Origin of the sequence: Antarcticimicrobium luteum (genome assembly GCF_004358185.1) — a bacterium.
GTDB lineage: Bacteria > Pseudomonadota > Alphaproteobacteria > Rhodobacterales > Rhodobacteraceae > Antarcticimicrobium > Antarcticimicrobium luteum.
The window spans coordinates 1-50521 of sequence record NZ_SMUV01000046.1 but is presented as its reverse complement, the minus strand read 5'-3'; the positions used below and the strand labels follow the sequence as shown (position 1 = coordinate 50521).

44 protein-coding genes and 5 pseudogenes are annotated in these 50521 nt (G+C 60.5%); 35 read left to right on the top strand and 14 right to left on the bottom strand.

The window, feature by feature from the left end:
• Window positions 1–340: 340 nt before the first annotated feature.
• Together E1832_RS03355 and E1832_RS03350 are read right to left on the bottom strand one after the other, a co-directional pair.
• Window positions 341–2416, bottom strand: coding sequence for an oxidoreductase (locus tag E1832_RS03355; RefSeq protein ID WP_133358318.1), 2076 nt, complete (start codon window positions 2414–2416; stop codon window positions 341–343).
• 50 nt (window positions 2417–2466) lie between these two features.
• Complete coding sequence (locus E1832_RS03350; RefSeq protein ID WP_133358317.1) at window positions 2467–4926, bottom strand: GcvT family protein; 2460 nt, start codon at window positions 4924–4926, stop codon at window positions 2467–2469.
• A 487-nt stretch (window positions 4927–5413) separates the two neighbouring features.
• Between E1832_RS03350 and E1832_RS03345 the strand changes: the two genes are divergently transcribed.
• The 12 genes and pseudogenes from E1832_RS03345 to E1832_RS03290 all read left to right on the top strand — a co-directional run.
• Window positions 5414–6535 carry an ABC transporter substrate-binding protein gene (locus tag E1832_RS03345; RefSeq protein ID WP_133358316.1) on the top strand — a complete coding sequence of 374 codons (1122 nt, stop codon included), beginning with the start codon at window positions 5414–5416 and terminating at the stop codon, window positions 6533–6535.
• A gap of 126 nt (window positions 6536–6661) precedes the next feature.
• The gene (locus E1832_RS03340) at window positions 6662–7594 is read left to right on the top strand and encodes an ABC transporter permease (RefSeq protein WP_133358315.1); all 933 of its coding nucleotides are present in this window, start codon (window positions 6662–6664) and stop codon (window positions 7592–7594) included.
• Window positions 7591–8415: an ABC transporter permease gene (locus E1832_RS03335; protein ID WP_133358314.1), complete on the top strand. Its 825-nt coding sequence runs from the start codon at window positions 7591–7593 to the stop codon at window positions 8413–8415. Before E1832_RS03340 ends, E1832_RS03335 begins: the two co-directional genes overlap by 4 nt.
• Window positions 8412–9512 carry an ABC transporter ATP-binding protein gene (locus E1832_RS03330; RefSeq protein ID WP_133358313.1) on the top strand — a complete coding sequence of 367 codons (1101 nt, stop codon included), beginning with the start codon at window positions 8412–8414 and terminating at the stop codon, window positions 9510–9512. The genes E1832_RS03335 and E1832_RS03330 overlap by 4 nt, the downstream gene beginning before the upstream one ends.
• A 42-nt stretch (window positions 9513–9554) precedes the next feature.
• Window positions 9555–10226, top strand: a complete 672-nt coding sequence (gene betI / locus E1832_RS03325) for a transcriptional regulator BetI (RefSeq protein ID WP_133358312.1) — start codon at window positions 9555–9557, stop codon at window positions 10224–10226.
• A 3-nt stretch (window positions 10227–10229) separates the two neighbouring features.
• A complete protein-coding gene (locus E1832_RS03320) occupies window positions 10230–12281 on the top strand; it encodes an oxidoreductase (protein ID WP_133358311.1) in 2052 nt (683 codons plus the stop codon).
• A 21-nt stretch (window positions 12282–12302) separates the two neighbouring features.
• A complete protein-coding gene (locus E1832_RS03315; protein ID WP_133358310.1) occupies window positions 12303–14387 on the top strand; it encodes an FAD-dependent oxidoreductase in 2085 nt (694 codons plus the stop codon).
• A gap of 432 nt (window positions 14388–14819) precedes the next feature.
• On the top strand, window positions 14820–16202 hold the full coding sequence (locus tag E1832_RS03310) for an aminotransferase (protein WP_133358323.1): 1383 nt from the start codon (window positions 14820–14822) through the stop codon (window positions 16200–16202).
• 91 nt (window positions 16203–16293) lie between these two features.
• Window positions 16294–16653, top strand: a complete 360-nt coding sequence (locus E1832_RS03305) for a cupin domain-containing protein (RefSeq protein WP_133358309.1) — start codon at window positions 16294–16296, stop codon at window positions 16651–16653.
• 58 nt (window positions 16654–16711) lie between these two features.
• Window positions 16712–16993 carry a class I SAM-dependent methyltransferase gene (locus E1832_RS03300; RefSeq protein WP_133358308.1) on the top strand — a complete coding sequence of 94 codons (282 nt, stop codon included), beginning with the start codon at window positions 16712–16714 and terminating at the stop codon, window positions 16991–16993.
• 31 nt (window positions 16994–17024) lie between these two features.
• Window positions 17025–17273, top strand: a pseudogene (locus E1832_RS03295) (IS6 family transposase); the annotation flags it as partial.
• 102 nt (window positions 17274–17375) lie between these two features.
• Window positions 17376–17633: pseudogene (locus E1832_RS03290) on the top strand (DDE-type integrase/transposase/recombinase); the annotation flags it as partial.
• Between the two features lie 250 nt (window positions 17634–17883).
• Here E1832_RS03290 and E1832_RS03285 read toward each other — a convergent pair.
• On the bottom strand, window positions 17884–18825 hold the full coding sequence (locus E1832_RS03285; protein WP_245513793.1) for a transketolase: 942 nt from the start codon (window positions 18823–18825) through the stop codon (window positions 17884–17886).
• A 309-nt stretch (window positions 18826–19134) separates the two neighbouring features.
• Window positions 19135–19755: a DUF1236 domain-containing protein gene (locus E1832_RS03280; protein ID WP_245513791.1), complete on the bottom strand. Its 621-nt coding sequence runs from the start codon at window positions 19753–19755 to the stop codon at window positions 19135–19137.
• 16 nt (window positions 19756–19771) lie between these two features.
• Here E1832_RS03280 and E1832_RS22400 point away from each other — a divergent pair, with 16 nt between their 5' ends.
• Entirely contained in the window at window positions 19772–19924 is a 153-nt protein-coding gene (locus tag E1832_RS22400) for a hypothetical protein (RefSeq protein ID WP_165978785.1), read from the top strand.
• 143 nt (window positions 19925–20067) lie between these two features.
• Here E1832_RS22400 and E1832_RS03275 read toward each other — a convergent pair whose 3' ends face one another.
• On the bottom strand, window positions 20068–20538 hold the full coding sequence (locus E1832_RS03275; RefSeq protein ID WP_165978780.1) for a hypothetical protein: 471 nt from the start codon (window positions 20536–20538) through the stop codon (window positions 20068–20070).
• On the opposite strand from E1832_RS03275, the gene E1832_RS03270 reads away from it, so the two are divergent.
• On the top strand, window positions 20474–21178 hold the full coding sequence (locus E1832_RS03270; protein ID WP_133358305.1) for an IS6 family transposase: 705 nt from the start codon (window positions 20474–20476) through the stop codon (window positions 21176–21178). The genes E1832_RS03275 and E1832_RS03270 overlap by 65 nt on opposite strands.
• A 63-nt stretch (window positions 21179–21241) precedes the next feature.
• Here the strand turns inward: E1832_RS03270 and E1832_RS03265 are convergent, their stop codons facing one another.
• From E1832_RS03265 to E1832_RS22390, 4 genes are all read right to left on the bottom strand, one after another.
• The gene (locus tag E1832_RS03265; RefSeq protein ID WP_133358304.1) at window positions 21242–21877 is read right to left on the bottom strand and encodes a YiaD family glycine zipper/OmpA-like lipoprotein; all 636 of its coding nucleotides are present in this window, start codon (window positions 21875–21877) and stop codon (window positions 21242–21244) included.
• 344 nt (window positions 21878–22221) lie between these two features.
• Window positions 22222–22419 carry a hypothetical protein gene (locus E1832_RS03260; RefSeq protein ID WP_133358303.1) on the bottom strand — a complete coding sequence of 66 codons (198 nt, stop codon included), beginning with the start codon at window positions 22417–22419 and terminating at the stop codon, window positions 22222–22224.
• Between the two features lie 202 nt (window positions 22420–22621).
• The gene (locus E1832_RS22395) at window positions 22622–22774 is read right to left on the bottom strand and encodes a hypothetical protein (protein ID WP_165978784.1); all 153 of its coding nucleotides are present in this window, start codon (window positions 22772–22774) and stop codon (window positions 22622–22624) included.
• 17 nt (window positions 22775–22791) lie between these two features.
• Complete coding sequence (locus tag E1832_RS22390) at window positions 22792–22932, bottom strand: hypothetical protein (protein ID WP_165978783.1); 141 nt, start codon at window positions 22930–22932, stop codon at window positions 22792–22794.
• A gap of 707 nt (window positions 22933–23639) precedes the next feature.
• Here E1832_RS22390 and E1832_RS03255 point away from each other — a divergent pair.
• The 13 genes and pseudogenes from E1832_RS03255 (at window position 23640) to E1832_RS03195 (ending at window position 34909) form a co-directional block, all read left to right on the top strand.
• Window positions 23640–25460: a PHA/PHB synthase family protein gene (locus E1832_RS03255; RefSeq protein WP_133358302.1), complete on the top strand. Its 1821-nt coding sequence runs from the start codon at window positions 23640–23642 to the stop codon at window positions 25458–25460.
• Window positions 25461–25705: 245 nt separating this feature from the next.
• Entirely contained in the window at window positions 25706–26137 is a 432-nt protein-coding gene (locus E1832_RS03250; protein WP_133358301.1) for a cupin domain-containing protein, read from the top strand.
• Window positions 26138–26218: 81 nt separating this feature from the next.
• Window positions 26219–26530 (top strand): DUF883 C-terminal domain-containing protein, encoded by a 312-nt coding sequence (locus E1832_RS03245; protein WP_165978782.1) that lies wholly within the window; start codon window positions 26219–26221, stop codon window positions 26528–26530.
• Window positions 26530–26916 carry a phage holin family protein gene (locus E1832_RS03240; protein ID WP_133358299.1) on the top strand — a complete coding sequence of 129 codons (387 nt, stop codon included), beginning with the start codon at window positions 26530–26532 and terminating at the stop codon, window positions 26914–26916. Before E1832_RS03245 ends, E1832_RS03240 begins: the two co-directional genes overlap by 1 nt.
• A 274-nt stretch (window positions 26917–27190) precedes the next feature.
• Window positions 27191–28135 carry a DnaJ C-terminal domain-containing protein gene (locus E1832_RS03235; RefSeq protein WP_133358298.1) on the top strand — a complete coding sequence of 315 codons (945 nt, stop codon included), beginning with the start codon at window positions 27191–27193 and terminating at the stop codon, window positions 28133–28135.
• The gene (locus E1832_RS03230; protein ID WP_133358297.1) at window positions 28132–28461 is read left to right on the top strand and encodes a chaperone modulator CbpM; all 330 of its coding nucleotides are present in this window, start codon (window positions 28132–28134) and stop codon (window positions 28459–28461) included. The genes E1832_RS03235 and E1832_RS03230 overlap by 4 nt, the downstream gene beginning before the upstream one ends.
• On the top strand, window positions 28462–28854 hold the full coding sequence (locus E1832_RS03225) for an FAD:protein FMN transferase (RefSeq protein WP_133358296.1): 393 nt from the start codon (window positions 28462–28464) through the stop codon (window positions 28852–28854). It abuts the gene before it with no gap.
• Between the two features lie 9 nt (window positions 28855–28863).
• Window positions 28864–30786: a heavy metal translocating P-type ATPase gene (locus E1832_RS03220; RefSeq protein WP_133358295.1), complete on the top strand. Its 1923-nt coding sequence runs from the start codon at window positions 28864–28866 to the stop codon at window positions 30784–30786.
• Between the two features lie 19 nt (window positions 30787–30805).
• Window positions 30806–31507, top strand: a complete 702-nt coding sequence (locus E1832_RS03215; protein WP_133358294.1) for a VIT1/CCC1 transporter family protein — start codon at window positions 30806–30808, stop codon at window positions 31505–31507.
• Window positions 31508–31972: pseudogene (locus E1832_RS03210) on the top strand (Crp/Fnr family transcriptional regulator); the annotation flags it as partial.
• The gene (locus E1832_RS03205; RefSeq protein ID WP_133358293.1) at window positions 31857–33263 is read left to right on the top strand and encodes a mechanosensitive ion channel family protein; all 1407 of its coding nucleotides are present in this window, start codon (window positions 31857–31859) and stop codon (window positions 33261–33263) included. The pseudogene E1832_RS03210 and the gene E1832_RS03205, both read left to right, overlap by 116 nt.
• Window positions 33264–33596: 333 nt before the next feature.
• A pseudogene (locus E1832_RS22850) lies at window positions 33597–33815 on the top strand (IS6 family transposase); the annotation flags it as partial.
• Between the two features lie 188 nt (window positions 33816–34003).
• Window positions 34004–34909 carry a zinc-binding dehydrogenase gene (locus E1832_RS03195; RefSeq protein WP_206020989.1) on the top strand — a complete coding sequence of 302 codons (906 nt, stop codon included), beginning with the start codon at window positions 34004–34006 and terminating at the stop codon, window positions 34907–34909.
• A gap of 105 nt (window positions 34910–35014) precedes the next feature.
• On the opposite strand, the gene E1832_RS03190 is transcribed toward E1832_RS03195, so the two are convergent.
• From E1832_RS03190 to E1832_RS03180, 3 genes are read right to left on the bottom strand one after another with little or no spacing between them, the layout of a single operon-like run.
• A complete protein-coding gene (locus tag E1832_RS03190) occupies window positions 35015–35800 on the bottom strand; it encodes a carnitinyl-CoA dehydratase (RefSeq protein ID WP_133358291.1) in 786 nt (261 codons plus the stop codon).
• Window positions 35793–37829: an acetate--CoA ligase family protein gene (locus E1832_RS03185; RefSeq protein WP_206020988.1), complete on the bottom strand. Its 2037-nt coding sequence runs from the start codon at window positions 37827–37829 to the stop codon at window positions 35793–35795. Before E1832_RS03185 ends, E1832_RS03190 begins: the two co-directional genes overlap by 8 nt.
• Window positions 37829–38989, bottom strand: coding sequence for an acyl-CoA dehydrogenase family protein (locus E1832_RS03180; protein WP_133358320.1), 1161 nt, complete (start codon window positions 38987–38989; stop codon window positions 37829–37831). The genes E1832_RS03185 and E1832_RS03180 overlap by 1 nt, the downstream gene beginning before the upstream one ends.
• Window positions 38990–39154: 165 nt before the next feature.
• Between E1832_RS03180 and E1832_RS03175 the strand changes: the two genes are divergently transcribed.
• Together E1832_RS03175 and E1832_RS03170 are read left to right on the top strand one after the other, a co-directional pair.
• Complete coding sequence (locus E1832_RS03175; protein ID WP_245513787.1) at window positions 39155–40027, top strand: GlxA family transcriptional regulator; 873 nt, start codon at window positions 39155–39157, stop codon at window positions 40025–40027.
• A gap of 268 nt (window positions 40028–40295) precedes the next feature.
• Window positions 40296–41189 carry a fatty acid desaturase family protein gene (locus E1832_RS03170; protein ID WP_133358290.1) on the top strand — a complete coding sequence of 298 codons (894 nt, stop codon included), beginning with the start codon at window positions 40296–40298 and terminating at the stop codon, window positions 41187–41189.
• Between the two features lie 82 nt (window positions 41190–41271).
• On the opposite strand, the gene E1832_RS03165 is transcribed toward E1832_RS03170, so the two are convergent.
• Together E1832_RS03165 and E1832_RS03160 are read right to left on the bottom strand one after the other, a co-directional pair.
• Window positions 41272–42429, bottom strand: coding sequence for an iron-containing alcohol dehydrogenase (locus tag E1832_RS03165; RefSeq protein WP_133358289.1), 1158 nt, complete (start codon window positions 42427–42429; stop codon window positions 41272–41274).
• Between the two features lie 53 nt (window positions 42430–42482).
• The gene (locus tag E1832_RS03160) at window positions 42483–43274 is read right to left on the bottom strand and encodes an MBL fold metallo-hydrolase (protein WP_133358288.1); all 792 of its coding nucleotides are present in this window, start codon (window positions 43272–43274) and stop codon (window positions 42483–42485) included.
• Window positions 43275–43425: 151 nt separating this feature from the next.
• On the opposite strand from E1832_RS03160, the gene E1832_RS03155 reads away from it, so the two are divergent.
• The 6 genes and pseudogenes from E1832_RS03155 to E1832_RS23245 all read left to right on the top strand — a co-directional run.
• On the top strand, window positions 43426–44361 hold the full coding sequence (locus E1832_RS03155; RefSeq protein WP_133358287.1) for an ABC transporter substrate-binding protein: 936 nt from the start codon (window positions 43426–43428) through the stop codon (window positions 44359–44361).
• 130 nt (window positions 44362–44491) lie between these two features.
• Entirely contained in the window at window positions 44492–45628 is a 1137-nt protein-coding gene (locus tag E1832_RS03150; RefSeq protein ID WP_133358286.1) for a quaternary amine ABC transporter ATP-binding protein, read from the top strand.
• Window positions 45625–47682, top strand: coding sequence for an ABC transporter permease (locus E1832_RS03145; protein ID WP_133358285.1), 2058 nt, complete (start codon window positions 45625–45627; stop codon window positions 47680–47682). Before E1832_RS03150 ends, E1832_RS03145 begins: the two co-directional genes overlap by 4 nt.
• A gap of 22 nt (window positions 47683–47704) precedes the next feature.
• A complete protein-coding gene (locus E1832_RS03140; protein WP_133358284.1) occupies window positions 47705–49144 on the top strand; it encodes an amidase in 1440 nt (479 codons plus the stop codon).
• A gap of 64 nt (window positions 49145–49208) precedes the next feature.
• Window positions 49209–49964 carry a sulfotransferase-like domain-containing protein gene (locus tag E1832_RS03135; protein ID WP_280960198.1) on the top strand — a complete coding sequence of 252 codons (756 nt, stop codon included), beginning with the start codon at window positions 49209–49211 and terminating at the stop codon, window positions 49962–49964.
• A gap of 81 nt (window positions 49965–50045) precedes the next feature.
• Window positions 50046–50132: pseudogene (locus E1832_RS23245) on the top strand (IS6 family transposase); the annotation flags it as partial.
• Window positions 50133–50521 lie beyond the last annotated feature (389 nt).

Sequence of the window (50521 nt, the reverse complement as noted above, 5' to 3'; positions counted from 1 at the left end):
TCGCTGAATCGGCTTTTTCGCATTGTCTGTCTCCTCGTTTGGAGAACAGGCTAACTTCAAACCGCGGACTTTTCAGGGGAGCAGGTCACATCGGTTCGGGCCGATGTTTGCATCAGAAATCCGGAAACGGCGCGTCGAACCGCGCCGCCGCTCTCGCCGAGTGGCGCGGTCTCTGTGCTGAATAAGGGACAGCTATCCTGTCCTTGCCGTGACTGGTTCGCATTCGTCTGGCAGCACCGAGAAACGGGATGCTGTCGCCCGTCGACTTCGAACGACAGCGGAAACTGAGACCTGAAGGCGTCTAAGAAAAACGGGGCTATTCAGAACCACCGTCATCAGGTCAAGCGCCGAGTTCCAAATCGTATTTTACGGTTTTGAAGGGCACGCCATCCGGGTCGGTCTCGGCATCAAGCTCGCGGGCATAACGGTGGCCTTCGTAAACGGCTGCCGCAATGGTGGCAGGACCATAACAATCGCCAATACGGCGAAGGGATTTGACGCCCGCGGCATCAAGCTTCCTCTGATCCGCAGTCAGCGTGTTGTGAAGTTCATCATTGGGCAGGCGCATGGTGACCGGCACCAGCGCGCCCGGTCGCTCAGGCGTTTCACCGGTCACGAGGTTTTCCATCTGGACTACCCCGTCACCGAGTGAAAGCACGCCGTGGCGCGGCAGGATTTCCACGCCCATGCCGATCAGCCGTTTTTCGATGTGTTCCTGTTCCAGCGAATGCTCGGTCCAGCTGCTGACACACAGGCCGGGAGTCGCCAGCGTCACCTGGTAGCCTTCTCCTGCCAGCACCTCGGCCATCATGCCGCCCATGTAATAATGGTCGTCGTCGTAGACCACGACCGGACCTTTTGGAGGGCGTTTGCCGTCCATGATGTCATCGGGGCTGAAGCTGTTCGACGGATCGGCCCCTGGGATCGGTTCCCGGATATGCCGCCCGATGCCGTCGCGCCGCCAGGTGGCACCGGTGGCCAGCGCCACGTGATCGGCACCGAATTCCAGAACCTGCTCGGCCGACAGTTTGCTATTGAGGTAGAGTTCGACATTCACCATGGGCGCGATCTGCCCTAGCCGGTAATCGCGGACCCGCGCCCAGGCGTTTAGGTTTGGCAGGGCGCTTTCCCGGGTGACCCTGCCACCGGCATGTGCCGCAGCCTCGGCCAGCGTCACGCGGTAGCCGCGTTTGCCCAGTTGATGCGCCGCTTCAAGCCCCGCCGGTCCGGCCCCGACCACCAGCACATGCGCGTCCGTCGTTTTCGGAGCGATCTTTTCCGGGTGCCAGCCCTTGCGCCATTCCTCGCCCATGGTGGGGTTTTGGGTGCAGCGGATGGGGGCCGAGATATTGTTCCAGGCCGCACAGATATTGCAGCCAATACATTCGCGAATGTCCTCGACCCGCCCTTCCTTGATCTTGTTGGGCAGGAACGGATCGGCAATCGAAGGGCGCGCGGCGCAGATCATGTCGACCAACCCACGGCGGATCGCCGACACCATCGCGTCGGGCGAGGTATAGCGCCCGACGGTGGAAACCGGTTTACTGGTGACCTGTTTGACGAAGGCGATATATTCCTCCTGATAGCCCTCGGGCGCGAAGCGCGAGGTCATGGAGTCGTTTTCCCAATTGGAAACGTTGACGTCCCACATATGCGGGATCTCCGCCAGCATCTCGATCGCGTCGCGGCCTTCATGTTGCCATTCCAGACCGTCCGGGCCCATCATCTCGTCCACCGCAAATCGTGCGATCACGCCCATGGTGTCGCCGACGGCGTCAAGCGTGTCTTCCAGCAGTTCGCGATAAAGCCGCAGGCGGTTTTCAAGGCTGCCGCCGTATTCATCGCCGCGCTGGTTGTGACGGCGCGACAGGAAATGGGAAGGCATGGTGCCGTCATGCCCTGCATAGACCACGACGATGTCAAAACCCGCCTCGCGGGCGCGCAGGGCGGCCTCGCGGTGCCAGCGGCGGTAGGCGCGGATGTCGCTCAGATCCATGGCCCGCGCCTGGACCGGGTGATTGCGCCAGGTAACCGGGCGGTGCATCGGGCCGATGGGTACTTCGCGGCTGTAGATATTGCCGCTGTCATGGCCGTTGTGGACCAGTTCCACCGCCGCCAGCCCTCCATGTTTCTGCACCGCGTTCACCATGCCCGCCAGATAAGGCACATCCATGTCACCCCACATCCGGGTTTCGGTAAAGGGCGTGACGTCCCCGGTCGGGTGGAAATCGCACTGTTCGGTTGCCACGATGCCCCAACCGCCTTCGGCCTTCATGCCGCGCATGGCGATCATGCTGTCGGGATACATCCGGCCCATGCCATTGCAATGAGGCGCCTGCATGAACCGGTTGGGTGCCGTGACCGGGCCGATTTGAACCGGTTCAAAAAGGATATGATAGCGGGGATCACGGACCATTTTTCGTTCCTTGGCGATTTGCGTGGAGGGTCGGGCCTGCGTATTTGGCTCTAGCACTTGATCTTTTCCATGATGGGATCGAGCAGCGGTTTCAGCGAAGCCTTGGCGGGGACGCGCATATCGGCCACCTCGACCTCCCAGCTTCCCTCGTTTACCATGGCGGTGGTCAAGGGTTCCTCCATTTCCGCGAACCCGATGCCGACGGCCCCGCCCAGCGTGTGACCATAGGCGCCGATCTGCATATGGCCGACCGCTTTGCCATCCAGGTAGATCAGCTCATTGCCGTAAAGCAGCGGTTCTGGGTCTTGCAGCAGGAATTGCAGCATCCGGGTTTTCGGCACGCCCTGCGCCTTGATCGCGGCCAGCGCATCGCGGCCGATGAACCCGCCAGGCTTGTCCAGCTTCACGGCAAAGCCTAGCCCGGCCTCGATCGGGTTGTCGGTGTTGTCCACATCGACGCCGAAATCGCGATAGGCCTTTTCCAGGCGCAGCGAACTCAGCGTTTGCATACCGGCATTCCGCACCCCGAATTCCTGGCCCGCCTCCATCAACAGGTCATAGACCTGCACAGCGTGCAGGCTGGGCACATGCAGCTCCCAGCCCAACTCACCGATATAGGTGACGCGCAGGGCCAGGATGTTGAAATAGCCGACGTCGATTTCCTGCGCGGTCATGAACGGGAACGCCTGGTTTGACAGATCGGCGAAACTGACCTTCTGCATCAATTCACGAGCCTTTGGCCCGTGGACGTTGATTTGCGTAATGCCCGGCGTGATGTCGGTGACGGTCACAAATTCCTCAGCGCCGATATGACGGCGCATCCACATTTCAGTGTGGCCGTGGGAGTTTTCGCCAACGACGACCAGGAACTTGTCCGGGTCCAGCCGGGTGACGGTCAGATCTGCCTCGAAGCCACCTTGTTCGTTCACCCAGGCGGTATAGACGACGCGACCCGGGTCTACGTCGACCTCGTTGCAGCTCAGCCGGCTCATCAGCGCGCAGGCATCGCGCCCCTGCACCAGGAATTTCGACATCGAGGACATGTCCATCACGATCACGTCCTCGCGCGCGGCGCGGTGTTCCTCGGCGTGCCAGTCAAACCAGTTCTGGCGATACCAGGAATATTCCTCGATCTTCGCCTCTTCGGGTGTCGGAGCGAACCAGTCGGCCAGTTCCCAACTGTGGCTTTCGCTGAAATAGGCCCCTTTGGACTTCAGTCGGTCATAAAGCGCCGAGCGTTTGACGTTGCGCGCCGTGTTGAAGCTTTCGTTGTGGTAATGCTGGCCGAACATCTTGCCCAAGAGTTCGGGTCCACGGTCGCGACGGAAAGCGCGGGTGGCTTCGTTCTTGGTGAAGCGGTTCACGTTGATGCCGGTGACATCAATGGGCGGAATGCCGTCAACGATCCAATGCGCCAGAACCTTGCCGGTGCCGGCCCCGTTCAGAATGCCGAGCGAGTTCATGCCGCAGGCGACGAAACAGTTGCGTAACTCAGGCGTTTCGCCGACCAGCGGGGCAAGATCCGGGGTGAAGCTCTCCGGGCCACAAAACAGTTTGCGCACGCCGATATCCAGCGTCGAGGGCACGCGGCTGTAGGCCAGTTCAAGATGCGGGCCGACACGGTCCCAGTCGGGCTCGATCTCACCAAACGAGAAATCGTCGGGGATGGCATCCAGCTTCCACGGTGCGGCGCCTGGTTCAAACAGGCCCAGCATCAGACCGCCCATTTCCTCGCGGTAATATGTGTAGGTCGAAGGATCCTCCAGCACCGGCAAATCGCGGCTGAGGCCGTCGACATTCTCGGTGATCAGGTAATAATGTTCGGCGGCCTGAAGGGGCAGGTTGATGCCTGCGGATGCGCCCAGCTGGCGTGACCACATGCCGCCGCAGATCACCACGTTTTCCGCCGTGATCGTCTGCCCGTCCTCGGTGCGCACGCCGGTCGCGGTGCCGTTCTTGGCCATGATTTCGCTGACCGTCACATCTTCGAAGATCTTCGCCCCGCCCATGCGCGCGCCCTTGGCCAGCGACATGGTGACATCAACGGGGTTCGCACGCCCGTCTTCAGGGATATAAAAACCGGCCAAAACATCGTTCAGGTCGCCAATGGGGAACAGTTCCGCCGTTTCCTTGGGCGAGATTTCATAAATGTTGATCCCGTGGCGTCGCATGAAGGGGGCAAGCCGGCGCATCTCATGCACGCGTTCTTCATTGTTGGCGATCTGCAGGTACCCGACCTCCCGAAAACCGGTCGACATGCCGGTTTCCGCTTCCAGACTGGCATAAAGTTCGCGGCCGTGCGTGTAAATTTCACACTCGGCCTCGGACTTCAGCAGACCTGCCACGATCAGACCTGCGGCGTGCCAAGTGGTTCCGCTGGTCAGCTGGTCACGCTCCAGCACCACCACGTCCGTCATCCCCAATTTGGTCAGATGATAGGCGGTGTTGCAGCCGATGGAACCGCCGCCAATGATTACGGTCTGGGCGTGTGTGGGAAGCGATTTCGTCATGGTCGTCAGTCCTTTGGTGCTCTCGGGCGGTTAAGCGTTCAAATCGATCCAGATCGCTTTCTGTCCAGTTCTTTTGGGTGGGCGTGAAACCCGTTGCCGCTCATTTTGAAATCCGCCGGGCCGCATTCCATTTCGGACATCCCGGACTCTGCGGGGCGATTTCGGTCCGGTCGGATGGCGCGTTTTCGCTGTTTCATGCCAGGCCTTCCGTGCCGTTTGCGATGCTGAATCGCACCGCTCTGCAACAGGCGATTCAGGCGCCATGCCCGTGTGATTTGATCAAACCTTGTCTTGACTCGACTCATAAATCAACCCAACCATTGAATAAACGTTCAATTTGTAAGGTGGGAAAACGGCCTTCATTTATGAATGTTTTGGCTGGGCGAAAAGAATGAAAGGCACACGATATTTGCCGCGTAGAGACGCGCCGCAGCCGATCAAAAAGGCTTGTGAAAAGCCGGATTTCCAACAACAGGGAGACTGCAAAATGGACGTCGTTGATCAGTTAGGATCGCTCAAAGAAGGGAAGTTGAGCCGTCGGAAATTCACCAAATCACTTCTGACGGCAGGCATCGGGGTTGCGACAGCCCCCCTGGCCACGCGCATGGCCAGCGCGGCAGCCGAAGACCAGGGCACGTTCTTTACTTGGGGCGGGTACGACATCCCCGAGTTGTTCGTGCCCTACAAGGAAAAGCACGGCGAACTGCCGAATTTTGCAACTTTCGGCGGATCGGAAGAGGCGCTGACGAAAATGCGTGGCGGCTATGTCGTCGATGTCTCGCACCCGTGCAACTCGGGCATTCCGCGTTGGATTGCGTCGGGCCTGTTCCAGCCCATCGATACATCCCGCCTGTCAAACTGGCAGGACGTGATGCCGGAACTGTACAATCTCGAAGGCAATATCGTGGACGGCAAGCCGTATCTTGCTCCGTTTGACTGGGGGCAGACCTCGATCACCTACCGTACCGATCTGTTCGATCTGGAAGGTGAGGAATCCTGGGACATGCTCTGGGACGAGCGCTACACGGGTCGGCTCGGCAGTCTGGCGTCGGGCGGCGACGCCTGGTGGTGCGGTGCCATCAAGGCTGGCGTCGACTTCAAGAATATCGACACCCCGGAAGCCTTTGAGAAAATCGCTGCAGCCATGCGCGCGCAGCGCCCGCTGATCCGTCTTTACACAGACGACACCACCACGCTCGAACAGGCGCTCGCCTCCGGCGAAATGGTCGCGGCGATGACCTGGAATAGCTCTGCGACTACGCTGAAGGCCGAAGGCGTCCCGGTGCGGTTTGCCAATCCGAAAGAGGGTGCCCTAACTTGGGTTTGCGGCCTGATGATCCACAAGGATGCGCCGAACCTCGACCGGGCCTATGACATCATCGACTCGCTCCTGAGCGTTGAATCGGGCAAGTTCATGATCAATGACTACGGCTATGGCCATTCGAACGGAAAGTCGTTTGACGCCTTCGATGAGGAGACTTTGCAGGGCCTCGGTCTGAGTAAAAATCCGACCGATATCCTCGCCGCAGGTCACTTCCAGATCCCGCAAACGCAGGAATGGGAAACCAAGATGAACGCCCTGTTTGAGGAAATCAAAGCGGGCTTCTGATTGCCTTGACCCGGGCGGGATCAACTCTTTTTGGGTTTTCCAGCCCGGATCAAAATTGCCCACCGGTCTCCACTTCGGTGGGCCGGGAGCAAATACCCCACCGCACCTATTTGGAGCACGGCTGATATGAGTGGAGAAAGCGCCACCTCTGCCAACTCGGGTTCACCGAAGCCACCGGGAACCGGACGTCTGGGCAGGTTGCTGCAAAGGTCCGAAGCCGCGAGAGGCCTCTCTCTTCTTTCGCCCACACTGCTGATCATGTTCATCGGCGTTGCCGTCCCATTCGGCATCCTGATCGTCATGAGTTTTTGGACGCAGATCGGGTTTGGCTTTGATACAAGTCCGACAGTCGCGAACTACGAAAACTTTGGTGAACGGCCGATTTATGGGGCACTGCTCAAACGCTCGCTTTGGATGTCCAGCGCGGCGACAGCAGCGACCGTATTGCTCTGTTATCCGATGGCCTACTTTGTCGCGTTCCACATTCATCGTAACAAGATGATCTGGATCGTCCTGATCACCCTGCCATTCTGGACCAGCTATTTGCTGAGGGTCTTCGCCTGGAAAGTGGTTCTTGGGTACGAGGGTGTGATTAATTCGGCGCTGATGACCCTCGGCCTGATCAAGGCTCCTCTTGAGTTTCTGCTCTACAGCCAATCGGCCGTGGTAATCACCTTGGCGCATGCCTGGGCTGCATTCGCCATTTTGCCGATGTATGTGTCGCTTGAGAAAATCGATAAATCGTTGCTTGAGGCCGCGACAGATCTGGGCGATGGTCCCGTTCGGCGCTTTCTCAGGATCACCCTGCCGCTGTCCATGCCGGGGGTGATTTCCGCTAGCTTGCTGATCTTCATCCCGACAACCGGTGACTACATCACTCCGGCGCTTCTGGGGGGGCCGGACGGTGCGATGATCGGCAATCTGATCCAGAAGCAGTTCGGCGCGATCAACAACTGGCCGATGGGTGCGACGCTTTCAATCATCCTGATGCTGTCAATCGCCGCCATCGCCTTGGTCTTCATGTTTGTCACCAACTTCGTCAGGAAGCGGATATCATGAGCTCACAATCCTATATCCGTCGCCCGAACCGCCCGTTGCAGGTCTATGCGGCTATCTTTCTGATCGTGCTTTATGTGCCGGTCCTGTTCCTGCCGCTGTTCAGTTTCAACGACTCGATCTACGTGAAGTTCCCGCTCACGGGGTTTACCACGCAATGGTATGTCGAATTGTTCCACCGCGAGCCTGTCTGGGCCGCCCTGATGAACAGCGTCAGGGTCGGCGTCACGACCTCGATTATCGCGACCGGGTTCGGAGTGTTCGCCGCCAAGGCGATCATCCGCTATCGGATACCGGGACGCGGGCCGCTGGTCGGGTTCATCATGTTGCCGCTGGTTGTCCCCGGCATCATCTTCGGTGTCGCGCTTTTGGTGTTGCTCAGTCAGCTAGGCGTCCCGCTGTCGCTCTATACCGTGACGATCGGCCATGTGATCGTCTGCCTGCCGTTCGCCATTGCCACGATGATCCCAAGATTCGAAGGCTTTGATCCGTCGGTTGAAGAAGCCTCGGCAGATCTGGGGGAAAACGCCTGGTGGACCTTCTGGCGCGTGACCTTTCCCATCGTCTTTCCGGGTATCCTGGCCAGCCTTCTGCTGACGTTCACCGTGTCATTCGATGAATTCATCATGGCGTTTTTTCTGAGCGGTTCCGACCCGACCCTGCCCATGTATATCTGGGGCCAGCTTCGGTTTCCCAAGGAATTTCCGTCAATTCTGGCCATGGCATCCATAATCCTGCTGGTATCTTTCATCGTTGTCTTCATCGGGCAATGGATCAACCGAGATGCACAGGCCACAACCCTTGCAAATGAAGAAGATAAATGAAGCAGAGCGACGCCTATATCTCGATCCGGAACGTCAACAAACTCTTTGGTTCCTTCCAGGCCATCAGTGACGTGTCGATTGACATTCGCCAGGGGGAGTTCTTCTCGCTCCTGGGGTCCTCGGGTTGCGGAAAGACCACTCTGCTCAGGATGCTGGCAGGATTTGAAATGCCCACCTCGGGGGAAATCTTCATCGACGGGCAGCCCATGTCGGAGGTGCCACCACATCGACGCCCGGTAAACATGGTCTTCCAGAGCTATGCGATCTTCCCGCACCTGAATGTGCGCGACAACATCGCTTACGGGCTGCGAAAACGGAAACTTTCGCGGGCCAAGCGGGATACGATGGTCGATGAGATGCTGGAGCTGATCAAGCTGCCAGAATATGGTGACCGCAAGGCCAATCAACTTTCAGGCGGGCAACGCCAAAGGATCGCCCTGGCACGGGCATTGATCCTCAGGCCCAAGGTTCTGCTTCTCGATGAACCTCTGGGAGCGCTGGACAAGCAGTTGCGTGAGCAGATGCAGTTGGAACTGCGGGCCCTCCAGAAAACGGTCGGTATCACCTTCGTGTTTGTTACCCATGATCAGGAGGAGGCCCTGACCCTGTCGGACCGGATTGCCGTCATGGCCAATGGAAGGGAGCTGCAGGTCGACACGCCGACACGGCTTTATGAACGTCCGGTGAATCGTGATGTCGCCAGTTTCATCGGCAACATGAACTTTTTTGAGGGCAAGATCACAGGTATCTCCGATCACAGGGCAAGCGTTGACGTAAAAGGGCTTGGGCATGTGACTACGACGAATTTCGACGCTAAATTGAAGCCAGGCGTTGATATCTGCATCGCGATACGGCCCGAAAAGCTGATCCTGACGGAAAACGAGCCCCGGAATACCGGCAACAAAGCACGAGGCCAGATGGACAAGGCGGCCTATCTGGGTGAACGAAGCCACTATTACGTTCGCCTGGACGGCATCTCCCAGCCTGTCGCCATTTCAGCCCAGAACCGGCAGCGCGCCGAGGGGGCTCCGGAAGAGAAACGCCCTATCTGGATAAGTTGGGAGGATGATGCGTTTGTTGTCTTGGAGGATGGGTAGATCGCTCAGATCATGATCTGACGACAAAATCCGGGAAAATACATGAACGACGTGACAAAAACAGCGAAAAGTGCAGGGAAGCCTCCCAGAACCGCATCGAAAGAGGTGCGGCGTCAGCAACTTATCGAAGCCACCATCGAAAGCATCGCCAAGCACGGGCTGGCCGGGACAACCATGACGACGGTCACCCGCGAGGCGGGCCTCTCCCTGGGGCTGGTCAATTTCCATTTCTCAACCAAGCAGAACCTGCTTGAGGAAACTCTGCGTTATCTGGCCGAGGAGCATCACCAGTTCTGGAAAAAGAGCTACGAAAAGGCCAATCTCGCCCCCGAGGCAAAACTTGCGGCGATTGTAGCCGCTCACTTCCATCCCACTATCTGCAAGCGCAAGAAAATCACTGTGTGGTACGGCTTTTTCGGAGAATCGAAATCGCGCGCATCCTACCGCAAGTTGGTTGCTGATATTGACGCGGAACGGCTCAATCTGTCGGTCCGTCTGTGCCGCGATATCATCGCGGAAGGTGGCTATGAAAACGTTGATCCTGAAAACGTCGCGATGACGCTTGAAGGCCTCTATGATGGCTTCTGGCTGAACATCCTGATCTATCCCAAGGAATTCACCCGTTTCGATGCCATGAGACGCATCCAGGAATACCTGGCCAGCCTGTTTCCCAAACATTTCGAGCGCCCGCCCCCGACTGACTGCAAAGGTTGATCCGTGCCAAGAGACCCCCGTTACGATATCCTGTTTGAACCCGTTCGGATCGGACCGGTGATCGCAAAAAATCGCTTCTATCAGGTGCCCCACTGCAACGGCATGGGCCATCAATACCCGTCAAGCTGGGTCGAGATGCGGCGTGTGAAGGCCGAAGGTGGCTGGGGCGTGGTGAACACCGAAGAGGTGGAGATCAGCCACACCTCGGAGCTCTCCCCGACCCCCGAAGGGCGGCTTTGGGATGACCGCGACATTCCGGTGCTGGCACGCATGGCTGATGCGGTGCACGAATACGGCGCATTGGCCGGAATCGAACCGGCCCATCTTGGCGGCGGGGCGTCGAACAACTACAGCCGCGAGATCCCCATGGGTCCATCCGCGCGCCCCATTGACCTGCTGGAGCCGATCCAGACCCGCGCCATGGACAAGGCCGACATCAGGGCTTTTCGCAAGATGCATGTCGATGCCGCTTTGCGCTGTAAAAAGGCGGGCTATGACATCGTCTACGTCTATGCCGGCCATGACATGACCACGTTTGTGCATTTCCTGTCGCGCCGCAACGACCGCTCGGACGAATATGGCGGATCGCTTGAAAACCGGGTGCGCCTGATCCGCGAGGTTTTGCAGGACACGAAAGAGGCCATCGGCGATACCTGCGCCGTTGCCATCCGTTTCGGCGTGGAAGAACTGAAAGGCCCCGCCGGGCTGACTTTCGATGGCGAAGGGCGCGATGTGGTCGAGATGCTGGCCGATCTGCCCGACCTCTGGGACGTCAATGTCAGCGACTGGCCCAATGACAGCGCAACCTCGCGGTTTCAGGCCGAAGGGTTTCAGGACAGCTATGTCTCTTTCGTCAAGAAGGTTACCAACAAGCCGGTTGTCGGCGTGGGGCGGTATACGTCCCCCGATGCGATGGTTTCGCTGATCAAGAACGGCCAGCTTGACCTGATAGGTGCCGCGCGTCCCTCGATCGCCGATCCGTTCCTTCCCAACAAGATCGACGAGGGCCGGGTCGAAGATATCCGCGAATGCATTGGCTGCAATATGTGCGTCACCGGCGACTATCTGGCGACCCCGATGCGCTGCACGCAAAACCCGACCATGGGCGAAGAGTGGCGCCGTGGCTGGCACCCCGAAAAGATCGCTGAAAGCAAATCCAAGGATAGCGTTCTTGTGGTCGGTGCTGGCCCTTCGGGACTCGAGGCTGCCCGCGCGCTGGGTCAGCGGGGTCATTTCGTAACCCTGGCAGAGGCCGGCACCGAAATCGGCGGGCGCGTTGCAATTGAAAGCCGCCTGCCGGGGCTGTCCCAATTGCGCCGCGTTGCGGATTACCGGGAATACCAGATCAGCCAAATGGCCAATGTCGATGTCTTCTTCGACAGTCGCATGACCGCAGAACAGGTGCTGGAATTTGGCGCTGATCACGTGGTTTTGGCGACCGGATCGAAATGGGCGCGTCACGGCATCGGGCGACACAATCACGACCCGATCCCGACCGCTGAAGGGGCAACTGTCCTGACACCTGACGAGGTCGCCGCCGGCACGATCCCCGAAGGCCCGGTCGTGGTCTTTGACGACGATCATTATTACATGGGTGGCGTCATGGCCGAAAAGCTGCGGCTTGTAGGGCTGGACGTGACCTATGTCACCCCGGTGGCAGAGGTCTCGACCTGGACCCACAACACGATGGAACAGGCGAAAATCCAGACACGCCTGTTGGAGTTGGGGGTGAACATCGTCCCGCTCAGAAATCTCGTGTCGATCCAGCCCGACCAAGTCGAACTGGCCTGTGTCTTTACCGACCGGAAAGAGACGCTGGCCTGCAAATCCGTGATCATGGTCACCATGCGCGATTCCGAAGACGCGCTTTACCATGATCTTGTGGCCATCCCCGACAACGGCCCGAAATCCGTCACTCGGATCGGCGATTGCCTTGCCCCGGGAACCATCGCGGCGGCGGTCTATTCCGGCCACCGTTTCGCCCGCGAATTGGGAGAGCAGGTGCCCGAAGGGGTGCCGTTCCGGCGCGAGCTTCCCGCGCTGGCCGAAGACTGACACAGGAAAAGAGAGCCGAACATGACCTGCGATCCCCGCTATGACATCCTGTTTGAACCGGTCGAAATCGGCCCGGTAACGGCCCCCAACCGGTTCTATCAGGTCCCCCATTGCACAGGCATGGGCTGGCAGCGCCCCCGGATGCTGGCAGAAATGCGCGGAATCAAGGCTGAGGGCGGCTGGGGCGTTGTCTGCACCGAATACAACTCGATCCACCCTAGTTCCGATGACCTGCCGCATCCTTCGGCCTCGCTTTGGGATGACAGCGATATTCGCGCGCACCTGCTGATGACCGACAAGGTGCACGCGCATGGCGCGCTTGCCGGTGCCGAGCTTTGGTATGGCGGCATCCGGACCTCGAACATGATGACCCGCGAGATCGCGCTGGATCTTGACAGTTTCCCGAATTCAGTCGGCAACCCGTTCCAGACACGAGCGATGGACAAGACCGACATCAAGACCTTTCGCCACTGGCACAAGCGCGCTGCCTTGCGGGCACGGGATGCCGGGTTTGACATCGTCTATGTCTACGCGACCCACGGCTACCTGATCTCGAACTTCCTCAATCCGCGCATGAACACCCGCAGCGACGAATATGGCGGCTCGATGGAAAACCGCACCCGGCTGGTGCGAGAACTGATCGAGGAAACGAAAGAAGCGGTTGGTGACCGCTGTGCCGTTGCCGTGCGCTTTGCTGCCGATGAACGCATTGGTGAAGACGGTATGCCTATCCACGGTGAACGGCGTGACATGTTCGAAATGCTGGCCGAGATGCCCGACCTCTGGGATATCAACATCGCCGATTATTCGCTGGAGATGGGGGTGTCGCGCTTCGTCAAGGAAGCCCCGCTTGAGCCGTACATGGATTTCGTGAAATCCATGACGACCAAGCCGGTCGTAACCGTTGGCCGCTTCACTTCGCCCGACACCATGCTCAGCCAGGTAAAGCGCGGCATCGTTGATTTTATCGGTGCGGCACGGCCGTCCATTGCCGATCCGTTCCTGCCCAGGAAAATCAAAGAAGGGCGCATCGATTCCATCCGCGAATGCATCGGCTGCAACGTCTGCTATTCCGGCGATGCCATCGGCGTGCCGATCCGCTGCACGCAGAACCCAACCATGGGCGAGGAGTGGCGCAAGGGTTGGCATCCCGAAAAGATCGCCCCCAAAGGCTCGGACAGCTCTGTCCTGATCGTCGGGGCCGGTCCGGCCGGGCTGGAAGCCGCCCGTGCCCTTGGTGAGCGCGGTTATAAGGTGACCCTGGCCGAGGCATCCCGCGATCTGGGTGGCCGGGTCACCCGGGAATGTGCGCTGCCGGGGATGAGCGAATACGCCCGCGTGCGCAACTACCGCGAGCAGGAACTGCTTGAGATGGCTAATGTCGAGGTCTACCGCGAAAGTGCGCTGACCGCCCAGGACGTCATGGCCTTCGAGGCCGACCACGTCGCCATCGCAACCGGCGCAACCTGGCGCAAGGAGCGGTTCAACGGCGAGGCTTATGTTTCGGTCGCGGCCGCCGGTTCCGCGCCCGAAATCCTGACGCCCGATGACATCATGAACGGCGTCGCGCCCAAAGGCCCGGTGCTGGTCTATGACGAAGACGGCTATTACCTGGGCGGTGTGATCGCGGAAAAACTGCAGCAAGACGGCCTTGAGGTGAGCCTGGCTACGCCTGCGGACAATATTTCCGACTGGGCTGGAAAAACATCCGAGCGCTGGCGCGTGCGCACTCACCTGATGAAGCTGGGGGTCGAGACGATCGTCTCGCACAGCCTGCAAAGTTTTGACGGCAATACCGCCACCTTGACCTGTGAATATTCAGCCCGGGAAAAACCGCTGGCCGCCCGCTCGGTGGTCATGGTCACGCAGCGAAGCCCCAACGATGCGCTCTACCAAGAGCTTCTGGCCGCCGTGGATGGTCAGGTCGAGGAACTTCCCTTTACCCTGAAGCGGATCGGCGATTGCGAAGCCCCCGCGATCATCGCGGCAGCCACTTATGCGGGCCACCAATACGCCCGTGAACTGGACAACACCGTCGAGCCCGACGAGCCGCTGAAACATGATCGAGTGGATGTAGGAGAAACATCTCCGACAGGTGCCGCTTGAAAGGGAAAGGGGCTCTGCTAACCCTTACGGCTGCCGCGGTGATAACCGGCGGCACAATACTTCTCTTTGCCAATAACCGCATGCCCGGTTCAACACCTGAAGTCGGGGAAGCCGAGGCCTGTGGCTCCTGCACAGCTCGTCACCAGAACCTGTTGCGCCTGCGCGATGCGCGACGCTCAGAAGAAACGCAGGGTGAGTGATGGCGCGCGCTTTCGGAAACCTGTTCTCGCCATTGTCCGTCGGGCCGACCAGGCTGAAAAACCGCATATTCTCGAACAGGCACATGACGGTCAGCCTCGGCGATCGGAGTGGTGAAACCCACATGATCGGCGACTGCCTCTGCCCCAGAACCGTCGAAGAGGCCGTGCTCGAAGGGCTTCGCGTCGGAACACAATCATGATCGGCCGCTGGCCGAAGAAAGGACCGGAACCCATGGCGAAGAAACCCACCGACGAGACCAAAGGCATTCAGGCCAAGGACCGATATTTCCTGCACCCGTGGGAGGACGTCACCTCGATTGGCGCAGAGGCCAGGACAGTGATTGCCAAGGGTGATGGCATCCACATCACCGACAGCGATGGCAATCGGCTTATTGATGGCCCCGGTGGAATGTGGTGCGTGAATGTTGGCCACGGTCGCGAAGAGATCGTCGAAGCGGTCGCCGCGCAAATGCGGGATCTGACCTATTTCTCCCCCTGGTCGGCCACGGCTCCGCCCGCCGCGATCCTTGCTGAAAGGTTGGCCGGCCTTGCCCCCGGCGACCTGAACAACGTGTTCTTTACCACCGGCGGTTCAACGGCTGTCGATTCCGCTCTGCGCTTTGCGTTCTTCTACAACAACTGCCTTGGCCGCCCCGACAAGAAGCACATCATCTCCCGCGTTGGGGCCTATCACGGCAGCACCCATCTAGCTGCGTCGTGTTCAGGCAAGATGCTGGAAAAGGCCAACATGGACATGGACGAGGACCGGGTCCACCTGATCCCCAATCCCAATCCCGCTTTGCGCCCGGCCAGCATGTCGCTCGAAGATATCTGCGACCAGAAAGTCGCCGATCTGGAAAACAAGATCCTGGAACTTGGCCCGGACAAGGTCGCGGCGTTCATTGCCGAACCGGTTCTGGCCTCGGGCGGGGTCATCATCCCACCTGAAGGTTATTATCGGCGTTGTCACGAGTTGTGCCGCAAGCATGATGTGCTCTTCATTGCCGACGAGGTCGTGACAGCATTCGGGCGCCTTGGCCACTACTTCGCCAGCAGAGATGTTTTCGGGGTCGAGCCTGATATGCTGACCACGGCCAAGGGTCTGACCTCGGGCTATGTGCCGATGGGGGCCTTGTTCATTTCCGATCGGCTGATGGCGGATATCAAGGCGGCCGGGAATGAGCCAAAGGGCTTTTTCAGCGGGTTCACCTATTCGGGCCATCCGGTTGCAGCGGCCGCGGCCCTTGCGAACCTCGATATATTCGAGCGTGACGCGCTGCTTGAGCATGTCCGCAACGTGGCGCCGCATTTTGAGAAACGCCTGCAAGAGCTTGCCGACCTTCCGATGGTCCGGGACATCCGGGTGAAAGGCCTGATGGCCGGCGTCGAATGTTGTCTGAATCCGGAGGAACCGGACGATGAGCGCGACATGAACTTCCTGCTGGAGGTCGATGAGATCTGCCAGGACAACGGCCTTTTGCTGCGTCCCGTCTATTCGTCAGCCGTCCTTTCGCCACCATTGACGATCACCACAACCCAGATTGACGCATTGGTCGGTATCCTGAAGCAAGGGCTCGAGACCGCATGGGAAAGACGGATATCCGGACCGTTATAAGGATCAACCGATCACGTCGTGTTCCGATGGAAGAACATGTTGACGTGTCACCCGATGTCAAAAGACCACTTCAATCCACAGGAGAAGACTGATGACTGCACGTACATTCAGACTTGACCCAAACCCTGAGGGGATGACGCCGTCGGAATTCACCAGCCCAAGCAGTTTCACGACCGGTAACAAGACCGAGATGAACCTGTACACCTACGCTGCGGAAGACGAGTCATTGCTGTCGGGCATATGGGAATGTGCACCCGCCCGCGAGGATTACCCGGAGGGCTACCCGGTACACGAGATGATGCACATCATCTCGGGGTCCGTGACACTTACTCATCCGGACGGAAGATCCGAGACATTCACTGCTGGCGACACATTCTTCATTCCCAAAGGCAGCCCCTGCACGTGGGAAAACACCGAGACAATGCGGAAGTTCTACATGATTGCAGCCTGATCACCCCAACTGAGTCGCGTAAGCCACCGAACGCTTACCAGATACGAAGGAAGCACGAATGACTGAAGACTCTTTCCAGGAATACGATGACGACATGAATGCCCTGCTGGAAGCAGTTTGGGGTGAAGGGTTCGCGTCACCGGGCGGCACCGATGAAGTCGATCGTTATTTGCAAGGCGTCGATCTTACCGGCTTGACGGTGCTAGATATCGGCTGCGGTCTTGGTGGTGTGGATGTCCATCTGGCCAAACATCACCGGGTCGGCAAAGTCACCGGAATCGACATTGACCCCGGCCTGATCCAACGATGCGAAGGGCATTGTCAAAAGAAGCCGGCTTGAGGCGGGCAGGGCGGTTTCGTAGCGTCTGGACATGACCAGACGCTCGCCCTTTCGCTACTTCATGACCAGCCCCGAAATCATCCGTCTGGCGGTGATGTTGTACATCCGGTTTCCGCTATCGCTCCGAAACGGCGAGGATCTGCTCCACGGACGCGAAATTGATGTGAGTCACGAAGCCGTCCGCTACTGGTGGCATCGGTTCGGGCCGATGTTTGCGTCGGAAATCCGGATGCGGCGTATCCAGGGCATGCGATCGAACCGCCGGCGTTGGCACCTCGACGGGCGCTGTCAGAAGAAACTGGCTTGAGCCGGGCAGGGCGGTTCCCTAGCGTCTAGACATGACCAGACGTTCCCCTTTCACTGCTTTAAAACGAGTCCCGAAATCATCCGCCTGGCGGTGATGTTGTACATCCGGTTTCCACTATCGCTCCGAAACGTCGAGGATCTGCTTCACGAGCGCGGCATTGATGTGAGCCACGAAGCCGTCCGCTATTGGTGACATCGGTTCGGGCCGGTATTTGCGTCAGAAATCCGGAAGCGGCGCTTCGAGGGCATGCAGTCCAGCCGCTGGCGTTGGCACCTCGACGAGATGTTCGTGAAGATCAACGGCGAGCGGCACTACCTTTGGCGGGCCGTGGAGGCACTGTCAGAACAAATTTCTTGAGACGGGCAGGGTGGTCACCTAGCCTTGCGGGATGAGCAAGCCCAGCCCCTTTCGCGTCACTGTCCTGGTAGAGACTGGTTCGCATTTGTCTGCCAGCACCATTGGGGCCACTTCGCCACCAAAGGCTGCCGTAGAAACACCCGCCACGGCGGCGGGTGTCGTCACAACATTTTCCGAAACGGACTGGGCCAGGCTGGCACCCAATTCTGCCGGTATCAGGGTGGGATTAGAAGATGGACCGTACGATCCGGATCAGTTGCAACATCTCAAAGGCGCTGTCCTGCATCGTCACCAGTTCACCGTTCACCACTGCATAGTTGTATCCCGGTTCAAGCGGCGGCAGATTGTAGGTCTGGCGCAATTCGTTCTGGGTCAACGCTGCCGTGGGCGCGATGAGCAGACCGGCCGGCAGGTTTTCGATTCGCGCCAGATCATGGATTTGCAACAGCGATGAATAGTCCTCGTCGGTCAGCAGCACCGGCTGGCCGTCGATCAGTGCATAGCGTTTGCCCGCAGGCGCGGGGCGCAACTGGTAAAGCGAAGCGATCTGGTTTGAACTGAGCAGCAGATGGTCATCGTCGAGCACCACGTCCCGATCCAGATATCCGCGACGCCGGTCGAGGTAGATCTCATCAAGCCGGCCGTCGTCATAAGCGACCCATTCGTCATAGGTAACGCCTTTCTTGGCAAGGCCGGGGGGGACGCAGGGCGGATCTTTCTTGGCGAGGCCGGGGGGGCAGTTGCGATAGGTCAGCCGGCGGTCGTCGGGCACGTCGGCAAAGATGACATCGGAGCCCAAAAGCGCGAGCGGCGCGGCGCCAAGCAGCATGATCATGTCGCGGCCGTCCGGTGCGCGCACACGCAAGATCGCTTCAGAGTCGCGCTCACGTTCGTCCTGGGACCGCTTGACCTTGTCAACGTCCTTGTCGTGTTTGAAGTTCTTGTCGTCCTTTGCCTCATGCTCGGGTTTCGCCTTCTTCGCATTCTTGTTCTCCTTGTGCCCGTCGCCCTTTCCCTTGTTGTCCTTTATCTTGACTATTTGGGTGTCGGGGGCGGCTGGCACGGTCAGTTTGGACAGTGAGGAGCTGGGAAGGACCACGCGCGCCTCAAGGACGGGCGCTGTGGTGCAAGCAAGGATAGTCGCAAAGGCGAGGGTGGTGGATCTCATAGTCGGACCTCCATTCCAGGGTGAAGGATCAGACATGCTGCGCTGATCCTGATATTGGTGACATGTCGGGGTGGACAGTGCGTCGGCCCGTGTCCCAGAGACCAACCGCTTGCCGTGACGCCGATTTTCGACCACTGACAAGGCCCCATCCGGTCCGGGATCAGTGCGGCGAAATCGGGAGGCGGGTCGTTGACGGAAGTCACGGTGATACCATTTCTCTCGGCCGAGCTGGATGCATGCCTTCATGGCAGCCCGCCATATCCGGGCTGCCACGGCTTATTTGGGCGCAATCGTCGGCGCTGTCCGTGTCTAGCGGACGATATAGACGACCTTGCGTTCTTCCGAATTTACGACAACCGGCACGCCGTTGAGGTAAACGTAGGAAAACTCGCTGTCAGGCACTGGAACAAGCGTCACGTTCTCGGGCAACCCGGCACCGACAACGACTTCGCCATCCAGATAGACCTGTTCGACAGGATTGGCTCGGACATAGGTCACGACAGTTTCATCGACGGCTGCTGCGTTACCGGCTCCTGCTCCGATCATACCACCGATAACGGCTCCGACCGGGCCAGCAATCAGCGCGCCGGCCACGGCACCTGCCGCGGCACCGCCCAGCGTTTCCGCATCCTTGTTGTTGTCATAGGTGACGGTCTTGATAATCATCGGTTCCGCTGACGATTTGAGCGCAACGCGTGTCGTCAGATAGTTACCGGCAGCCCAACCCTCAGTGCCGTCAAGAGCGACTTTGCACCACGAGGATGCGTCCAGACACCCGTCGACCGTGACAAGTTTGTCAGCGGGAATGACGGCCAGAATGGGATACATCGGGCCGGGGCCGGCCCGCAGATTGAGGTCGGTCCAGGAGGATGCCATGGACTCGGCAAACGCTGCCGACCCGACGAGAACGCCTGCAACGGACAGGCTCATTACTGTTTTCATAAACATGAAGATATCCCTTTTTTTGGGCAATCAGGCACGCAAGCTTGTCGCGCTGATCTGCTACCAATTTGGAAAACGCCCCGGACTTGCAGATCGTGCAGAAGCTCGGGATATTTTCCGTTGGCTGCCGTTTTATGGGCTGCTGTCCTTACACTGACAGTATTATCAAGCCAGCAAGCTGATGCAGATCAGTGGTTTCAACAATTGGCGAAAGGTCGAGGGCCGGGCCGATATGCGCTGCCCGCAGGAAGCCGGACAAGCCGGAGTGCCGTGCCGCGACCCGGCACTTTCCCGGCGGGATCACGCCCCGGGCGTTTGCTGAGTTCCATCGAAAAAGGGGGTGGTGGCGCTGATGCAGATCAGCACGTCCATGCCATAGATCAAGCATATTGACGGATCATTATTGCACGTTGCCATGCCGGCATCGCCACTGCATTGCTTCAGGCCTGTCATGCTTGTCATCACGACCCCGGAGAAGAGCACCAGGAAGCCCCGATCCTGCAGAGCGCGCTCTTGATGGATATGGAACCCCACGCACCGGAAACGCCGCTGCTCCCGGACCCGCTGCGCCATCTTGGCGCAATCCGGCGCCTGCTGGAACTGATCCTTCTGACGCTCCTGTCGATCGGGCTCTATTTCGCCAAGGAAGGGTCTTGTCAAAGGAAGTGGACTTGAGGTGGGGCAGGGCACCACGTAGCATTCTCCAATGACAAAACGCAGCCCTTTCAAGTATTTCAAGACCAGCCCGGAAATCATTCGCTTGGCGGTCATGATGTATGTCCGGTTCCCTCTGTCGCTCAGAAACGTCGAGGGTCTGCTGCATGAACGCGGCGTTGACGTCAGCCATGAGGCGGTTCGATTCTGGTGGCATCGGTTCGGGCCGATGTTCGCCGCCGAGATCCGTAAACGACGGGTTGAGGGTGGTCACTCGAGCCGATGGCGATGGCACCTTGATGAGATGTTTGTGAAGATCAACGGCGAACGGCGCTACCTGTGGCGTGCGGTGGATCACGAGGGTGAGGTGCTTGAAAGCTTCGTGACGAAGACGCGGGACAAGAAGGCAGCATTGAAATTCCTAAAGAAGACAATGCGCCGGCATGGTTGCGCCGAGACAATCGTCACGGATAAACTCCGGTCTTACGGTGCCGCCCTGAAGGAAATCGGTGCGGCAGACCGCAAGGAAACTGGTCGCTGGATGAACAATCGGGCAGAGAACTCACACTTGCCATTTCGACGAAGAGAACGGGCAATGTTGAGGTTCCGAGGCATGCGAAGTTTACAGAAGTTCGAATCCGTCCACGCCTCGGTCTGTAACCATTTCAATTCGGAGCGCAGTCACACCTCCCGCCAGAATTTCAAGCTGAACCGCGCCGCCGCTCTCGCCGAGTGGCGCCAACTTGGCGCGGCATAAAGGGCAGCCTTTCCGTGCTTGCTGAGACTGGTTCGCATTAGCCTGCCAGCACCTTGATTCAGGTTAACGCGTAGGCGTGATCACGATTTCGACCCGACGGTTTTGCGCCCTGCCGGCGGCCGTGGCGTTCGATGCGATCGGTTCGTTGTAGCCCCGCCTGGAATAGGTGATCCGTGACGACGATACGCCGTCCCTGATCAGGATGCGTGCAACTGACAGAGCGCGTTCCTGACTCAGCTGTTGGTTATAGGCTGCAGTCCCGACGTTGTCGGTATGACCCACGACACGGACAGTCGAGTTCGGATACGCGTTCAGCGAGCGGGCGACCTCGCGCAGGGCGGGCAGAAAACTGGAGGCCACCGTGGCAGACCCTGTCGAGAAGGTCACGCCTTCGGGTAGGATTACCCGCAGTTCGTCACCATTATTGGTGATGACTGCGCCAGTGCCAGCGAGCTGCTGGTTCAATTCGCGTTCCTGTCGGGCCATATCGGTCCCGATGGCACCGCCCACCGCAGCGCCGATCACTCCGCCAATGACGGTGGATTTCGTGTCATCCCCGATGGCGTTGCCGATGGCCGCTCCTGTCACGCCTCCGATGATTGCGCCCGTTGCCGGTTGGTTCGCCGTGCCATCGTTATAGGTGCAGCCAGCCAAGGCGATGACTGTTGCCGCAGATAGAATTCCGGTTACTTTAATCATGGGATTTGTCCTTTTGGAGTGCGCCCGTCCCAAAGTCGGCTTGCTGCCAATTCAACAAGACAGGCGATTGAGTTTATTTTGCCTGTCGTCTCGAGAACCGCACTAACCTTGGTTAACCCATGGGGACGAATGTTCTTGCGGCGGTGAAGTGATAGCTGGTGACCCCAATTGCCCATGAGAGCCGCCCAATAGAATGATGGGTGGCACGGTAAAAATGACCGGCCACCCGTAACGTTTAAATTCAGGTCTTTATGAAATGGTTGTGAAGGTTCGAGCGGGAATTCCTAAATTGGTCCCCGTGTGGGTCTGCCCGGCTTGTATTGCGGGGCAGACAAGCCGTCACGTCACGCGAGAGCGTGGGTCGCAGCGTCCAGTTCCTTGTTCGTGTCGGCGTCGTTCTTGGCCGTGTGGGCCTTTTCCGCAGCCTGGTAGTGCTTCAGTGCGGCATCCTTCTTCGGGCCGGAAGCCGCTTTGTCCCATGCGGCCTTCACGGTTTTCATCTTGTCGGCAACGTTGGTCGATTTGTTGGTTTCGGGAGTCATTGGAGTGTCCTTTTGTGGACGGTCCGGAAACGAGAGACACGCAGGATCGGCGACACGAGGTAAAGAGCCGTCCCGCGTGTCTCTGGGTCACTGGGACTGGATACATGTTCACCGATGTCCGGCGAACACGCTTCACACTGCTCAATGCCCTGACGATTCGTATTGATGCAGGTTAGCGGCACCGTAGATTTCAGTTCTCGTCTCATTGGCCTCGGCTCATCGGTGCAAAGTGCGCAAAGCCAATCTGCCCCTGGAATTGACCGCCACGCTGATACTGAATCGTTATTTCAGACAATGCCCACTCCATCGCCATCATGACCGCGACTTTGACCTGCCGGTACAGGTAACGCGGCATGGCGCATTCCTCCGCAGTCACGGCATGCCTTGAAATGCGGTGTAAGGCTGATGCATATCAGTCAGCCGGCCCAAACAATCTGCGTAATGTTGGTTCAAGCAACGCGGATGTGTCCAGAAACGTTCTTCCAGATCCCAGAGGGTTTCATCTGTTGTCATTCAGGGCTCCTTTCAAGATTGGCGGTTGTGCTGAATAACTGTTGTTTCGCGCAGCGGCGCATCTCACTGGCCTTGTGCCAGAATGGCGACCCAGCCAACGAACAGAGTTGCCGCGATGATCCAGTAGACTGGGGATCCCTGCGGCGGCAACACAAGCTTGGCCGAAGTGCCGTTGCGGGGCGGGCGTGCCGTCGTCGCCCGCCTGGGCAGCAGGGCAAGAAGGCCCAAGACGATCCTGCTCCGATCAGGAGCAGTGGTCGATACGTCATGGAAACGTGTCATCAGCGAGTCCAACCTTTGCCGTGCTGCCGCCTCGGGCAACCTTGAAAGCTTCGATGCTTCGCTCCAGGGATCGACGCCAAGCCGGGTGAGCATCGACAGAACGGTTACGCTGCTTCCGCGTCGATCTTCACCCAAACGCGCGCAAAGAAACGGTTCGTATTGCGGGTCTTGTCCAAGTTGTGTCGGGACTTATGCCATTGCGGGATCCTTGCTGGCACGTTTTGCATGGGCCGAACTGCCCGATGTCATGGCGCCGGTCGAAGCATAGAACGCTGCGCGACGGTGGGCGCTGATCTGTATCAATGCGATCGCCACAGGCTTTTGCCACACAGGGCGCATGCCCTGCTCCGGCTTTTGTCAGCACGATCACACCGATCTGGAACACGGCATTTAGTAACAGGCACATCAGCATAGGACAGGCTCAGATGACCAAGCGCACGCCGCAGCCCAAGACACCTGCGAGAAACGCGGAGCAGGTCCAGCTTCCCGCAAAGGTCGCCGCTGCGTCACAGCCCCAAGTTGCGCCAAAAGCGGCGCATCCGCACGAAAGCCTAGATCGCGCGTCACGGGCAGCGGCCGCCTATATGTCGGCTGGCGTGTCGCCTCATGCGTTCATCGAAGCCTGGAGCGATTGGGCCTTGCACCTGGCGCGGGCGCCGGGCCGCCAGCTTGAATTGGCCGAGCGCGCGCAGGAAAACATGACAAAACTGATGGCACAGTCCCTTTTGCCGAGGACTGACGCCGCACCGGCCTTCGTGCCGAAAGCCTACGATCATCGCTTCCGGCACCCCGGATGGGAAAAGCTACCGTTCAGAAACATGCAGCAGGGGTTTCTCGCGGTACAGGACTGGTGGGATTACGCGACCGACCATCTGCGTGGCTTGCGCCCCGAGGATGCAGACAGGACCCGCTTCATGGCGCGCCAGATGCTGGATCTGTTGTCACCCTCGAACTTTCCTGCCCTCAATCCCGAGATCATCGAGGAAACGCGCAAGACCAACGGCAAGAATCTGGCTGAGGGCGCGCGCAACTTCATGAATGATTTTGTAAACACGGTCGCGCAGGTCCACGAGCCCGCACCGGAAGGCTTTCAGATCGGCAAGGACCTGGCCTGTACACCGGGCGAGGTGGTGTTCCGCAACGATCTCTTCGAGTTGATCCAGTATGCGCCTCAGACCGATAAGGTGCAGGCCGAGCCGATCCTGATCGTTCCGGCCTGGATCATGAAGTACTATATTCTTGATCTCTCGCCGCACAATTCAATGGTCAAACACCTTGTGGATCAGGGGTTTACCGTCTTCATGATCTCGTGGTGCAACCCGACCGCCGATCAAGCAGACCTGTCGCTGGAGGATTACCGCGAACGCGGCGTGATCGCGGCCCTCGATGCGGTGAACGCCATCTTACCGGAGCGCAAGGTTCATGCGGTCGGCTATTGCCTGGGCGGCACAATCCTGTCCATCGCGGCGGCCACAATGGCGCGCGATAAGGACGAACGGCTTGGGTCGATCTCGCTCATAGCGGCCCAGGTCGACTTTGCCGAGGCGGGCGAGTTGCTGTTGTTTCTGGATGAAAGCCAGATCGCATTCCTCGAGGACATGATGTGGGAGAAAGGCTATCTTGACCGCCCACAAATGGCCCGAGCCTTTTCGGCTATCAGGTCGGAGGATCTGATCTATTCCCGGGCCGTCAGGCGTTATTACCTTGGGAGAGAGGACCTGCCGACCGACATGGGAGTCTGGGTTTCCGACACGACCCGGATGCCTGCCCGAATGCATTCAGAGTATTTGCGCGGCCTGTTTCTTGAAAACCGGCTAACGGCAGGCAGGTTTGCCGTCAAGGGACGGGTCATTGCGCTCAAGGACATCTCGGCCCCGATATTCGCGGTGGGCACCGAAACCGATCACATCGCACCGTGGAAGTCCGTCTACAAGACCCAGCTGTTTACTGACAGCGATATGACTTTTGTTTTGACGAGCGGCGGCCACAACAGCGGTATCATCAACGAGCCAAAGCTGGCGCGCGGTCACCATCGGATATCGCGTCGTACTGCCGGGGCGCTTTACGTGGGTCCTGATGCCTGGGTTACGCAAAATGCGCCGCAACCGGGCTCCTGGTGGCCCGCGTGGACGAGCTGGCTGGAAGAGAAATGCAGCGGTGTCGTGCCGGCACCCTCCATCGGTGCGCCAGACAAGGGCTTGGTCCCGATCGTAGCGGCGCCTGGCACCTACGTTCACCAAACCTGATCCCACGCCCGCTTTTGGCAGTGGTAGGCCACAGTGAGTGCACCCGTCATCGGGCCACGAAACGAAGCGTCGCGATTCATGACGCCCGTGGTGAGGACTTTTGACCAAAGGCGGATTATGGCCAACCGCACCGCAGCGAAGTGAAACCCAGCATGCTGCTAACGCCGATCAGTGCGGTGCAGAATTATCTGCGGCACACAGGGTCATTCAGTCGAGCCACACGATGAAATGAACGGAGAGGCACAATGATCGGATATGTTGCGAATATCGAAGAACTGACGGACGAGAACACCGACTTCCGGCGCGTACTTTATTCCGGGACCAAGCTGCAATTGGTTTTGATGTCGCTTGAGCCTGGGACGGAAATCGGTGGCGAGATACAAGCTGACACGGATCAGTTTTTTCGCATCGAAGAGGGTAAGGGGCGTGTTGTGATCGACGGCGTGCCCCACAAGGTCAAGGCTGGCGACGGTATCGTCGTGCCGGCCGGCGCGCATCACAATGTGATCTGCACCGGGCATGAGGCGCTCAAGCTCTACACCCTCTACGGCCCACCGCATCACGAGGACCAACTGGTTAAAAAGACCAAAGCTGAGGCGGATGCATCCGACGAGGTTTTCTCCGGAGAAGCCACCGAGCAGGCGGCAGAGGTGGTCCGGGTTTCGGCCCAAACATGATGCGCGATGCATACAGGCCGCTCTCGGACAGCAGTTCAAACGGCACAACACCCCAATCTCGAGCAAACAAAGGAAATCAAAATGTCACTTGGTAGCAAGGCTAAAGCGCAACCCACCGCCGCAACCGATATCGAGGCGGTCAGTCGTCAATTGGCCTCCCTGCGGGAGGATATGTCGCGTCTCACTGAAACTGTCAGCGCGATCGCGGGACGGCGTGGAAGCCGCATGGCCGCGGACATCGCGGAAGGCTTTGACGAAGCGAAGCATTATGCAGAAAGCAAGGGCCGCACTGCAGAGGCGCAACTGGAGGAGTCCGTTGCAGCCCACCCTTTTATGACAATTGGCCTCGCCGCGGGCGCGGGTTTTCTGGTTGGCGCCCTGTCGCGGCGGTGATGGGTATTGTCGATGACGCCGTGCACAGCATAGGCCGAAACGTCCGAATGGACGCTAGACGATTGCTGTTGCCGATCTTGCTTACTCTGGCCGGGGGACTGACCGCAGCCGCAGGAGTGGCGTTCCTGACGGCCTGGGCCTATCTCACCCTCAGTATTGCGGTAGGGCAAGGTCCGGCGTCCCTCTTGATCGGCCTCGGATTAACAATTTTGGCTGCGGTCCTTCTGGTCCTCGCCAGAAATCGTTTTACGAAAAAGACTCTGACCGACCCGCCGGTCTCCCAACCGGCGGCACCTGCAACCGGCGCAACCGATTTTGCCTCTCAGATTGCGTTCACGGCAGCATTTGTCCTCGCCCGACACCTAGGCGAGGGCAAGCGGGATTGAGATCGACCGCCCTGACATAGGTTAGCACGCAGCAATGCAACCTGTGCGACCTCTCCCGGACTTATCCATTTGCAGAAGAGCCTCCATGAGATTTGATTGTCGACGACAAGACAGCCATCGTGACCGGTGCCGCGTCCGGTACGGGATCATGCTTTTCCCACCCTGACATAGATCAGCGACGAAGCAGGCGCCGCCATGGCATTTCGAACGGGTTAATTCCGTTTGCGGGCGCTTGCCGCCTCACTATGCGATGGTTGTCGAACAGGGAGCCCGGATGTCCAACGATCCATACGAATTGCTCGGCCTCACGAAGGCCGCCACGGCTGACGACATAAAGAAGGCGTATCGGAAACTGGTGCGGACAAGCCACCCCGATCTGCATCCAGACGACGCAGGGGCCGAGGCGCGGTTCAAGTCGATCTCTGCCGCCTACGAGATCCTGAAAGATCCCGAGACCCGCGCACGATACGATGCGGGAGAGATCGACGGCCTCGGCGCAGAGCGCCCTCAGCGGCAGTACTATCGTGATTTCGCAGGTGCGGCGGACAACACTTACCAACAAGGGAGCGGGTTCGGCACGGATGCCGATCCAGCTGACATCTTCGCAGAAATTCTACGCAATCGTACGAGGTCGTCCGGTGCTGACTTTGCCGACCGTGGGTTTTCCGCCCACGGCCCAGATGTACGCTATACGCTCGAGGTGCCGTTTCTGGATGCTGCACGAGGCGCCGAGACCCGCATCACCTTGCCTGATGGCCAGAGCCTTGCGGTCAAGATCCCGCGAGGCACCGAAGACGGACAGACGCTGCGGCTGCGCGGCAAGGGCGCGCCCGGCATTGGTGGCGGTCCGGCAGGTGATGCGCTCATCACCGTTCTGGTGCGGCCCCATCCGGTGTTCCGTCGAGACGGCGACGACATTCTCCTGACTCTCCCGATCACCATTGACGAGGCCGTTATCGGCGGCAAGGTAACGGCACCGACCATCGACGGTCCCGTGGACCTGACGGTCCCTGCGGGAGCCAGTTCGGGCCGCGTCCTTCGTTTGCGGGGTCGCGGTGTCGCGCATACGGGGCGCAAGGCGAAAGGCGACCAATTGGTTGAACTGAAGATCGTCACACCGCCCGCCACAGATACGGCATTGCGCGATTTCCTCACGGAATGGCGAAAGACACATGCCTTCGACCCGAGGGCCGATCTGATGAAAGGGGCCGCGACATGACAGACCGGTTCTCCGAAGACGAGGTTGTCGCTACTGTGACGCGGCTGACCCGCAGCCAGCTTGTCCGCTTTGTCGAGGGTGAGTTCGTCAGGCCGCAGCGGGACGTAAACGGCTATGTTTTTCGCCGGGTTGACATCGCGCGCCTAGAGCTCTTGTGCGATCTGTCCCAGGACTTGGATCTGGATGAGACCGGTCTCGACATCGTGATTTCGCTCATCGACCAATTGCACGCCGCGCGACAAGATCTTGCAACGATGGGGCACGCGATAAATGATCTCCCGGCAGATCTGAAGGCCCAAGTCATGGCGGAAATGAAGCGGGTCTGAATGGCCTTGTTTGGCGTCCAGATGCACGCCGTGGCAGTGTGCCGGGAACAGGCGTTACTGAAATGTGCGCTGCAGGACGCCGCCGTAGCAACCTCGGGGGACCACCGGCACCGGGTCGAGGTGCAGGGCCGCCATCTGTCGCACACCATGGACCCCAGGTGCGGCGCGCCACTGATCACTTCGCTCGTCTCGGTGACCGTCGTGGCCCGGACCTGCGCCGAGGCGGATGCATGGGCTACGGCCCTGATGGTAAAAGGAAGCTTGGAGGGCGCGATATTGGCGCGTAAAAGTAAAGTGAGCGCTCTCTTCATTGATCGTGAGGGCGATCATCTTCGCGAAACGAGAGTGGGACGGCTATTCGAGACCCGTCCAGATCCCGAGCGCGTGAGTTGACGCCGGGACATGCACCAGATGACACCATTGTTTCATGATCGCCTGAACGTCGCCCTGCTGGGCCTGGCATTGCTTGGTCTCGTATCCGGCCTCGTCCTTTGGCTGGCGGGGCAGCCGGACCTTGCCGGGGTCGCGTGGGCGGCCGGCGTCGTTCCTGTCCTTTTGGCGCTTTGTATCGAGATCGTCCGAAGTCTTGGACAAGGCGAGGTCGGGCTGGACATCGTCGCGGCGCTGTCGATGTCGGCGGCGCTGCTATTCGGGGAAACCCTTGCGGCGGCGGTTGTCGCGCTGATGTATTCGGGCGGCACCTTCCTCGAGAGTTTCGCGCAGGGTCGCGCGCGGCGCGAGATGAGCGATCTTCTGTCCCGCGTGCCCCGGACCGCCACGCGGCATCGCAATGGCGCTCTGGATGAAGTCCCGCTCGAAGACATCGCGCCTGGCGATCTGCTGCTGATCCGGCAGGGCGACGTCGCCCCCGTGGACGGGACGGTCGAAAGCGCCGGCGCGATGCTCGACCGGTCCGCGCTGACCGGCGAGTCGATGCCCGCCCGGCTGGCGCGGGGACAGGACGTGATGAGCGGCTCGACCAACGCGGGCGAGGCCTTTGATCTGCGGGCCACACGGCGCGCTGCGGACAGCACTTATGCCGGGATCGTCCGGCTGGTCGAGGCGGCGCAGAAGTCCAAGGCGCCAATGGCGCGGCTGGCCGACCGCTATTCGCTGCTTTTCCTCGCCGTGACCGTCGCGCTGGCGACGGCCGCCTGGTGGTTTACGGGCGATCCGATCCGCGCAGTGGCGGTGCTGGTGGTGGCGACGCCGTGCCCGCTGATCCTCGCGGTTCCGGTGGCATTGGTCGCCGGCCTGTCGCGCGCAGCGCATTTCGGGGTGCTGATCAAGGGCGCGAAACCGCTCGAGGCGCTGGCCCGGATCAACACGCTGATCCTCGACAAGACCGGCACGCTGACGGACGGACGCCCGCAGATCGTGTCGATCGACATGCATGGCGACCTGTCCGAGGACGAACTTCTGTACTTCGCCGCGACGCTCGATCAGGCCTCGAAACACCCGATCGCACAGGCCATCGTCGGGGCGGCACAGGCGCGCGGAATTGCCTTGCCGATCCCCGCAAGCGTGGTCGAGACGCCCGGCGAAGGCGTTGCCGGGGCAATCGACGGACGCAAGGTCGTGGTGGGCGGCGCGGGTTTCGTCGCAACGCAGCTTGGCGTTGCCGACCCCGAAAGCACGGTGGTCGAGGCGGGATCGGTGGTCGTTTCCCTTGGCGTCGACGGGAAACTCGCCGGCCACATCGTGATGGCCGACGCGCTGCGCGCTGGCACGGGAGAACTGCTTTCACGGCTTCGACGTCTCGGCGTCGGCCGCATCCTGCTGGCGACAGGTGATCGCCGCGCCGTTGCCGAGGCCGTGACGGCGGGCCTTGGCCTCGATGCCGTGCGCGCCGATCTGACCCCCGACCAGAAGGTCCTGCTGGTCCTGACCGAGCGGAAGAACGGCCCGGTCATGATGGTGGGCGACGGTGTCAACGACGCGCCCGCGCTGGCTGCCGCAGACATCGGTGTCGCGATGGGCGCGCGTGGGGCGGCGGCTTCGGCCGAAGCGGCGGATGTCGTGCTGCTGGTCGATCACTTGGATCGCCTTCTGCCGGGTATCGAGATCGCGCAACGGTCCCGCCGCATCGCCGTTGAGAGCGTCGCTGCCGGGATTGGTCTCTCGGTCCTTGGCATGATCGCCGCGGCCTTCGGCTACCTGTCCCCGGTGCAGGGCGCGCTCCTGCAGGAATTGATCGACGTGGCGGTTATCCTCAATGCATTGCGAGCTCTCAGGATCGTGCCGGGTCACGTAGTTCAGATCGAAGGCAGCCCTGGCGATACGGCGGCTCGTCGCCCGCCCACGCCGACATTCACCGCAACATAGCCCGGAAGGCCCTTTTGAGATGAGCAGAATCTCCCATTCCGAAGTCCACATGGTTCATCGCATCGGCTGGCTACGTGCCGCTGTTCTTGGCGCGAACGATGGTCTCGTTTCCACAGCGAGCCTCGTCGTCGGGGTCGCTGCGGCAGGATCTGGGCGTCCAGAGATATTGATTGCGGGTCTTGCCGGGCTCGTCGCAGGGGCGATGTCGATGGCTGCTGGCGAATACGTCTCCGTCAGTTCACAGACCGATGCGGAGCAGGCCGACATCGCGCGCGAAACCCGGGAACTGAGGGAAACACCCGAGGCCGAGCTCGATGAGCTCACACGCATCTACGTTGCGCGCGGGCTTGACGATGGCCTCGCGCGCCAGGTCGCGATCCAGCTAACCGAGAAAGACGCACTTGGCGCGCATTCGCGTGACGAGCTTGGCATCTCGGAGACCGTGACCGCGCATCCGATTCAGGCGGCTCTGGTGTCAGCGGCGACCTTTGCGGTCGGCGCTGTCATACCGCTCATCATTGCTGCGCTGGTTCCTGCGGCCCAGATCACTCTCGTCGTCGCGGTCACTACTCTGATCGCGCTTTCAGTGCTGGGCGGACTCGGGGCATCGGTCGGCGGTGCGGGCATCGTGAAGGGAGCCGTTCGCGTCACGTTCTGGGGCGCGCTTGCCATGGCCGCGACCGCAGCGGTGGGTATGATCTTTGGTGTGACCGTAGGGTAGGCGACGGAAGTTCATGTCGCCGACCTTCTGGACGCTTTTGCGCAAACGCCCCGGCTGGCCAACGCGGTTTTGTGGGCCGCGTCCCGCGACGAGGCGATGGTGGTAGAGCATCTGGTGAATGTAGGATGCCGCGATGCGGCCGAACGCATGGCGCATTTCCTACTGGAGCTTGGCGACCGGCTTGCCTTTGTCGGATTGGGGAGCAAGGACGGCTATGCCTGTCCGCTGACGCAAAACCTTCTGGCTGACGCACTCGGGCTGAGTGCTGTCCATGTAAACCGGGTGCTCCGGCAGTTGCGCGAAGCAGGAATGGTCACGTTTCGGGACGGGTTTGTCGCGTTCGACGGCTATGACCAACTGGTCAAGTTCGCCCAGTTCGATCCGTCTTACATGGATCAGAAAGGGCCGCTTCTCCCTTGGCCAAACGCAGACGTCGCCGAACAGTCTGGATTCAGCCGCCAGTGATCCGCAAAGAGAGGTCTCAGTCGCGCCTGATGTGCGCGACTCTGAGATCGCAGATCGTCTAAGTCGCATTCTGGTCGCCAGCGAATGGTTTGGTTCCGTGACCGTCTCGGTGCGCGAGGGCATCGTCTTTCTGGACGGTCAGACCGAAACCGAAGAGCGGACGGATTGGGCACGTCAGTTGGCCCTTAGAACAGAGGGCGTTGTCGCGGTCGTCAACCGAATTGAGGTAAAGCCACAGATCAGCTGGGACCTGACTCCAACTTGGCGCGAGATCGAGAGGCTAGCCAATCGCGTTCAATGGTTTGCACCGCTTTCGGTCGTTTCATTGATTATACTTCTGTTCGCATGGATCTTGTCACGCGGCGTGGCTGCCCTGGCGCGTCATTCGCTACGCCGACGTATTGAATCACCACTGCTCCTTAGACTCGTGGCTCGGTCACTGTCGATACCCGTGATCTTGATCGGCATTTATCTTGTGCTGCAAGTCGCAGGCCTTACACGACTCGCCTTAACAGTCTTGGGTGGCACCGGGCTCATCGGCATCGTATTGGGCCTCGCCTTTCGAGAGATTGCTGAGAACTCTCTCGCCAGCATTCTTCTCAGCATCCGAAACCCCTTTCGGGCAGGCGACTGGATAGAAGTCGGCGAGCATCAGGGCATCGTTCAGAACCTCAACATGCGCACCACCGTCCTGCTTACGCTGGACGGAAACCATGTGCAGATCCCGAACGCGCTCGTTTTCAAGAGTATCATAAAGAACTTCTCCACCAATCCAAACCGGCGGTCAGAGTTCACAGTCGGCATTGGATACGAGGATTCTGTCTTGGAGGCACAGAATGTCATTATGGATGCGCTCCGCGCGCATCCTGCGGTGCTCGACGACCCCGAACCGGGCGCTCTGGTCGATGAGCTCGGTTCTTCGACGGTCAGCATTCGGGTGCAGTTCTGGTTCGACGGAAGATCGTATTCGATATTCAAGGTCCGATCGGCGCTTATGCGGCAGGTCAAGCGGGCGCTTCAGAACGCTGGCATCTCGATGCCCGACGAGGCTCGCGAGATCATCTTCCCGGAGGGTGTGCCCGTCCGACAAGTCTCGACCGAAGAACGCGACACCGAGGTTAAGCCGCAACGTCCCGCCCCCGGAAGGGGGGATGCCGTGGCGGCAACACCCGGTGAGGGTGACCTCCTTTCCGAAAGGGAGGAACTGGAGCGTCAGGCCGACGCCGCCGACCTGACCGACGCCGGTGAAAACCTGCTCCCCGCCGAGAAGAGGGATGCAAGGCGAAGCTAAGGTCCCCATGCATTGGAAAATACCCCGGACGGCATTGTCATGTGGGGACATATATGGACCCCGCCTGGTTGCAACGGTCGGGTCGGGTCTGGTTCGACGATCACGACGGCTGACGAATATCCAGTTTCTTTGAACTGCCCGATAGATTGTCGCCGCGAACCGCGCCGCCGCTCTCGCCGAGTGGCGCGGTCTCTGTGCTGAATAAGGGACAGCCATCCTGTCCTTGCCGAGACTGTTTAGAATTGGTCTGGCAGCACCGCCACCCACATTTATCTTGGCACTATCAAAGGAAACCAGCTTGAGGCGGGCAGGGCGGTTCCGTAGCGTCTGGGCATGACCAGACGATCGCCCTTTCACTACTTCAAGACGAGCCCCGAAAACATCCGCTTGGTGGTGATGTTGTACGTCCGGTTTCCGCTATCGCTCCAAAACGTCGAGGATTTGCTTCACGAACGTGGTATCGATGTGAGCCACGAAGCCGTCCGGTATTGGTGGCATCGGTTCGGGCCGATGTTTGCGTCGGAAATCCGGAAGCGGCGTATCGAGGGTCTTGTCAAAGGAGGTGGACTTGAGGTGGGGCAGGGGGGCCGTATAGCGTCCTGTCAACTCCCTGCCAACTCTTCAAAATTGCGAAAGGTTTACCGATGAAGACAAAGGCTGTCGTGACCACCGAGCTTGGCGGACCAGAGGTTCTCCAGCTCCAGGATGTCGACCTTGCATGGCCTGCCGGGGAAAACGATGTGCTCGTGGACCTGTATGCCGCAGGTCTCAACCCGGCTGACACGTTCTTTCGCCAGTTGGGGGGATATGTGACGAGCGATCAGCCGTTCGTCCTGGGCCACGATGGCATGGGCGTGGTGCGCGACGTCGGCCCGGCGGTGACCTCGATCGAGGTTGGCGACCGGGTTGCATTCTGCAATGGCGGGCTTGGCGGCACGATGGGCACCTATGCCGAGGCCACGGTGCTGCCTGACTGGCAATTGGCCCGCGTGCCGGATGAAGTGGACGATCTGACAGCTGCGGCATTGCCGCTTGTCGCCATCACGTGCTGGGAGGCGCTTTACGATCGCGCCAACCTGCAGGCAGGCGAGCATGTTCTGATCCACGGCGGCGCTGGCGGGACGGGGCATGTGGCCATCCAGCTGGCGCGATTGCGGGGGGGCAAGGTCGCCACCACCGTCAGTTCGCCCGAGAAGGCGCAGATCGTGTCGGACCTTGGCGCCGAGCTGGCGGTCAATTACCGCGAAGAGGATGTCGTGGCGGCAGTTCGGTCATGGTCGGGGGGTGTTGACGTCGCGCTGGACAACGCAGGCCCCGAGGTTCTGCAACAGACATACAAGGTAATGGCACCTTATGGACGCATCGTGACGCTGATGGGCACGCCCGGGGATGACGACGAGCTGAGCGCCTACAACCAGAACCTGACGATCCATAACGTCATGATGCTGACCCCGATCTGGCATGGGCTGGAAGACCGGCTGGGTGCACAGGCCGAGATCGTGCGTCAGGCGCTCGCGCTGGTGGCCTCGGGTGACCTGACCATCCGCCATGCCGCGACATTCGCCCTGGCCGAGGCGGGTAAGGCGCAGGCCATGCTGGAGAGCGGCGCCGCGATCGGCAAGGTGACGCTCCGCATCAGAGAGTGAAGTGGCGTCGTCGACAGGAAGCCGCTTGAGCAGGGCGGGGCCGCCGCTGGTATCACTACCTGCGTAAGCCCGTCCTGCATTAAGTTAGGGTCCTTCGGAACTGCCCTATTTTCCCTTCCAAACCGGGTCGCGCCTTTCGGAAAAGGCGCGGGCGCCTTCAAGTTGATCTTCGGAGCGATAAAGGGTCTCGACAGTGGCGAACTGACTCTTCGTGATGCGATTCATGGCGTCCTGGAAGTTCATGTCCTCCGCCTCGCGAACGATCTCCTTGATCGCTGCGTAAACAAGTGGCGGGCCGGAGGCGAGCAATTCGGCGAGCTTGTGCGCCTCGGACATGAGATCCGCCGCTGGATAGACGTGGTTGACCATTCCCCAGCGGGCGGCTTCCTCGACGTCGATCCAACGGCCCGTGAACAGCATCTCCATTGCGATGTGATACGGGATGCGCTTGGGTAGTTTGACGGTCGCCGCATCCGCCACGGTTCCCGACTTGATCTCGGGAAGGGCGAACGTCGCATGGTCGGCGGCAAGGATGATGTCGGCCGACAGCGCCAGTTCCAACCCGCCGCCGCAGCAAATCCCGTTGACCGCCGCGATCACCGGCTTGTTCAGGCCGCGCAGTTCTTGCAACCCGCCGAAGCCGCCCTTGCCGTAATCGCCGTCAACCGCGTCTCCGTCGGCGGCGGCCTTGAGATCCCATCCCGGGCAGAAGAACTTCTCGCCCGCGCCGGTGACGATTGCCACGCGCATGTCGGAGTCGTCACGGAACTCTGTGAAGACCTCGCCCATGATCCGGCTCGTCGCGAGGTCGATGGCGTTGGCCTTGGGGCGATCCAGCGTGACCTCGAGGATATGCCCGGTGCGGCGCGTCTTGACAGGGGCATCAGTCATGGTTTTCTCCAGTGATTATTAGCGCGTCGGCAGCGACAGCACCATCGGTGCAGCAAAGAAGCGGGTTAATCTCGATTTCTTCAGGGTGGGTTGCCGCGACGAAGGACTGTACGGCCATCACGACATCGACGATCGCGCCCTTGTGTACAGCGGGAGCGCCCCGATAGCCGTCGAGAAGTTTGGCCAGTTTCATTTTGTTCAAGGCCGCCCGGATGTCCTCAGGCGTGCTGGGCAGCAGAAGATTCACCCGGTCCTCGAGAAGTTCGGTCAAGGTGCCTCCGGCCGCCAGCGTCAAGACATAGCCATGCGCCGGATCGCGGACGACCCCGACAAGCAGTTCGGCGACAGTGTCGGTGATCATTTCTTCGACAAGAAATTGGTCGGTCGGCATGGCTTCGGCGGCTTCGCGCACGGCTTGCGCAGATCCGAGGGCCAGCGCAACCGCACCTGCCTCGGTCTTGTGCGCGATCCCTTCGCCCTTGAGGACAACTGGAAAGCCCAACGTCATGGCGGCGGAGGCGGCGGCGTCGGAGCCCGCCACGCGCTCAGCTCTGGGGATGCGCACGCCGAAGGCGGCGAGGGCGGTCTTCGCCTCGGCCTCGGTCAATGTGCGCGCGCCGGTGCGGTTCCGCGGCAATAGCAGCGCTTCGGGCGCGGGTCGCGACCGCCCGATCCGGGCCGCGACGTCGATCGCCTCGATCGCCTCGGTCATGCCCGAGAGAGGCACGATGCCAAGGCGGACCAGCTCCTGTGCCACACTCTCAGGCATCGCTTCTCCGAGGGAGCTCAGGATTGCCATCGGCCGCCCCGTGGCTGCCTGCGTTCCCGCAACTGCATTTATCACGGGCTGCCAGGCTTCGGCAGAGCACCGGTCGGCGCGCGGGAAATCGAGAACCACGATGCCGAGCGCGAGATCCTCGGTCATCATCGCGCTGAAGGTGCGTTCCAGCGCGGCCCCGTCATTCCAGATATAGGTGTGGTAATCTAGGGGGTTGGACAAGGCGACTTTGGCCCCCAGGGCCGCCCGCAACCCGGTTTCCTGGGCATCGCTGAGAGGGGGAAAGGACAGGCCCGAGCCATGGGCCATGTCTGCAATCAGGCTGGCTTCGCCCCCGGAGCACGACAGCGAGGCGATGCGGCCAGAAGACAGTGCACCAGTCACATGCAGCAGTTTCAAGGTTTCCAACAGGCCGGAGAGCGACGTCACCCGCCCGATGCCCAAACGCGCAAGCAGGGCGTGCGCCCCGGCGTCGCTGCCGGCAAGCGACGCAGTGTGCGAGATAGTGGCGGCGCGGGCCTGTTCCGATTTTCCGGTCTTCAGCGCTGTAATGGGTTTCCCGAGTTCGCGGGCCGTGGCCGCCATTTCCTCGAACCCGCGAAGATCGTCGATCCCTTCGATATGCAAGCCGAGCGCGGTCACGCGCGGATCCTGCAGCAGCGCCACACCGATTTCGGACAGGCCGGTCTGCGCCTGATTGCCCACCGTGATCACATAGGCGATCGGCAGGCCGCGTTCCTGCATCGTCAAATTGATCGCGATGTTGGAGGATTGCGTGATCACCGCGACGCCGGTCTCGACCGCCTCGCCGCCATGCTGATCGGGCCAGAGTGCGACTCCGTCAAGGTAGTTCAACAGCCCATAACAATTGGGACCGATGATCTTCATGCCATCCGCGGCGGCCAGAAGTTCGGCCTGTTTGACCGCGCCGTCGCCGGTCTCTTCCTGTGACTCGCGAAACCCCGAGGCAAAACAAATCGCGCCACCTGCGCCACGCGCTGACAGTCGGGCGACGGCGTCGATCGTGGCATCGCGGTTGACGCCGATGAAGGCGGCGTCAGGGGCCGCTGGCAGGCTGTCGACATCGGCAAAGGCCGCGACACCCGCTACTGTGTCGCGGCTCGGATGTACCGGCCAGATCTCGCCCGTGAAGCCTATCTTTTGACATTGCTCGATGACATTGGCGCACCAGGCTCCGCCGCCGATCACGGCGATGGTCCTCGGCCGCAGAAGGCGATCCAGTCCTCGCATCAGGCCCCCAGAGGACGCAGAAGGTCTCGGCTGATGATGTGGCGCTGGATCTCGCTGGTCCCGTCCCAGATCCGCTCCACCCGGGCATCGCGCCAAAACCGCTCGATAGGAAAGTCGTCCATCAGACCCATACCCCCGTATATCTGCAGCGTCGTATCTGTGACCCGGGCCAGCATTTCCGTCGCGTAGAGCTTGGCCGAGGCGATCTCGCGGTTCGACGGCAGATCCTGGTCCAGACGCCAGGCGGCCGACAGGGTGAGCCAATCTGCGGCGTCGATCTCGGTGATCATGTCGGCAACCTGGAAGCTCACGCCCTGGAATTTCCCGATCGCCTGGCCGAATTGTTTGCGTTCCGCCGAATAGGCAAGCGCATAGTCAAAACACCGGCGCGCGCGGCCCACGGAGAAGGCGGCGACGGTCAGGCGGGTGGCGTAGAGCCACTCGTTCATCACGTCAAAGCCGCCATCGACCGCGCCAAGTACCTGTGCGTCGGGCAGGCGGCAATTGTCAAAATAGAGAATGCAGTTCTTGTAGCCGCGATGACTCACGGAGCGATACCCCTCGCGCACCTCGAAGCCCGGCGTTCCACGATCCACGAGGAAGCTGGTGATCCGTTTCTTCGGCCCTTTCGGCGTTTCGTCGACGCCGGTGGCGACGAAGACGATAAAGAAATCCGCATGCTCGGCGCCCGAGATGAAGTGCTTGGAGCCATTGATCACCCAATCCCCGCCGTCACGCACCGCCTGGCATTTCATGCCTCGCACATCCGAACCCGCGTCCGGTTCGGTCATCGCAAGTGCGTCCATCCGTTCGCCGCGCACCGCCGGAAGCAGATAGCGGTCGCGCTGCTCATCCTTGCACGCCATCAGGATGTTCTGCGGTCGCCCGAAGAAATGCGTTAGGGCCATAGAGCCGCGACCAAGCTCTCGCTCGACCAGCGTGAAGTCGAGGTGCGACAGCCCAGCCCCGCCGACCTCCTCGGGAAAGTTACAGGCGTAGAAGCCGAGTTCGATGGTCTTCCGCTTGATCTCCTGCCCGAGTTCTTCGGGAACTTCTCCAGTTCGTTCGACCTCGGCCTCGTAGGGATAAATCTCTTTCTCCACGAAACTACGGACGGTCGAGACGATCATCTGTTGTTCGTCCGTCAAACCAAATTGCATGTCGGTCACCTCGAGCAAGGAGTGTCTGGTGTTTCCCTCTCCATATTCGCTTTGACATGCGGTGGTTTGCAGGAATAGACAAAAATGATGCGAAAATGGCGAATTTCGAGAGAAGAAACCGAAGAGGTTGCCGTTCTCCTGTTTCCAAGGTTTTCGAACCATTGCTTGGCGAACGCGATCGAGCCGCTGCGGGCCGCGAACGACCTTTCGTCGAAAAAGATATATCGCTGGCAGTTCGTGACCCTGGATGGCGCGGGGGTGACGTCGTCGAGCGGCCTGCCGGTTGTGCCCGAGTGTCGTTTGAGCGATCATCCGGGGGGCGATTACCTGTTCGTAATGCCAAGCTACGGCGTGCGCGATCAGGCGGGATACAGGAACCTCAGGGGGATCAGAGGCGCAGCACGCCGGTTTCGCAACATCGTCGGGATGGACACCGGCAGTTGGCTCTTGGCCGCCGCAGGTATGCTGGACGGGTCCCGCGCGACGATCCACCATGACGAAATGACCTCTTTCTCGGAGACCTTCGAAGACGTCGATGCAGTTTCCGAGCGCTTTGTCGTCGACGGAAACCTGATGACATGCGGCGGCGCGATGTCGGCTTTCGATCTGGTTCTGAATCTCATAGGCCGTACCCACGGGGAAATTCTGCGCCTTGAGGTCGCGTCCTTGTTGCTGTTCTCCAATTCCGGCGAGCCGCCGGGTCTGCTATACAAGACCAAGGGGTCGCTGTTTGTGGACTCCTGCGTTGCGCTGATGTCGGCAAATCTCGAGACGCCGCTGCCCATCGCTGACCTGGCAAGGCAGGCGGGGACCACCCAACGACAACTGAACCGCGAATTCCAGGCCCAATTGGGCGCGAGTCCGAAAACGGTCTACAAGAGGCTTAGGTTGATGTCGGCCCGGCGCTATGCGGAACAGTCCGGCTACTCGGTGGCGGAAATCGCCCTGCGCTGCGGATATCAGAACCCGGCCGCCATGACGCGTGCATTCGTCGAAGAGTTTGGCGCGCCACCGACGACCTTTCGGCAAACGAACTGAAGCGGAGATGATAGTGACATGAACCTCCCGCGTTGTTCATCCTGGAATTCGGCCTTTCGGGACGCTTTTCGGGACGGGGGCGGGGCCACCAAGGCCAGCGTCAGAATACTCTAGAACCGCGTTCTTCGCCGCCTGGCGTCAGGTGGGGTGTCGTGCAGCGCGGCGCAGGGTGAATCCGGCTGTTTAAGCAACGGGGTGCTAACAGATTAGGAATTTGCTATATAACCGCCAAACCGTCAGACATCGGAAACGGAAAGCGGGAAACACCATGATCGGAACTAAGGATGCCAGATCGACAATTCGTCACGAAATCTCGGTCGGCCGCGCGAACACGCCGCGCTTTGCCTGGCCAACGGTGCTGCTCGCGCTCGGGTGCCTGACGGCCTTCGCCGCCTCGGTGGCCATGGCCATGACCGGCGCGATTTCATATCCGCTGGCAGCAACGATCAACACGGTTGTGATCTATGCCATCTACACGGTCCTGCACGAAGCGGTGCATATGAACATCAGTGCCATGCGCAAGGATCGGCAATGGGTGGACCGGCTCCTGGGTAGCCTTGCGGGCGTCTTGCTGTGGCAGTTCTATGATCACCACCGCGCGGACCATCTGGTGCATCACCGCATCACCAACCACGACGACGACCCGGATATTTCCTCGCGGGCGGGGTTTCTGGACTATGTTTTCGTTCGACTTCCGGTCGTGCTTGGGAATTATTTCAACCCGATCCTGCTCTATCGACGCTGTGAAGAACTGCAGATGTCGCGGGCCGCGGAACGGCGCAGCATGGCAGGGTTCGCATTCAACACCGCGCTGGTCGTCACCGTGATTGCGCTGGGTTACGGGTATGAGCTTCTGACGCTCTGGCTGGTGCCCTGGTATATCGGGAACAGTGTCATGCTGATAATGTTCACATGGTCGCCGCACCACGATCACCATGAAACCGGACGGTACCGCAACACGCGGATCGTTGAGATGCCCGGTGGCAATGCGCTTCTGCTGGGGCAGGGGTATCACCTGATCCATCACATGATGCCCGGAATCCCCTGGTACCGTTACAAGAAAACCTTCGAAGAACTGCGCCCGACACTGAAAGAAAACGACGTGCGCATTGAAGGCATACTGCCGAACCCGGAACCACGCGGGACGCACCCGGCCGCATAGCGACGGCTTGGCCGGAGGGCGCCCGAGATGTCCCTGTCCACGCCGACTGGAGTGAACAGGACATGCGTGGGCGCCCGTACCCTCAGCGCGCCTGCTCGATCGCTTCCGAAATGAGGCTTTCGATCTCGCCGACATCCGCCTGCCGCGGGTTTGTCGCGGCCGCCGGATCGGCCTTCGCCTTGCGCGCAAGTTCTTCGATCCGGTCCGGTCCCACGCCGAGCTCCGCCAGGTTCTTGGGGATGTCGAGATCATCGAGAATGGCGCAGACGGCGGCGTAGAACCCGTCGAAGTCCCGGCTTTGCAGTCCGAGCGCGTCGGACATGGCCGGAATGCGGTTCTCGATCTCGGGCCGATTGAAGCGCAACACGGTGGGTAAAACCACCGCATTGGTCAACCCGTGCTGCGTGTCATAAAGAGCACCCACCATGTGGCTGATGGCATGCACCATGCCCAGGCCCTTGAGAAACGAAACCCCGGCCAGGCAGCTGCCGGCTAGCATAGCCATGCGCGCCTCCAGGTTCTCCGGTTGGTCGACCGCCTGCCGGATCGATCCGTTTATCAGTTGCAACGCCTGAAGCGCGGCTCCGTCACACATCGGATGAAACATGTCCACGCAATAGGCTTCGATCGCATGGGTCAGCGCGTCGCAGCCCGTCCAGGCTGTCAAAGTGCGTGGCAGGCCGACCGATAGTTCGGGATCGAGAATGGCCAGCGCCGGGCGGTGATCGGGATGCCAGACGCATCCCTTGATTCCGCGGCTGGTGTCTGTGATCATCCCGGTGCTCTCGGTTTCAGCGCCGGTGCCGGCGGTGGTCGGCACGCAAATCAACGGTGCAAAACCGTGCGCCTCGGGCGGCGTCACGTCGAAGTCGAAAGCCCACAATGGTGTGTCACGTCCGGCGATCAGGCTGATCGCCTTTGCCGCATCCATGGCCGATCCCCCGCCGATGGCGATTACACCATCATGGTTCCCGGCGTCGTAGACCGCCTTGCCCGCCTGGGCATTCTGACCAGTGGGATTGGGATTGACATCGCTGAACAGCTGCGGGCGAAGCCCCTTCGCCGCCAAAACCTCCTGCAACCGCCCTATAAAAGGCAGGTCACGCGACCCCCGGTCGGTCACGATGAGTGGCGCGGTGATGCCGGTTTTCTGGCAGAAGGCGCCGACATCCGCCAGCCTGCCGGGGCCGAGAAAGATTGGGATCGGAAAGGTCCAGTCAACCGGGGATAGTATGTTCAAGTGGTTCTCCTTCTCTGGCTGGATGCGCTAGGCGCGCAAGACCGGCCTGTGTCTCAGCGCTTGGGCGCATTCTTGCAGCCAGCGGCCGAAACAAAGCTGTCTGTATCGGTTATCCGCCGCCCGCCGGCCAAGTATTCATCAATGATTTCAATCATTTTCTCCTGCCCGAAAGATACGAAATGCCCAGCATGAATGGCTGAAACGGGCAGTTCTTTCAACCGCCGGAGCGACTCTTCCAACTGCGCCGGATCAGAGTGATACAGGTTGTCGAGCAAGTCATCGTCATAGATCACGTCACCGCTGAACAGGAGGCCGGTTTCACGCTCGTACAACGCGATGGAGCCGGGCGAGTGACCGGGCAAATGCAATATTCGAAACACGCGATCGCCCAGATCGAAAACGTCTCCCTCGTCGACGAGGCGGGTCAGCGGCGCGGATCTGACCGCAAACTGAGTATGGTCAAATCCCTCATAGGGCAGGGCCGAAAAGGTCTCCGCGCGCACGTATCCAATATCCGCGACCGTGTTATGCGCGTTTGGGGCGGCGATGATCGCGGCCTCCAATGGGTGTCCTGCGCGGTCCTCGAATTGGTGAAGCCCGCCAGAATGGTCGAAATGCATATGCGTTGCCACCCCGATTGCCGGGCGCGCCTCGGCAAGCCCCGAGATCGCCTCGGACAAGGGGCGCAGTCCCATGCCCGTGTCGATGACCAGATCGCGGTCGCGCCCCCTGACATGCCAGATATTGCAGCGTAGCCACGGTGCGACATGGCGCTCACGAACCAGGGTGACCCCATCCCCCACCGAAGTGGTTTCATACCAATTCCCTGCCGTACTGACCTGCATCGGCCCTCCTAGCTGAACGCACCCGGTCCCGCATGCCGCAGCGCCACCACGGTTCCACCGCGACTTCTGGGCGGTTTGGAGCGGATTGTTGTCATTGAATGTGTTCCACCTTAGAACAAGACTTAACCAATGGGGAAGTAGAGGACAGAATATGTTTAAATCCACTCTGAAACTGACCGCGGCACTTTGCATTGGCGCCTTCGCCAGCAGCGCACAGGCCGAGGCGATCCGGATTCCCGTCAACTCTTGGACAGGGCAGAACACATCGGCGCACATCGCTGGCCAGCTGCTCGAGAAGCTCGACTACGAGGTCGAGTATGTCACCGCTGGCGCCGTGCCGCAGCTGGCGGCGATGGCGCAGGGTACTCTGCATTTTCAGCCCGAGTTCTGGGACAACAATGTCGGTGACATTTATCCCAAGGCCATTGCCGAGGGCGACATTGCCCTGATCGGCCCGCTAGGCATCGAGTCGCGCGAAGGGTGGATTTACCCGCCTTACATGGAAGAGCAGTGCCCGGGCTTGCCCAGCTATGAGGCGCTCTATGATTGCGCACAGGCCTTCGCCGTGGCCGACACCTTTCCGGACGGTCGGCTGATTACTTATCCGGCCGACTGGGGGACGCGCTCTCGCGATCTAGTCAAGAACCTCGATCTGCCGTTCCAGGCGGTCGCCGGCGGTAGTGAGGGCGCTATGGTCGCCGAATTGCGCAGTGCAATCGCAGCGAAGCAACCCATTCTGATGATGTTCTGGGCACCGCACTGGCTGTTTGCCGAGTATGATTTCAACTGGATCGACTTCGACGAGACCGAGGGGGTCTGCGACGAGGCCAACCAGTCGCGCGGAAGCGCCTGCGGCTTTGTCCAGGCCAACGTCGGCAAACTGGTGACTCGCGACTTCAAAGAGACTTGGCCCGGCGCCTATGCCTTTGCCGAGGCGTTCCAGATGGACAACGCGTCGCAGAACAAGATGATCTTGAAGGTCGATCAACAGGGCATGTCGGTTGAAGAAGTCGCTGCCGGCTGGATCGCCGAAAACGAAACGATCTGGACGCCGTGGATCGAAGCGGCCAAAGCCGCGCAGAAATAACCGGCGCCTCTGCCGGGTCTCGGGGGGCTTTCGCTGCCCCCCGAGTTTCAATTGCACCACTTAGGCTGAAGGCGCCCGGTTTCTTTAGGCTGGGGCACCACGATGCCGCCCCACCCATCACGGATGAAACATGCCCGAAGACGACACACAGCCCTCCGGATCCGGCCCCTCCCCCGAGCTGGAACCGAAGCTTCAGTGCCGAAATCTCTGGAAAGTTTACGGCGCACAGCCGGAAAGCTGGTTCCGGGATCCGAAGGCGCTTAACGACCCGGCGGCACTGGCCTCCCGGATGCGTGAGAAGAACCTGATCCCGGCGGCGGTCGATGTCAATTTTGACGTCGCGCAGGGTGAGATTTTCGTCATTATGGGGCTGTCGGGTTCTGGGAAGTCAACGGTTCTGCGCTGTCTTTCGCGGCTGGTCGAACCCACCTTTGGCGAGGTGCTGCTCGACGGCGAGGATCTGCTGCGCAAATCCGCGCGCGAGTTGATCGAGATCCGGCGACATAAGATGGGCATGGTCTTTCAGAACTTTGGCCTGATGCCGCATCTCAACGTGATCGAGAACGTCACCTTTCCATTGACCCTTCAGGGCATGCCCGAGAAGGAACGTCGCAAGCGGGTCGAAAACGTCATATCTCTTGTGGGTCTCGAAGGTCGCGAGGATAGCTATCCGCATCAATTGTCCGGCGGTCAGCAACAACGTGTGGGTATCGCGCGCTCTCTTGCCGTAGAACCCGAACTGTGGCTTCTGGACGAGCCTTTTTCCGCGCTCGACCCCATGATCCGCCGACAGATGCAGGACGAATTCCTGCATATTCAAAGCACACTAAAGAAATCCATCATTTTCATTACGCACGACTTCCTCGAGGCGCTGCGTATCGCCGACCGCATCATGCTGATGCGTGACGGTATGGTCGTTCAGATCGGCCGCCCCGTTGATCTGATCACCAACCCCGCCGATTCCTATGTTGCGGAGTTCACGCGCGACGTGCCACTGGTGCGCGTCATGACGGCGGCCGATGCGCTCGCCCCCGGCGCCACGCAGCAGCCATCGGCCGGACAGCCGGAGGTCGCGGCAACCGCGACGCTGGAGGATCTGCTGCCACAGCTGGCCGGCCGATACGACGCGCTGGCCGTGCGCAAAGGCGACCGCATCATTGGACAGGTCACACCCGAAAGCCTGATTGATGCGCTGGCCAAACGCACGGCGGCTCATGGCGCAGCCATGGACGAGGACGGCAGCGAAACCGCGAAAGATTCAGCATGAAAGGGATCCGTCAGCTGGCTTCGGGCGGTCCTGCATGGGGTGCTCTGATCGCGGCGACGCTTGTGCTGCTCGTGCTGCGCGAGGCTGCGCCCTGGATGATCCGCTTCCCCGAGGGCTGGACGGTCCCGCTCACGCCGTGGCTGAACTCCGGGATGAACTGGGTTATCAGCGTCTTTGGAACCTATTTCCAGGCGTTTTCCGATCTGCTTTCTGTGCTCATGCGCTGGATTCGAGATGGCATCAACAGTCTGCCCTGGGCCGTTATCGTTTCCCTCGTGGTCTTCGTGGCCTACGTGGTGTCGGGCTGGCGTCTTGCCATTTTTTCGTTCGCGGCGATGTTCTACATGGTCCTCATCGGGTTTTGGACCGAGGCAATGAATTCGCTCGCGCTGGTCGCACTTTCCGTGCCATTGGCCGTCGTCATCGGTTTCTTTACGGGCACGCTCGGGTTCGCCAATGACCGGGCCGATCGCATCATACGCCCCACGATGGACATGATGCAGACCATCCCGGCCTTCGCCTATCTGCTGCCGATCCTGCTGCTGTTCGGGTTCGGTCCCGTGGTTGGACTGATTGCCAGCCTGCTCTACGCGGTGCCCCCAATGGTGCGCAACACCACGCTTGGTCTGCGCAACGTCGACGCAGAGATCATCGAGGCTGGACGAATGGCCGGGGCAACCAATAGCCAGCTTTTCTGGCGTGTCCGAGTGCCCAGCGCCATGCGCCAGATCCTGCTTGGCGTGAACCAGACCACGATGGCCGCGTTTTCAATGGTTATCATCGCATCGATCATCGGCGGCACGGCCGATATCGGCTGGGAGGTGCTCAAGTCCATACGCCGGGCGCTGTTCGGCGAAAGCCTGCTGTTGGGGCTGGTCATCGCATTGATGGCGATGGTGATGGACCGGCTCACCGCGCAGATTGCCGCCCGCGATACGAGTGGGCCGGAGGGTCTGGTTGGTGGCGCCAGGCCAAGGACGCTGTGGCTCTCTGCGCTGGTCCTCGCGGTTGCTGTGGCGGCGTTGGCTCAGGTGCTGCCGTTCCTCAGGGAATACCCCGCCGCATGGGAGTTCTACCCGGCTGATCAACTCAATGCCGGGATCGAATATGTCGTCACGGAGTTCGCCGCGACCATCAACTACATCAAACAGGTGGCTTTCTTCTTCGTGATGCTGCCGGTGAAAGTGGGGTTCGAGCAAACGATAACGCCGTTCTCCTGGGGGTTTGCTTTCACAGACACGCTCAAGACAGGGTATGGCGTCTTGGTGCTCGCGCTGGCGGCGCTGTCCTGGTGGCGCGGAAGCTGGCGCAGGGCGGCCCTTGTTATGTTCTTCGGCATTATGCTTTTCGTCGGGATCTCGGGCATGCCCTGGCCCACGCTGATCGCCATGGCAACCCTGCTGGCCTATCAGACCGGGGGGCGGCGGCTCGCGCTGGGCATGGCCGCCGGCCTTGGCTTTCTTCTGCTTGCGGGCGTTTGGGAAGAGGCGATGCTGTCGCTTTACCTATGCGGTCTGGCTGTGCTGATCTGCCTTCTGGTCGGGGGGGCGTTGGGAATCTTGGCGGCAGAGTCTGATGCCGTCTCCGTCGCCCTGCGCCCGTTCAACGACGCCCTTCAGACCATGCCGCTCTTCGTGATCCTCATTCCCTTCGTGATGATCTTCAAGATCGGCGAATTCACCGCCCTTCTCGCCATCATCGCCTATGCGATCGTGCCCTCGATCCGATATACGGAACACGGTATTCGCAGCGTCTCCAAGGAGGTGATCGAAGCGGCCACCGCAAGCGGTTGCACGCCTTGGCAGCTTCTGTGGCGGGTCAAGCTGCCGCTCGCCGCGCCGGTTATCCTGCTCGGGCTGAACCAGACGATCATGTATGCCATCGCCATGCTCGTGATCGCCGCGCTTGTGGGCACCAGTGATCTGGGACAACGGGTTTACATCGGATTGGGCGATGGAGATTTCGGCGTGGGCATCGTCGCCGGCGTGGGCATGGCGATCATTGCCATGCTGGCCGACCGCATGACCCAGGCCATGGGCGGCGACCGGATGTAACGCCCACTCAGGAAAGGCTGCAATGCTGTCTCCAGAAGAATACAGTCGTCACGACGCCGTTGGCTTGGCCGCGCTTGTGCGCGCCGGTGAGGTCTCTGCCGCCGAAGTGACCGACACCGCCCTGACGCGAATCGATCGGTTGAACCCAGCGATCAACGCCGTCATCCAGCGCGATGATGCGCAGGCCCGCGCGGCGGCCAGCGAGGCACCCGGAAATGCGCCGCTGGCCGGCATCCCCTTTCTGGCCAAGGACATCAACGTCGAGGTGCGCGGCTGGCCGCTGACCAATGCCTGCCGATTTTTCGCCGACGCGCCGAAGGCCGAAACCGACAGCGATCTTGCGCGACGCTGGCGCGAGGCTGGACTCGTCGTGGTTGGGCGCAGCAATACGCCCGAATTCGCGACCGATTTCGCCTGCGAGCCGGAGCTTTATGGGCCGACGCTCAACCCCTGGGACACAACGCGCACGCCCGGAGGCTCGAGCGGAGGGGCTGCGGCGGCGGTCGCGGCCGGGCTCGTGCCCATCGCCCACGCCTCCGACTCCGGCGGTTCCATCCGCGTGCCCGCCGGATGCTGCGGCGTTTTCGGGTTCAAACCGTCCGCCGGGCGGGTGGCCACGGGGTCTGCGCTGGGCCCGCTGGTCGGCGGGCTCAACTGCGATCACGTGGTGAGCCGAACCGTGCGCGATTCCGCGGCCATGCTCGACGCCACGGCCGCGCCGGAGCAGGGCATGCCCTGTCCGCTCTCGCCGCCTCCTGAAAGTGGCTACCTTGCGGCCATCAACCGGCCGCCACCGCCCCTGCGTATCGGTTTGTGCGCGAGTGCCCCGTCGGGGCAATTGCCGACCGATGGCATCGCGGAAATCCTGACCAAGACCGGCCGCCTCCTTGAAACCCTCGGACATGCGATCACGCCCTTCGACTGGCCCGCGGACACCGACCCCAGTGAGCCCGCAACACCGCTATGGGCCTCGGACATTGCATTGCTCGTCGATATGCGCACTCAGGTCCTGGGCCGCCCGCCGCAGGACAATGAGCTTGGCCCGCTGGTGCGCTTTGCGCTGGATCAGGCGGCACAACTGACCATGACAGAGGCCGCTCGCCTGCGCGTCAAACGCTGGGATATCCGCCGCCGATTGGCGCGGGCCCTGAGCCCCTTCGATATCATCCTCACGCCTGTAACCGCCGGAGCGGCGATCCCCTCGGGGCTGCTGGGCGAGGCGGCCCTGCGCAGCGTACCGGAATGGACCGAACGGGCCGGTGCCTTCGCGCCCTATACCGAGATCTACAACCTGACCGGACAGCCCGCCATGTCTGTGCCCCTTTATCATGGCGCCGATGGATTGCCGGTGGGGATGCAGTTTGCCGCGCAGGTGGGGCAAGATGCGCTTTTGTTGCGCCTCGCCCGCCAGTTGGAGCAGACCGCGCCCTGGGGGCAGCGGCGCCCGCTGATCGCCGATTGATCCGATCCCCGGAGCACACCCGGTGAAAGCGCCTCAATCATTCTGAACACAAGGCCAGAGTCCCGTGACGAAACATCCCCTGATTGCACTGTGGTGCCACCCAAGGTCCATGTCCACGGCTATGGAGCGCGTGATGCGCGCCCGCGGCGACGTGAGATGTTTTCATGAACCCTTCATGTATTACTATTATTTGGGTGAAGGCCGTGGCCGCTTTCCCCATTTTGAACCGCAGGAGGGACACCCGCGAACCTATTCTGCGATCAAGGCAATGCTGTATGAAGCGGCAGAGGCGGGGCCGGTCTTTTTCAAGGATATGAGCTATTACGTCATGCCCGATGCGCTGACGGACGATGACCTGGTGGATCGGGTGATCAACGTGTTCCTCGTGCGTGACCCGCGGCGGTCGATCGCGTCCTACTACAAGTTGGACCCCGAGATGAGCCTCACCGAAATCGGGCTGGAGGCGCAGTACCAGCACGCGGCGCATATCGCCGACCGTAAGGGCGCCTGGCCGCTCGTACTAGAGGCCGAACGCGTGCAGGCCGCCCCGCAGGAAAGCGCCGATGCGTTGTTCGCCGCCTGCGGCCTTCCGCCTGCTCCGCATGCCCTCGACCTGAAGGACGTCATCCCGAATGAGTGGAAGGGCGTGGAGAACTGGCACCGCGCGGCCCTGTCGAATGACCGCATTCGCAGCGCCGAGACCCTGCCGGACGCCGATGAAGTGTTCGAAGCCGCGGCCCGCAACGCCCCCCACCTGCGGGCGATGCTTGCCCATCACTGGCCGTTCTACGAGAAGCTGTGCGCCCGCGCCCTCCCGTAGGCTGTTGACTGGCGGTGTCAGTAGAAACTGGCTTGAGGTGGGCAGGGCGGTTCCGGAGCGTCTGGACACGACCAGACGCTTCGGTGCGGGCCGATGTTCGCAGCCGAAATCCGAAAGCGGCGGATCGAGGGCATGCGATCGAGCCGCTGGCGTTGGCATCTCGCCGAGTGGCGCGGTCTCTGTGCTGAATAAGGGACAGCTATCCTGCCCTGGCCGTGACTGGTTCGCATTCGTCTGGCAGCACCGTTCTATGAACAGTCCAATGAGTTCGATAATGTCGCCTGAAGGCGAATATGCTCCGGAACGAAGTGCATGGCGTTCACCACGCTGCCCGTCAGGTTCATCACAGGTTTGTGTCCCTCCAGGAGAGGTCTGCAGTTTGACATTGTCCATTACGAAACCGCAGGGGTCAGCACCGTCACATCAGGGCCTCACCCAGGCCGAAGCCGAGGCCCGGCTTGCTGCCGAGGGCATTGTCAAAACAAACCAGCTTGAGGCGGGCAGGGCGGTTTCGTAGCGTCTGGACATGACCAGAAGATCGCCCTTTCGCTACTTCA

Coding starts and splice junctions, on each gene's coding strand:
- E1832_RS03355 (WP_133358318.1), bottom strand. CDS start 2,416: ATGGTCCGTGATCCCCGCTATCATATCCTTTTTGAACCGGTTCAAATC.
- E1832_RS03350 (WP_133358317.1), bottom strand. CDS start 4,926: ATGACGAAATCGCTTCCCACACACGCCCAGACCGTAATCATTGGCGGC.
- E1832_RS03345 (WP_133358316.1), top strand. CDS start 5,414: ATGGACGTCGTTGATCAGTTAGGATCGCTCAAAGAAGGGAAGTTGAGC.
- E1832_RS03340 (WP_133358315.1), top strand. CDS start 6,662: ATGAGTGGAGAAAGCGCCACCTCTGCCAACTCGGGTTCACCGAAGCCA.
- E1832_RS03335 (WP_133358314.1), top strand. CDS start 7,591: ATGAGCTCACAATCCTATATCCGTCGCCCGAACCGCCCGTTGCAGGTC.
- E1832_RS03330 (WP_133358313.1), top strand. CDS start 8,412: ATGAAGCAGAGCGACGCCTATATCTCGATCCGGAACGTCAACAAACTC.
- betI (WP_133358312.1), top strand. CDS start 9,555: ATGAACGACGTGACAAAAACAGCGAAAAGTGCAGGGAAGCCTCCCAGA.
- E1832_RS03315 (WP_133358310.1), top strand. CDS start 12,303: ATGACCTGCGATCCCCGCTATGACATCCTGTTTGAACCGGTCGAAATC.
- E1832_RS03310 (WP_133358323.1), top strand. CDS start 14,820: ATGGCGAAGAAACCCACCGACGAGACCAAAGGCATTCAGGCCAAGGAC.
- E1832_RS03305 (WP_133358309.1), top strand. CDS start 16,294: ATGACTGCACGTACATTCAGACTTGACCCAAACCCTGAGGGGATGACG.
- E1832_RS03300 (WP_133358308.1), top strand. CDS start 16,712: ATGACTGAAGACTCTTTCCAGGAATACGATGACGACATGAATGCCCTG.
- E1832_RS03285 (WP_245513793.1), bottom strand. CDS start 18,825: ATGAGATCCACCACCCTCGCCTTTGCGACTATCCTTGCTTGCACCACA.
- E1832_RS03280 (WP_245513791.1), bottom strand. CDS start 19,755: ATGAGCCTGTCCGTTGCAGGCGTTCTCGTCGGGTCGGCAGCGTTTGCC.
- E1832_RS22400 (WP_165978785.1), top strand. CDS start 19,772: ATGAAGATATCCCTTTTTTTGGGCAATCAGGCACGCAAGCTTGTCGCG.
- E1832_RS03270 (WP_133358305.1), top strand. CDS start 20,474: ATGACAAAACGCAGCCCTTTCAAGTATTTCAAGACCAGCCCGGAAATC.
- E1832_RS03275 (WP_165978780.1), bottom strand. CDS start 20,538: ATGACCGCCAAGCGAATGATTTCCGGGCTGGTCTTGAAATACTTGAAA.
- E1832_RS03265 (WP_133358304.1), bottom strand. CDS start 21,877: ATGATTAAAGTAACCGGAATTCTATCTGCGGCAACAGTCATCGCCTTG.
- E1832_RS03260 (WP_133358303.1), bottom strand. CDS start 22,419: ATGACTCCCGAAACCAACAAATCGACCAACGTTGCCGACAAGATGAAA.
- E1832_RS22395 (WP_165978784.1), bottom strand. CDS start 22,774: ATGCCGCGTTACCTGTACCGGCAGGTCAAAGTCGCGGTCATGATGGCG.
- E1832_RS22390 (WP_165978783.1), bottom strand. CDS start 22,932: ATGACAACAGATGAAACCCTCTGGGATCTGGAAGAACGTTTCTGGACA.
- E1832_RS03255 (WP_133358302.1), top strand. CDS start 23,640: ATGACCAAGCGCACGCCGCAGCCCAAGACACCTGCGAGAAACGCGGAG.
- E1832_RS03250 (WP_133358301.1), top strand. CDS start 25,706: ATGATCGGATATGTTGCGAATATCGAAGAACTGACGGACGAGAACACC.
- E1832_RS03245 (WP_165978782.1), top strand. CDS start 26,219: ATGTCACTTGGTAGCAAGGCTAAAGCGCAACCCACCGCCGCAACCGAT.
- E1832_RS03240 (WP_133358299.1), top strand. CDS start 26,530: ATGGGTATTGTCGATGACGCCGTGCACAGCATAGGCCGAAACGTCCGA.
- E1832_RS03235 (WP_133358298.1), top strand. CDS start 27,191: ATGTCCAACGATCCATACGAATTGCTCGGCCTCACGAAGGCCGCCACG.
- E1832_RS03230 (WP_133358297.1), top strand. CDS start 28,132: ATGACAGACCGGTTCTCCGAAGACGAGGTTGTCGCTACTGTGACGCGG.
- E1832_RS03225 (WP_133358296.1), top strand. CDS start 28,462: ATGGCCTTGTTTGGCGTCCAGATGCACGCCGTGGCAGTGTGCCGGGAA.
- E1832_RS03220 (WP_133358295.1), top strand. CDS start 28,864: ATGCACCAGATGACACCATTGTTTCATGATCGCCTGAACGTCGCCCTG.
- E1832_RS03215 (WP_133358294.1), top strand. CDS start 30,806: ATGAGCAGAATCTCCCATTCCGAAGTCCACATGGTTCATCGCATCGGC.
- E1832_RS03205 (WP_133358293.1), top strand. CDS start 31,857: ATGACCAACTGGTCAAGTTCGCCCAGTTCGATCCGTCTTACATGGATC.
- E1832_RS03190 (WP_133358291.1), bottom strand. CDS start 35,800: ATGACTGATGCCCCTGTCAAGACGCGCCGCACCGGGCATATCCTCGAG.
- E1832_RS03185 (WP_206020988.1), bottom strand. CDS start 37,829: ATGCGAGGACTGGATCGCCTTCTGCGGCCGAGGACCATCGCCGTGATC.
- E1832_RS03180 (WP_133358320.1), bottom strand. CDS start 38,989: ATGCAATTTGGTTTGACGGACGAACAACAGATGATCGTCTCGACCGTC.
- E1832_RS03170 (WP_133358290.1), top strand. CDS start 40,296: ATGATCGGAACTAAGGATGCCAGATCGACAATTCGTCACGAAATCTCG.
- E1832_RS03160 (WP_133358288.1), bottom strand. CDS start 43,274: ATGCAGGTCAGTACGGCAGGGAATTGGTATGAAACCACTTCGGTGGGG.
- E1832_RS03155 (WP_133358287.1), top strand. CDS start 43,426: ATGTTTAAATCCACTCTGAAACTGACCGCGGCACTTTGCATTGGCGCC.
- E1832_RS03150 (WP_133358286.1), top strand. CDS start 44,492: ATGCCCGAAGACGACACACAGCCCTCCGGATCCGGCCCCTCCCCCGAG.
- E1832_RS03145 (WP_133358285.1), top strand. CDS start 45,625: ATGAAAGGGATCCGTCAGCTGGCTTCGGGCGGTCCTGCATGGGGTGCT.
- E1832_RS03140 (WP_133358284.1), top strand. CDS start 47,705: ATGCTGTCTCCAGAAGAATACAGTCGTCACGACGCCGTTGGCTTGGCC.